Below are 57,671 nucleotides of genomic sequence, written 5' to 3' on the forward strand. Positions count from 1 at the left end.
TCTATAACGCTCGGAGCAGTTCTGCGGTGGACTTGATCAGCTTTGCCTTAAGTCCCACCAATGCAATATGGCAAGACATCGTCGATAGCAAAATTCAGGTAACCAAACTACGGCATGCCGCATGTGAATTATCCGGCAATCCGCTTTATCCGCGATCGCTGCACCCAGCCGTTCGTTGGATGAACTCAGGTGCAACGTACGAAAGGTCATTGAACTGACGCATGACCGCCGCGACGGTTGCGCTTCTGTCGATAATGACGGCGGAAATCTGCAAAAGTGCCGGGTGTCCTGCCGGTCGTGGCACCCTGGCGGCGGAGAAGCATGTGTCTGCCATCAGATCTTCTGGACAAGGTGATGCAAAGACGGCTCCTTGGCACAGCAGCGCGAGCGATCAGTCCCGCTCCGCTGGGGGTGTTGGTAACTTGTTTGTCGATGTACAACGGTGACGTGCAGCTATTCTTCTCCACGGGAGTGGCAGCGACGGTCCGGTGAACAGAAGGAAGGAAACGGCCATGGCAGAGCGACTGGTCGACGTACTGGACAGCAGAGGTACTGTCATTCATACCTATCCCATCACGCTCGGGCAATCGGGTGATGAGGCGAACGATTCGGCTTGCGAAGCAAAAGCGCTCAAGGCTGCCGCACACGGCCGACTGTTCCTGATGCAGATCTGGAAGCAGGAGGGACGCCCTGAGGGGCGTGCCGACGAGTTCTGGCACCGGACCCGCGACTTTGAGACGCCGTGATTGGTACGTCTCCGCTGCTGAATGTGCGATGTCCGCCCGAATGGAGACGCTGATGACGATGGCGAACGGGTAGGCACCAAAGGGTGGCTCGCTACACGCGAACAGCGTGGTCGGTACGGCAACTGCGCAACTTGGACTACCTGGAGATAGCTCACTTATTCGTACAAAGACGTATTCGAGATCCGTGAAATCAACAGGGCAGAGGCCGCAGGAATGCCGCCGAGGAGCACGGCCGTGCCCAACGGCATCCCCCGCTCCCACATGCCGATCACTGCAATCAGCCCCACCGTGATCGCCATCGAGACAAACGCGAGGCGCAGCGGAACGATCCATCTTCGGTCGAAAATCGGTACGCCCATGTGTAACCCGACGGTAAACAGCGAAATCAGCAGAGCCACTTCCGCCACCCGGCCGATTACATCGGCATGATGCAATGGGTCCGGCACGATCAGCCCGAGCCCACCGGGACCGACGAGGTAACCGGCGACCAGATAAATGGTCGCGCTGCTCAACAGCAGACGCGCCAGCGGCACGCTCGGCACCACCATGGTGATGAGCAGAAAGCCGCTCAACAGATACCAGATGGGATCGGACATGGATCGCGGACAACATCGCAGGGACGCTCGTCCGACGAGCCGTATTCAGGCTCACCGAAGCCGGTGCAGTGAACGGCGGACGGCAAGCAGAAGGTTCGGCTCCATTCTGACATCCGCACTTTCGCCTTCGCGTCAAATTGCCGTCGGTCCCGCATCAGTACGATAGCGTGCAGACATCCGAATCCGGTCTGTACACAATTCGTCAATCCGCTGGATCACCGCGTTGAGGGGTTGACATGCTGCATCATCAATTCGAAAAAGAGCTGACGCATCTTGAACTGATCTTCCCCCTGTTGGCGGCGGGCGGCCCGTTCGCACTCTCATACTGGCGGAGCCGCGCAATGGCACTGTCGGCCCACCAGGGCGTCGTTCCGTCGGGAGCGCGACGCATAGTCTGGTTGCTCGATATGCTCGACAGAATCGAGCAACAGGCCGGCGTCGCACCGTCTCCATTGCCCCGGATTTATTTCCGTGCAAAAGCAGGTACTGGTTCAAACGGTCACAAGTCGCTATGAATCTGCCCGTGTGCCGTGAGCGGCTGTCGCATTACCCATAAACCTCCCGCAATGCCAGACCTGGCCTCTGCCGATCGCCTGCCAGTGCAGACGCCAACGCAAAGGAACGCCACCCGAAACGCGCATGGCCCGACACGCCGTTCCGCCCTGCGAATTGATTCGACAATGCGACTAACGATGCGGTGGGTATACGGCCAGTTTCACGCCTGCAGCGCCGTCTGACATAGCGCCCGTCAATTTCAATTGACATTGATTCCGGTCCGCCATGGTGCCAGTACGCGAGTGTATCGACACCGTTATCGACCATCGCTGGGAAGCCGGACAAGGGAGCAAGCGCCTTCCTTGAGGCCGCCGCCTGGCCGACCGGATGTTTGTCAGTGAATCGAGCCCCGGCGAGCACGCAGCTTGAGCAAGACGACGCATTGGCTTCCGCGCTATCCGGTAACGAATACGCCGACGCCCGGTCGTGGGCCATTGCAATCCCCGTTTGTTCATGATCCGCAGTCATAGCCCTTGTCGGCATGAACCTTGTCTGAACGCTTCCGTGGTCGCCCGCGTTTGCCCGCAACTGGTGGTACAGCGCCGACACTCTCATAGATCAGCTTCGCCTGGACGCACCGCGACTGCTGGGCAATCAGCACATCGGCGAATTGTCGCCCCACGTCGCTATCGTCAACGACGAACGTTTCCAGGTTGACGTGGTTCTTCGCCGCCACCATCGTTGCGAACATGGCCTGGTAGGTCTGAGGGCCGTCCTGCAACAGGCGGACCTCGTTGCCGACCGCGGGCGGACTGCCGCTGATGTCTTGTTCGTGCGTGATCTGCTTGCCCGGTGCATCCGTCCCGTCGGTGTTGCGCTGGATATCGGTGACGATGCCCGAACTGCGCTTCACCGATAGGCGCCCCCCAGGAATAGCGGACGTGGGCATGTTCGTTTTGATCGAATAAAGGCCGCATGTCGAGGCGCCCCGGCGGATGCTGACGCAACAATTTCCGTGACGGCAGCAAGCCGCCGTCACGGACAGCGCGACTACTTCCCACCTGATTACCGACGACGACGCCCACAGCTGCGCCGCCGGCTGTGCCCAATACGCTACCGCCCGTCAGGACCGCGCCCGCGACACCGCCGGCCCCAACCCCGACCACCGTGTCTGCCCCCCTTGTCGACAGGTCACCACAACCGAACATGAAGGCGGCAACAGCCGGAAGGACCACCCACGTGACCATAGTATGAGCTCGTAGCAATTGCGGCCTCCGCTTCGCCATGGGTCACGCCTGCTTTTTCCGCCCGCCCGGCCTTCGCCTGGCGCGACATCGCATCCTGCAACGCGACAGGAATCGCCACGTCGCGAATTTCGACGGACCCCACCGCGATGCCCCAAGCCTCCGTCTTCGCGCCAATTTCATCGCGCAGGTGACGGTCGGCCGCGGCTCGATCCGACAACAGCGCCGCCAGCATCGCTGCCCCGATCGACTCACGCAACGTGGTTTGCGCTTCGAGCGGCGGCGCTGTCGCGAGCCAGTACGCCGGCGTACCGACTCCGCACCCCAACGAGCACACCGTATTCCCATGGACCACGCGGCCCGCGCCCCCGCCGTTACCTTCCCCAACGCGTATTCCCCAGGACGCATCTTCAACCACGACACGACGGTGCCCTCATGCCCATCAGCAAGAAAGTGACTTATCTCGTCAGCATCTTCATCGCGACGCCCACGGAGCAGCACGCAAGAATCCGGGACATCGTGATGAAGGTGTCGGGCGGCGACTATGAATTCGTCCATCTGCATCGGATGGGGGTCTTTCTGATCCTCAACACGAGCCGCGACGCAAAGCAACTGGCGAACGCTTTTGCTGAAGCGATCGCATCGGATGACCGGATACTGGTCTGCGAACTCGGCGACGATTACCACACGGTCGGCCTGAGCAAGGCCTCGTACTGGCTGCAAAACCATCTGGTCACGGCCACGCAGACACCGGCCACGAAGAAGGGCAATCCGTTCATCGAGTTGTGAGTTCCGAACGGCACTTCGCGCGGAACCCGGTCTTCTGCTATTCCGCCCGAAGCCCCAGCGTCACGATCACGCAATGGCGTGCGCCGTCGTCCACCAGGGGAAATGCCACCACGCCGGCATCGAGCATCCTGCCGTCCACGCTCATGCCGTGCACCCCGCGGCAGACATGATGCGGATTGTGCACGGCGATCTCGTAACGCGACGCGCCGTGGAGAAAGACTGCCGAAAAGCCGGGCCATGCGCCCGGCACACAAGGCTCGATCGATAGCTCGCAACCGCGCTTGCGCAGGCCGAGCAGACCCTCGATGCCCGCGCGATACATCCATCCCGCCGAGCCCGTGTACCACGTCCATCCGCCGCGTCCCACGTGTGGCGCGACGGAATAGACATCGGCAGCGACCACGTAGGGCTCCACCTTGTAGCGGTTCACGCCGCTGCGCGTCCGGCTCCGGTTGACCGGATTGAGCATCGCGAGCAGATCGGCTGCGCGATCGCCGTCCCCCAGTTGCGCGAATGCCAGCACCGACCACATGGCGGCATGCGTGTATTGACCGCCGTTCTCGCGCACGCCCGGCGGATAGCCCTTGATATAGCCCGGATCGAGCGGCGTGCGGTCGAACGGCGGAGTGAACAGCAACGCGAGGCCGTCGTCGCGTCGAATCAGGCGTTCGTCGAGCGCGGCCATCGCAAGCACCGCGTGTCCGGCGCTTGCTGCGCCCGACAACACGCTCCACGACTGCGCGATGGCGTCGATCGCACATTCGTCGTTGCCCGCGGACCCGAGCGGCGTGCCATCGTCGTAGTACGCGCGCCGGTACCACGCGCCATCCCAGCCGGCGCTTTCGAGTGCCTTCCTGAGCGCGTCCGCACGCCCCAGCCAGCAATCCGCGCGCTCATCCTCATGACGCGCCCGCGCGATCGGAGCGAAGGCCATCAGCGTCGCGTAGAGGAACCAGCCGAGCCAGACGCTTTCTCCGCGCCCCGCCTCACCCACCCGGTTCATGCCATCGTTCCAGTCGCCGGTCCCCATCAATGGCAAATCTCGCGAGCCGAACAATCCGAGCGTCTGCTCCAGCGCGAGTGCGCAATGCTCGAACAACGTCGCGCTGGTGTCCGCGACGTCCGGCACGAAATACGCGTCGTGCTGATCCGCCGCCAGTGCGCGGCCTTCGAGGAACGGCACCGTCACGTCGAGAATTCCGTGGTCGCCGCTCACGTCGATGTACTGGGCCACGGCATAAGCCAGCCACGTGCGATCGTCGGCAATACGGGTGCGCACGCCCGCGCCCCCCTCCGGCAGCCACCAATGCTGCACGTCGCCTTCCGGGAACTGTCGTGCCGCCGCCCGCAACAGATGTTCGCGCGTGAGCGCCGGGCGCGCCACCGCGAGCGCCATGCCGTCCTGCAGTTGATCGCGAAAGCCATACGCGCCGCTCGCCTGATAGAAGCCCGCGCGCGCCCAGATCCGGCAAGCGAGCGTCTGATAGAGCAGCCAGCGATTGAGCATCAGGTCCAGCGCGCGATCCGGCGTCGCGACCTGAACGACCCCGAGCGTCTCATCCCAGAACCCGGTCACCGCGGCCAGGACGCCGTCGAGATCGACTTCGCGATAGTGCGCGACGAGTTGCCGGGCGTCCGCGGCCGTCGCGGCCTCACCGAGCACGAACACCACCTCGGCCACGCCGCCCGGCGCCAGGTCGATCGACGTTTGCAGCGCAGCGCACGGATCGAACCCGGCGCCGACCTTGCCCGATAGCGGGCTTCCATCGGCGCCGCCCGCCAGCGCCGCGGGATCGCTCAACGTTCCGTTGCGGCCGATGAACTCGCGCCGGTCCGTGGTCCAGCCGCGCTGCTGGCCGCCGAGATCCGCAAACGCCACTCGATTCCGGTACGCCTCGCCGTAGCCGTTACGGACGAAAATCGCGCCCGTCGCCGCATCGATTTCGCTGACGATATGCGGCGCCGACACGCTGCGCTGCGCCCCGAGCACCCATTCGACGTAGGCCGTCACGGAGAGCTGCCGGCCGCGGCCCGACAGGTTGCGCAGCGTCAGGCGAGAGATCTTCACCGGGTCGTTCAGCGGCACGAATTGCAGCAGTTCGAGCGCGATGTCGTCGGCAGTATGCGTAAAACGGCTATAGCCCTGGCCGTGACGCGCGATGTAGGGCTCCGCTCCCGCCGACTGGTCGCGTACCGGCGAGGCCTGCGGTCCCCACAGCGCGCCTGTGGCCTCGTCACGCACGTAGAACGCCTCGCCGGGCGGATCGCCAACGGGGTCGTTCGACCACGGCGTCAGTTGATGCTCCCGGCTGTTGGACGTCCACGTGTACCCGCTGCCTTCCGCCGATACCACGAATCCACAGGCCGGATTAGCGATGACATTGACCCACGGCATCGGCGTGCATTGTCCGGGGCCGAGCACGATCACGTATTCGCGGCCTTCGTATGCAAAGCCGCCGAACCCATTGAAGCATTCGAGCGCGGCATCCGTCGCGGCACGCCCCGCACCGGCAAAGACGAGGCCCCCCGGCGCGGGCAGCCGCCGCGCCCGTGGCAAGCCGGCGGACGGCGCACCCGCGAGCCGTCTGAGCTGTTCCGGCAAGCGCCCGTTGCGCGCCGCCAGCACCGCACGCGCGACGATCGGAAACAGCGCGCGCGCGTCGCTCGTCATGAGGTCCGCTCGTAACACGAAGATGTTGCCCGGTGCCGGGCCACCGGGCTGCGGCCGCGACTGGCCGGGCCGCACGAGCGCTTCGAGCGCGACCTGCAGATCCTGCACATACGACGACGCGCGCTCGTTGACGATCACCAGATCGACCGCGAGCCGCTTCATCTGCCAGTACTCATGCGCATGCACCAGTTGCCGCACCAGCGCCATGTGCTCGATATCGTCGATGCGCACCAGCAGGATCGGCAGATCGCCCGACACGCCATGTGCCCAGAGGGGCGCCGCGCCCACGCCGCCAGTTGCGGCCACCTCCGCCGCGCCGCGCATCAGGGCGGCGGAGTTCGGCCGCATCGCCGCGTCGCCATACAGCAGGTATCCGGCCATCCGCTGGAATAGTGCCGCTTCGTCGGCACTCACGCCGGTGTGGCGCAACTGCACCTGCGCCTGGGTCCAGGCCAGCATCACCGCACGGCTGAACGACGCGCCGTCGCGATGCTTGTCCACGAGATCCAGCAACTCCGCGCGCGAGGAAGCAACGATCGTCCAGAACGCAACGCTCGCGGTTGCGCCTGGCGCAACGCGTATGCGCCGACGCACAGCGAAAACGGGGTCGAGCACAACGCCCGCCGTGCCACTGAGCGCGCGCTCGCTGGAAAGCGCGCGCGGCGCACGGACGCTGCCGCCGCGGCCGATGAAGCGCGCGCGGTCGGTTTCGATTTCGATGACGCCGGGCTGATCGACTTCGATCACCGAAAGGTGGGCCGCCCAGACTTCGGGCTCGTCCGGCGTGCGGCGCCGACGCGTCGCGAGGATCACGCCCAGTTCGGCCAGGTACCCGGTCTCGACAAACAGCTTGGCGAATGCCGGATGGGCCCGATCGGCCGCCGGTGCGGCCAGCACGATTTCCGCATACGACGTGAGTTCGATAGTGCACGCACGCGAGCCAGCATTGGACACCGACACGCGCCGCACTTCCGCATCGTCCTCGGCGGAGACGATTACTTCAAGCGTCGTGGTCAGCGCGCCGTCGCGCCGGACGAATTCCGCGCGGTCCTCCGTGAAGGTCACGTCGTAGCTGTCCGGCTCCACGCCGGCCGGCTGCCAGGCCGCGGACCAGAAGGCACCGCTCTCGACATCGCGCAGATACAGATAGCTGCCCCAGTCGTCGCGCGTCGCGTCCTCGCGCCAGCGCGTGATCGCCATATCGCCCCAGCGGCTGTAGCCCGAGCCGGCGGCGGTCAGCATCACGGCGTAGCGACCGTTGGACAACAGGTGCGTGGCCGGCGCGGGGTCGCTGGCCGACACCAGGTGCCGCACGACAGCGGGCTCGATGCCGCGCAGCTGGCCGGCGCTCTTCTCGTCGACGCGCAGATGCGCGACCGCCACCCTGCCCGGCATGCGCTCCTGGAGCAGCAGCTCCGTCGCGCGGATGGCCGGCTCGGCATGGAAAAACGTGCGGATCCGGCCACCCAGTAGCGCATTGGCGATCGACACGATCGCCATGCCCTGGTGATGCGCCATGAAGGCTCGCACAATCGCCACTGGCTGGCCTTCCGGCACGCGTGCGGGTGTGTAGTCGAGCGCCTCGTAAAAACCGAAGCGGCCGCTCGCGCCCGCCGCTTCGAGACGTTCGAAATTGCGCAGCGCCGCCGTCGGTGCGACCATCGCGGCCAGCGCCGTCGCATAGGGGGCGATGACTGCGTGGTTGCCGAGCCCGCGCTTGAGACCGAGATCGGGAATGCCGAAACTCGAATACTGGTAGGTGAATTCGAGGTCCCGGGCGTTGTACGCGGATTCGGAGATGCCCCACGGCAGGCCGAGCGTCGCGCCATACGCGATCTGCCGGCGCACCACGAGTTCGATGGTCCGCGCGAGCAGGCTACTCAACGGGGCGCGCATGACCAGCGACGGCATCAGGTACTCGAACATCGACCCGGACCACGAGACCAGCGCGGCGCCGCCCGCGACCGGCACCGCGACGCGTCCCAGCCGGAACCAGTGGCGCGCGGCAGCGTCGCCCTTGGCGATCGCGACGAAGCTGGCGAGCCGTGCCTCCGAGGCCAGCAGATCGTAGCTGCCCTCGTCGAGCCGGCCGTCGGCGACCGAGTAGCCGATCGAGAGGAGCATGCGCGCCGGGTCGAGCAGGAAGCCAAACTCCATTGCATCGGCCATCTGAAGCGCGGCATCGGTCAGCCGGCTCAGACGCGCGGCCAGCGCGGCCGAATCGCTCCCCGAACGTGTCACGTCCCGACCGTGACTGTGAATCGCGCGCTCCAGCGCGCCGCTCCAGTACAGCACGTCGTCGTCCTTCGCGTCGACGTGATTCTGACCGGCAGCCCCCTCATCGACGAGCGCGCGGGCGATGTCTGAAACGGTGGCGCCGAGCAGTACGACCGTCTGCCACGCGGGCGCCGTGCCGGGCGCTGCGGCCGTTTCGGGCGCTTCGGGTATCCCGTCGCCGGGCGGAACACTGCGCGCAGCGTCGAGCCACGCGCGCAGCGCCGCCACCGCCCGGTCGAACTCGCCGTTCAACGCGGAACGCGTGCGCTCGCGGCCACTCGCGCGCACGGCTTCGTCCAGCAGATCAAGGGTGTCGCCGATGCCTGCCCAAGCGGCACCGCGGTCCGTGCCGGCAAGCTGCCTGCCCCACGCGCGACAGGCGTTGCCGAGCGCGATCAAATGGCCGGCGAGATTACCGCTATCGACGGACGACACGTACTTCGGATCGAGCGGACGCAGATCCTGCGTGTCGTACCAGTTGTAGAAATGCCCGCGATAGCGTGGCATCCGCTGCATCGTGGCGAACGTCGTCTCCAGCCGCTCGACGGTATCGGCCGTACCAGCCCAGCCAAATTCGCGTGCGCTGACCGTCGCGAGCAGATAGAGCCCGAGGTTGGTCGGCGAGGTCCGATGGGCAACGACCGGTCGAGGATCTTCCTGGAAGTTGTCCGGCGGCAGCATCTGGTCGGCCGGCGTGACGAAGGTTTCGAAATAGCGCCATGTGCGGCGCGCATGATGGCGAAGCTGCCGGGCATCGGCGTCGCTGACGGCGAGATCGCCGGCCGCCCGCGGCGCGAGGCTCGACCAGTACGCGAGCGCGGGCGAAGCGAGCCACACCAGCACAAAAGGCATCGCGACCCACGCGCCATGATGGCCGGTGTGCCATGCGGCCAGACCGACCACTGCGCCTGCCCCCAGCGCAAGCGCCGCGCCGCCGGACATATGCAGCCAGGTGCGGCCCAGCGTAAGCCGGCCACGGGCTCCCGCCTCGGCGGCCGTGGTCCATTCGAGCAGGTGCCGGCGGCTGGCCAGCACACGAAACAGGGTCCGCGCAATGGCGTCGCTCATCGACCAGGCCTGTTGCGCCAGCAGCGCGGTAGAAAGACCGAACCGCCCGAGCGCGAGCCGCAAGTCGGCCAGCCATACGCCGAACAGACTGCGCGTCGTCATTTTTACGGAGGCACGCCGCCAGCGCGGCATGAGCGCGACGAGGACGGGCAGCAGCACCGGCAGCGCGATCGTGGCGAGCACGAAGGCCGTCCAGCGCAGCGCCGCCGGCAGCGGCAACATCCAGCCCGCCAGCAGCGCGACGAACGCCGCCGGGGCGATCACCGTGCGGCGCAGGTTGTCCACCATCTTCCAGCGGCCGGTCGCGCCGAGCGCGAGCGCGGGCCGCAGGTGCGCGCGCAGGAGCCACGGCAGCAACTGCCAGTCGCCGCGCGCCCAGCGATGCTGGCGGGCCTCCGAAACATCGTAACGGGCCGGATATTCCTCGACGACTTCAATATCCGAAGCCAGTCCCGCCCGCGCGAAAATGCCCTCGAACAGATCGTGGCTGAGCATCGTGTTTTCGGGCACGCGGCCGGCCAGCGCAGCCTCGAACGCATCCACGTCGTAGATGCCCTTGCCTGTGTAGGAGCCTTCGTCGAACAGATCCTGATAGACGTCGGAGACGGCCGCCACGTACGGATCGATGCCGCTGGGGCTCGACACGATGCGCTGAAACAGCGACCCTTCCGTGCCGACCGGCAAGGAAGGCGTCACGCGCGGCTGCAACACGCCATAGCCGTCAACGATGCGCTGGCTCTTCGCATCGAACACCGGACGATTGAGCGGGTGCGCCATTTTGCCGATGAGACGGCGCACCGCGTCGCGCGGCAAACGGGTGTCGGCGTCGAGCGTGATGACGTATTGCACCTCCCGCGGAGCAATGGGCGGCCGTCCGTCGATCTCGACGAACGTGGTGTCCGGCGCGCCGCGCAGCAGCCGGTTCAGTTCGTGCAGCTTGCCGCGCTTGCGCTCCCAGCCCATCCACTTGCCCTCTTCGTCGTTCCACGTGCGCCGCCGATGCAGCAGCAGGAAACGCAGCCCCCCCGCGCCGCCCGGATACTGCCGGTTCAGCCTTGCGATACCCGTTGCCGCGGCGGATAGCAGTGCTTCGTCGCCGTCGACGCGCTCCGCTGGCGCATCGGTCCAGTCGGTGAGCAAGGCGAAATACAGTTCGCCCTCTGGACTCGCCAGATGATGGATTTCGAGGCGTTCGATCTGCTCGGCCACGGCACTGGCCGTAGTCAGCAGGGCGGGCACGGCGACCACCGTGCGCTGAATCGCCGGAATGCCATTGCGCAGCGCGAGGCCGGGCAGCACGATCGCGCCGACGTCGCGCATCACGCTGCGATTGACGATCGCCACGGCGACCTCGATGGCGGGCAGCAACCCGGCCAGCGCGAGGCAGATCAGCCAGACCGGCGGTGTGGTGAAGCCGGCCGAGAACGCCAGCATGCCGGTCAGGATCAGCGCAGCCAGCAACAGGATCCGGCAGAGGTAGCCTGCCAGACCGGCCCGCCGCGTGAAGCGATGCAGCCAGACCCCGATGGGTGCGCGATAGCCGATCGCCCGCTCCAGCGCGCGGCGGCCGCCCGCGAGCAGGTAGTAGCCGGGCTCGCATTCGCGGCGTGCCGCCGCGCGGCCCAGTTGCCCGGGAAGCGGTTCGCCCTCCTCGGCGTGACGCGCCGTTGTCCTGCCGGCGTTCTCCTCCTTTGCTTCCGCACTCTCCGCCGCTGCGACCGCGCGATGCGCGATGTCCGTCTCGCTTGCCGACGAACCGCGCGCAAGCGCCTCGATCGCACCTCGATAGAGGTTGCGCGTCGCAAAGTCCATCTCGACGAAACCGCGATGCGTGCGCAGCACGTCGTCCACGGGACTGATGCGCTCGAACAGCCCGGTCCAGTCCACGTCCGAGATCAGGCGCATGCTCGTGATGACGTTGCGCACCGTCACGCTCGCCGCTCCTTGCTGCTGATGCACGGCCGCGACGATCCGCTCGGCCGTCGTGTGCTGGGCGGCAAGGCGCTCGTGCAACCAGAGAACGGCAGGCGTTGTCTGCGGGTCCTCGTCGTGCAATCGCTGAAGCAACTGCACGGAGAACGTGTCGAGCAAAGAAGACCGCTCGTAATGCGTCGCCAGTGCGACCACGTCCTTGAGCGCATGCCCGCTTCCACCCAGCAAACGATCGGCCATTGCATTGGCGTCGAGCCGTGCAGTGCGCCCCTCGGTGATTTGATCGGCGAGGCGGCGGAGGTTCTCGATCAGCACGATGCGCAGCGTGATCGCCACCGCCCAGAGTTCGCCGATCGTCAGCGGCTGCACCGTCTGGTACGCCTGCATGAAATGGCACAGTAGATCGGGATCGAACCGACTGTCCGTGTGGGCGACGAACGCCCACACGATGCCGAATACGCGCGGATACCCGGCAAACGGACCGGTGCCGAGTTTCGGTAATTGCCGGTAGTAGCTCGGGGGCAGGTCGTCGCGCACCTTGCAAACCTGCTCGTCGACGAGATAGTAGTTGTCGAGTAGCCACTCGGCCGCAGGCGTGATCGCCTCGTCCTGGGCCGCGGCGGCAACGGTCGCTTCGTACGCGTGCATCAGCCACCGCGCGTTGTCCTTCAGCCGCGTGGCAAGCGACGGCCCGGCATCAGTGCCGGGCGAGACATTTTGCGCCCCCGCGAGACTCCTCGCATGCTGCGCCAGACGCTCTTCGCCGAATAGCTCCTCGCGAACGGGCTTCTTGCTGTTCCACGGCGAAGTCGAACCATGAGCGCCGGACGCACGTATAAACGAAAGGAACAAGATAGAGGCCCTTGATATGAGAGCTGCCACCGCTGCGGACACCCGTAGGGATCGAAGAGCACAGCGAACAGGCGTGACGCCCCGACGCTCAATGATTACTGTCGGGTCTTTCGGAAACCGGCCACGGCTGTGGCCCGGGTTTCGCCGCTTGCCGCCGATACGCGGCCCAGCGCCGCACAGCCAGATAGATCGCGACGAATGCCGCCGCTGCAAAACCTGCTGAATAACCCATGAGTGTCTGGCTCATTGCGCCCTCCCACGAGGTCCGAACACGAGCGATCGTCAATACAGTCCCCGAAGGCGCGCCTGACGTGCCGCCCGGGCAAGGCTTGTTCAGGACCGCTGCCGCCCCCCTTCATCGCACACGTGCGCCAGTTCATGGGCACAGGCCAGCGCGATATAGGCCGACCTCGAGAGATGGCTCTTTTGCGCGGCAAGGTCGATCTCCTGCAGCAGGCTCTTGCGCAGGCAAACCTGAACGAATACGGAGTGCGACTGGACGGCCGTCAAGTCAACGTCGACGAACATCCACAGACCCTGGCCATCGTCCATCTCGAGCGTCTTCAGCTTCGACGTATCGATGGTCGGCGCAGGGATGACGTGTTCGCTCCGGTGATACACCCGTTGCACGAGACGCGCTGCGTCTTGCGTCAGAGCGCCGAACGTCTCCCCGTCCACTTCGAGCCATGGAAAATCCGCGAACCTGCCGCGATAGCCGCGGCCATCACGCCGTTGAACGTAGAGGGGATATTGCACGAGCATCTCCGCGCATTGACATCGTTGACACGAGAGACGTCCCCCGCGAGAGCACCGATCATGCGCCCCGTGCAACTGCGCTGTCTGTACGGTGCAGGACTTTCCTGCTTCGCAGACTGTCTCGCGGTAAATGTCGATCAATCAACCTGATATATCGGATAACGAATTTGTACGGTGTCGTACCGCATTTGAGACCGGATCCGACATAGCGTGGGGGACATCGTCGGATACCCAGGAGAAGACCATGCTGAAACGAACATTAATCTGCAGCACTGCGGCTCTGGCGATCGCGCTAGCCGCTCCGGGCTGCACCACCACCGGCCCATCGAATCCATCGAACGCCAATGGCCAGCAGATGGACAAACGTCAAACGATCGACGCGGGTGTCGACTCGACCCTTTCCCGTCTTTATGTCGACGCGAAAGGTTCGCGCGAACTGGTTTCCAAAGCGAAAGGCGTGCTGATATTCCCGTCCGTGATCGATGCGGGCTTCGTGGTCGGCGGCCAGTACGGCGAAGGGTCGCTGCGCGTGGGAGGCCATACCGTCGGCTACTACAGCACCGCGACCGGATCCGTCGGCTGGCAGATCGGTGCCCAGTCGCGCGCAATCGTCTTCCTGTTCATGACCGATGAATCGCTGCGACACTTCCGCAGCACGGATGGCTGGTCGGCGGGCGGAGACGCGTCCGTTGCAGTCTTGAAGATAGGAGCAAACGGCAACGTCGACACGAGCACCGCAGGTGGTCAGGTCGATGCGTTCGTGCTGACGAACGCCGGACTGATGGCCGGCGCATCCCTCGAAGGCACGAAGGTCACACGACTCAATTCACTCTGATCGACCTTGCGGCCGGCGCATCGAATGCGATCGATACGCCGGTTTCGACATCATGGAGGCGTCATGTTACGCAACATAAAGGATCTGCACGGATGCACCGTCCGTGCTTCGGACGGCGAAATCGGCAATATCGATCAGGTTTATTTCGACGACGAGGCATGGGGCATACGTTACCTTGTAGTCCAGACAGGGAACTGGCTCCACGACAGACAGGTGCTCGTCTCCCCTTACTCACTCAGGCACGTGGACTGGTCGTCGAACGCAGTCCATGTCAATCTCACGCGGCAACAGGTGCGCGAAAGTCCGGCACTCGACACCCACAAGCCGGTATCGCGCCAGCACGAAATCGAATACCTGCGTTACTACAGCTATCCAACATACTGGGGCGGCCCAAATCTGTGGGGCATGGGCGCCTGGCCGGCCTTCGACCCGGTCGCGCGAGGGCTCGCGACGCCAGCCCCGCCACGCCCCATCCTGCACGTCAACCAGGCGCTGCCGGACGTCCATTTACGTAGCACGGACGAGGTCAAGGGCTACCACATCGAAACGATAGACGGGACCATCGGCCACGTGTCGGGTTTCATCTTCGACGATCGGGCCTGGGCCCTGCGCTACCTGACGGTCGATACGCGTAACTGGTGGCCCGGCGGGAAGGAAGTCCTGATCGCCACGCGCTGGATCGACCTCGTCGACTGGTTCGCCGCGACCGTGTCCACCTCGATCACGCGCGATACGATCGAGCGTAGCCCGGCCTACGACGACTCGGTACCCGTTAGTCGAAGCTACGAGGTGGCGCTGCACGAATACTACAATCGCGAAGGATATTGGTCGGAACCCGGACCACTCTATCCGGTCCGCGAATCCGCAGACGATCCGGATGGAAACTCGGAGGATGGCCTGATGCCGCCGCACCTGTAGCCCGCTGATCGGGTTAATCGGCACGCGCGTCTGGCGCGTCTGTACGGCACTGGACAATTGCGGCACCGCGATGCGAACAAACCAACCTCGGATCGCTATTGCGCGTACTGACGCAGACGCAACGAGAACTCTGCCTGCGCCTGAATGCCGCTGTGCTCCGCCACGCGGCACCACTCCTGCAACTGCTTGAGCAGTTGTTCCTGCGACGCGCTCGAGCGTCCCCAGATAGCCGACAGTTCCTGGCGCAACTCGATACACGTGCGCAGCGTCAGGTTGCAGGTCCAGACGTCAGCAAACGGTGGCACCTGACACGGTTTGCTGCGGCTCGCCTGCGCCTGCTGCCGAAACCATCGGCGCACGCCGCGCCGAAATTGCAGCTTCTCGCGGCGGCTCAGGTGCCGTGCCCGCTCCAACTCCCGCTCGCATCCGATTTCCGCCGACCTCGCATAGGAAGCCATGACCTCATGGCGATGGCGAAGTACCGCTTGCAGCGTAGCGTTATCAAGCGTCCGCTTGCCTTCGATCAGGCACGGTGCCAACGCCACTTTCCTGACTGTCGCCAGCCTCAGCGCCGCCAGCGCGCGAATATACATCCAGCCCGCATCCAACTCGTACCACCTGTTCGACAGCTTCGCGGAGATCGGATGCGCACGGTGGTTGTTGTGATATCACTGGCAACAGGCAATTTGCCGACCATTTTTCATTGCCGGATACGAACGGCCAGACACGAACGCTGGCCGACTATCACGGCAAGCTGGTCGTCATGGTATTCGGCTACACCCACTGCCCGGACGTCTGTCCGACGACACTCGCAGAATTTTCACAGGCCATGCAGTCACTTGGGCCGCAGAAGGCCGCACGCGTGCAGGTGCTGTTCGTCACGCTGGACCCGGAGCGTGACAGGCCCGCGGTTCTGGCCCAGTATGCTGCAGCATTCAATCCGTCCTTCCGCGCGCTTCGGCCTGCGACCACCGCGCGGCTCAAAGCGCTCGCAGCCAGTTTCCACATCTTCTACGCAAAGGTTCCCGGCTCGAACCCCGACAACTACACAATGGACCATACCGCTGCGTGCCTCGTTTTCGATACGACCGGCAAGCTGCGGCTGTATGTACGCGATGGCCAGGGCGTCAAGCCGTGGGTTCATGACCTTGGAGAATTACTGGCCAACGACGCGTGAACCGGTCCGACGCAGAACGAACTGCACGCCCGGCTCGGCGCCGACGTTGCACGGTATGGATATGCTGTACTTCCAGCAAAACGTACCTGAATGCAGCCTGCAGAAGTCGGGCGCCGGTTTGCATGTACCGCGCCGCTGTGCAGTGAATCGGGGCTGTGAGCGACGTCGGCAGTACCGGGTGGATACGACCGCTATCGACGAGGGGCGAAGCGGGACAACTGGCATCGGGTGCGCAACTGCGTCCACATCCGCCCCGCCCCGTACAGCAGCGCCCCGATCGCGCCGACGAAGAATCCGACCGGCCAGTCCGATACGTACGACAGTGCGATGGCGGCCCAGACGGTCACGAGCGAAAACGCAACCGAGAGCAGCACGGCAGAGCCTGGCCGGCTGCCCAGCGAGCGGGCGGCACAGGCCGGCCCCACCATCAGGCTGAACACCAGCAGGGCACCCACCACTGGTAGTGCCATCACCGTCGCGAGCGCGAGAATACCAAGAAACGCGAGTTCGACGCGCCGGCTGGATACGCGCTGCGCCTCGATCAGTTCATCGGACACCGAGCCCAGTAGCAGCGGGCGGAACAGCAGCATGACAAGCACCACACAGGCAGTGCCGATCACAGCAACCGCGAGGAGATCGTCGTCGCTTACGCCCAGTACCTCGCCGAAGAGCAGCGCGTAGACTGCCTGTGAGTACTGGGTTGTCATGCTCAGAAACAGTGCGCCCAGTCCGAGCAGCATCACAAAACAGAGCGCGGTCGCCACGTCGTGACGACCGCGACGTCCCAGCCAGGTGATTCCGATTACAGCGGCTGTGGCCGCAGCGACCAAGCCGGCGAGCGGACTTACGCCCAGCAGGCTGGCGGCGGCCGCACCCGGAAACGTGCCGAGCGGCAACGCATGCGCCGCAAACGAAGCGCCCCGGAGCACCACGAAGAAACCGACGCAGCCCGCGACCACGGCCACAATCGTCGCCACGAGCCAGGTGTTGATCATGAAGCTCGCGAACGTCGTCAGGCCCCTCCCTGTCGCGTTACGCCGGAAGTAGTCGCCACATCCCGGGCGCGCCGGGCGTTCCGCGACCGCCAGCCGGCAGCGACATACAGCGCAAAAATGAGCGTGACCACGAAGAAGCTCACGGGCCACCCGCGCCCTGGCGTCCAGTAGTAGCTCTCCCAGGCGAGGAGAATGCCTGTCCACGTCGCCAGCACACCGATCACCGCGGATAGCAGGAGAGCCTGCCACGGCCGCCTTGTCACACGCAGCGCGATCGCAGCCGGTCCGACCAGCAGTGCTGTCGACAGGATGGCCCCCACCGTGATGGCAGAAAGCGAAACTGCGAGCGCGAGAGCCAGCAGATGCAACAGACCCACGAGCCGTACACGAACACCCTGAAGCGCGGCAAGTTCAGGATCGACGGAACTTAGCAGCAACGGACGGTAGAGCGCTGCGACCAGCATCAGCGAAGCGCTGGCGACGGCAAGCGCAGGCGCTACGATCCCGGCGGGAATCGCGAACATCGAACCAAACATCACTGTGATGGCCGCGCCCGTCGTACTATGCGAGATGACATCGAAGTACAGGAAGAGCGCGGCGAGCCCCAAACCCGCACCCAGCACGACGCCGGTCACAAGATCGCGCTCGCGCGCACGACGGATCCGGATCATCTCCATGCCTACGGCCGCCAGCACCGCCATGATCAGGAAACCCAGCAGCGGATGGATGCCGAGCAGGAGCGATGCTGCACCGCCTGCACTGCTGACATCCGCCAGCGCATGCCCGGCAAAGGACTGCCCCCGCATCACCGTAAAGACACCGATCACGGCGGATACCAGCGCCGCACCGCCTCCCACCACGATGGCCGTCTGCACCGGCCCGCTCACCAGAAACTCCGGCCCGACGAGCGACGCGAGAGCGACGTTCATCGCTGTCATGGAATACGCACCGCTTCGACAGGATCGTGCGGATGCTGCGGCACGCTCTCGTCCGGGATACCCGCCCCGATAACCAGCACGCGGCCGTGCACGCGGATCACGTCGATGTGGTGGCCGTACAGCCCGCCCAGCACGTCGCTGCGCACCACCTCTTCCGCCGATCCGCTCGCGGCATGCCCGTTGGCGAGATATACGATGCGGTCCATCACTGGCAATAACGGGTTCATGTCGTGGGCCGACAGCAGCACGGCGATTCCCTGTTCGACACATAACCGGTGCAGCAACGCGACAATACCTGCGGCACTGCGCACGTCGAGGTTCGCGAGCGGCTCGTCGAGCAGCAGCAGGCAGGGTCTGCGGATCAGCGCGTGTGCGATCAGTACCCGCTGCTGCTGTCCGCCGGAGAGATCTCCCATGCGCTGGTCGGCAAACAGGCCGGCCTCCACCGCCGCGAGCATGGCGTCGACCGCCATCCGCCGCTTTCTCGAAGGAAACGGCAGTCCGAGGCGCCGCCCGTCAACGCCGAGCGACACAAGATCGCGGGCGCGCAGCGGCAGCCAGGGGTCCAGCAGGATCTTCTGCGGCACGTAGCCGAGCGCGGCTGGACCGCTCCCACCGCTGATGCGAATCCGGCCCACGTCGGGCTTCCGGAAGCCGAGTATCGTCCGTAGCAGGGTCGTCTTCCCCGATCCGTTCGAGCCAATCAATCCGCAGAACTCGCCCGCCCGGACGCTAAAGCCGACATCATGCAGAACGACATGCCCGGGGAACGAGACGCCCAGCCCCTCGATACCCAGCACCTCATGCCCGTGACACATCGCGTTACTTCCCCGCCCTCAGCACTTCGGTCGACACCTTGCCTGTCACAGCCCTGTCCAGCGCATTGACCTCGGCCAGCATCCACGACTGGTACGTGAAGCCCGGTGTCGGCATGGTCTCGTAGACACCCACCACCGGGATGCCGTTCTTCTTCGCCAGCGCCAGAAACGACTGGGTGAGCGCGTCGGTGACCTGCTGGTTATAGACGAACACCTTGACCTTGTGGTCCGCGAACAGCGCATTCTGTTTCGTCACATCCTGCGGCGACGGATCGGTGCCGCTCATGATGGCCGCCTGCATGCTGTAAGGCGTCTCGATGCCGATACCCGCCGCTTCCAGCATGTAGTCCGCAACGGACTCTGTCACGGCAACCGGCGTACCCGGATGGCGGGCCTTGAACGCGGCAATCGCTGCGGACCAAGGTTCGAGCGATGCTTCAAACTTCTTCTCGTTCGCCTGGAAATACGCGGCCTGGGCGGGATTCAGGAACGAAAGATCCGACGCCACCTGTTTTGCCACGGCAGGCATCGTCTTCGGCGCATACCACAGGTGCGGGTTCGGTGTACTGTCGGGCAGACCGAGCAGATGCTGGACGTCAATCACCTTGCGCCTGCTGTTCGGCGCAGCCTCAATGATCTTGTCCGCCCATGCGTCGTAACCGATGCCATTCTTGACCACCAGATCGGCCGCTGCAATCTGTCCCGCGACCCTCGGATTGACCTCGAACGTATGCGGGTCAGTGTTCGGGTCCGTCTCGATCGCCGTCACCTGGACGTACCGACCGCCAATCTGCGAAATGACGTCGGCGTACTCGTTTTCCACACCGACCGCCTTGATGAGGGCCGGCGCCGAAAAGGCCACCGTGGTACTACCCATCAGTACGGCGGCAGCAATAACCGCAGACACGCGCCGACTCGCCGGGCTGCGGCCCCGCTCGCGCCAGCTCAGCAACAGATGCCTGCACACCGCCTTCCCGCGGATTACGTCGTTCTTCATCTTGCTTTCCTTCATCCGGTTTTCCGTCCATCGACTATCCGTCATCCACAAATGAAATGATATAACATTACACAACACAGAAGTACCTTCCCTCTGCACAGACAGGAGTCCGCCATGCCAGTCGCCGCCGAACCATCACGCATCCCCGTGACCATCCTCACCGGTTTCCTTGGAGCGGGTAAAACCACCCTCCTGAACCGGATTCTCACGGAGCACCATGGTGGCCGGGTCGCCGTCATTGAAAACGAGTTCGGCGAGGCTGGCATCGACAACGAGCTGCTGATCCAGGACGACGCCGAGCAGATTGTCGAGATGAACAACGGCTGCATCTGCTGCACCGTGCGCGGCGACCTCGTGCGCATCCTGTCGACGCTCGCCGCGCGCCGCGCAGCGGGAGAACTCACGTTCGAGCGCGTGATCGTGGAAACGACGGGACTCGCGGACCCCGCGCCTGTCGCACAGACCTTTTTCGTGGACGACGATGTACATGAGCGGTACCTGCTCGATGCCATCGTCACTGTGGTCGATGCACGCCACGGCGCGGACCAGCTCGATGAGCATCATGAAGCGCAGGAACAGGTAGGCTTTGCCGATCGCATCCTGGTCTCGAAAGCGGACCTGGCGGGTGAAGCGCAAACGCAGGCGCTGATGCAGCGGCTGCGGCAGATGAATCCCCGCGCGCCCATCCGGCAATCCCACTTCGGCAACACCGATCTCAACCAGTTGCTGGATACCCGTAGCTTCAACCTTGATGCGATCGTCGAGATCGAGCCGGACTTTCTTGAGGACGTCTCACATACCCACGACGACGATGTGACGTCGTTCGTCTACCGCAACACGACGCCGCTTGATCAGGAAAAGCTCGAAGCATTCTTCAGCACGATGGTCGCGATCTATGGCACGTCCATGCTGCGCTACAAGGGAGTGCTGAACGTGGCAGGACTGGACCGGCGCCTCGTTTTTCAGGGCGTTCACATGATTTTTGGCGCAGACTTAGGTGCACCGTGGCGCGAGGAGGAGTTCCGTGAAACGAAGATCGTCTTCATCGGTAAACAACTGCCGGTGGACGTCTTTAAGGCCGGGCTCGACGGCTGCCTGTAGATCGGCCGGTACACCGCCTCCACCGTTTTTTTTGGGAGATCTCACGAATTCATCATGATCTGGCCCCGAAATATTGAGCGGTGCGAAATCCCCGGTTCTTCAACATCTTCCCACCCGCATCGGCCCACAGTACACCGACCTCCATCAGACGCGCGGATCACCTGGCAACGCCTGAACTTCGTTACAAATCCATCCTGCCAAGTGCCGATGTGCCACGGCAATGGCTGCGAAAATTCGTCGATGCCGTCGCGTGGTTTTGGGAGGACATCGAGACCGTGCACTGCAATAACATGAACGTCCGAACCCGGGTGCTGACCCACCGGCAGGCGCCTCTGAATCAGGCGCGTGCGGGCCGCCGGAAACCCGGGTTACATACGACGTGATCAGCCATTTCCTGTGCTAATGTCACAGCACCTCATCGAACCCGGAGCCGAGCATGGACGTGGGCTGGTTTTTGCGCGAACGGGTGAAGTTCATCCGCCAACTGTATGCGAACGCGGCGGCGCCTTTTGTTGAGCGACAGCGGCAGATTGAGGCGGAGGAGCAGCCGTTCGAGCCGGTGTACGACGAGAGCGGGGAGCCACGGTTTGAGCTGGAATGGAACGAAGCGGACCGCTCCCGGCACGTGCCGCCAGGCTACGCCTGCGTGTCCATGCTGTCCGACTCGCTGAAAGTGTTCTTTGCGACTTGGGAGCGGCTGATTGGTGTCGCCCGCGACCCTGCCACGGACAGCGTGCGCAAGAAGCGCGGGTTTGTCGCCGGCTATGCCGCCTTCTTCGAAGCTCGGCTCCACGTCCGGCTCGCCGACAGCGGCGTGGACCTTGAACTGCTCGAGGAGATTGTGCTCGTGCGCAACCGGGTCCAGCACGCGGAATCACTGACGACGATGCTGCCCTCCCATGCAGAGAAAGACCTCGACCGCCTGAAGAACCCGTATTTCCTGGACGCGTCCGAGCACGAAATCCTGGCGCGCAGCGATGGCGACGGAGAAAGCGCGTGGTTGATGGCACCCACCATCAAGGTAACGGCCGGGCGCCTGAACGGCGTGCTCGACGCCGTGGACCGCCTCGCGGACTTGGGCGGACGCCGCGCTCGAACCGTTCCGCTACGGGCGTGGCCAGCGCTTCGAGCCGGTGGTGCCGGAGACCACCTGAGCGGCGGGAACCCATGAATATCGCTTTTCGGGTTCCATGAAAAACCCTGCCGGGAGCGAATGCACGCGCTGACGCCGGTTGCGCGCGGCGTTAGAGCCGCGCCCGCATCGTGGGGCGTACCTGCTCGTCCGCCGGTTTCTGCGCCACCACCGCGCGTATCGCCTCGTCCCCGCTTGCCGCAGGGTCTCTGCATCGTGCGTCCGGATGATCCGCACGATCGGCGTACCGCGGCCGCCGTGCTTCTCCTTCATCGCGCGCCACACCAGGGGCATTATCGTCGCCATCGGCGACGCGCCATATACCAGAAGCTCTTTCACCATCGCCGGCCTTCCGTCGTTGAGTGCAACGTAAGCGGTCAATTGCAGACGCCCTAATCGTCAGCGGTCGTAGCGAGCTGCAATTTCGCAAACAGCCAGACGAGATAGCGATACGGCTCGACGCCGTTGGCCTTGCACGTCTCGACGAGCGAGTACAGATTGGCACTGGCCTGCGCGCCCGCAACGGTATCGGAGAACAGCCAGCCTTTACGGCCGATGACGAATGGCCGGATCGCGTTCTCGCACAGGTTGTTCGAGATCGGCCACGTGCCGTTCTCGACGTAACGGGTCAGCTTGAGCCACTAGCCGCCCATGTATTGCAGTGCTTTTCCGAGCACGCTCGACGGCACAACGCCGGGCAGATGCTTGACCATCGTGCGCTCGATAATGGCGAGTACGCGCACGCTGTATCGTGTGCGCAGTCGCTGCCGCCGCTTCGCTTCCCACTTTGCACTGCGCGCCTCGGCGGCGAACAATTTGCCAATCAGCGTAACGAAGCGAGTCGCCAGCAGATCCGGCGAGCGGGCCGCTTTGGGCACGGACTCTTCGGCCTTGATAAAGCCACGTCGCACATGTGCCCAGCAGCCGAGATGCACGAGCCGGTGATCGTGGGCGATGCCGTTGTAAAGCTCGTAGCCGTCGGTCATGAACGCAGCGCCGGACCTCACGCCGGCGTAAAGCCCCGACCCTCTGTGAGGAAATACCCGTGCTGAAGGAAGATCACCGGACTGGAAACCATCTGCTTGCGGTGCTCCCTGATGCGGAATGGGCGCGTCTCGCCCCCCATCTGGTCCCCGCCGACATGCCACTGGGCAAGGTCGTCTACGAATCGGGCGACAGGCTTGATCACGTCTATTTCCCGTCGACAGCTATCGTGTCGCTGCTCTACGTGATGGAAGATGGCGCGTCCGCCGAGATAGCGATCGTGGGGAACGAAGGGGTAATCGGCATTGCACTCTTCATGGGTGGTGAAACCATGCCGAACCGGGCGGTGGTGCAAAGTGCTGGTCGGGCATACCGGCTGGACGCCCGCATCCTGAAGGAGGAATTCCATCGCGCCGGTCCCATGCAGCGGCTGCTGCTGCGCTACACCCAGGCGTTGATCACCCAGATGGCGCAGACCGCCGTGTGCAACCGGCATCACTCCATCGATCAGCAATTGTGCCGCTGGCTACTTCTCAGCCTTGATCGTCTGCCATCGAACGAACTCGACATGACCCAAGAACTGATCGCCAACATGCTGGGCGTCCGGCGAGCGGGCGTCACGGAAGCTGCGATGAAACTGCAGGATGCGGGACTGATCCGTTATAGCTACGGGCACATCGAGGTGCTGGACAGACCAGGACTTGAGAAACGGGCCTGCGAATGCTACAGCGTCGTGAAGCGCGAATTCGACAGGCTGTTGCCCGACCTGAAGGCACTGTGACCGCGCGCGTCAACGCTCAGCCTCAAGCTGCCATCGCGCCGAATCCTGGTTCCGTTCCTGTTGCACCTGACGGGGTCACAATAGTCTGGCGAGACATTCACGGTTCAGATGCGTGCCGAAGCGCCACAGCCTCCTGAAAATGGCCGGACACCGAAAACCGGTGACGCACGACTGAACTGACGCAAGCCGACAAGCCACCCCTCGCACCCAACGCGCAAACGGAGACGTTGCACAGCAGCAACGACGCGCTCAGTCAGTTTTTTTGATGGCTTCCTTCGCGTCGCCAAGATTCTTTCGGGCCTGGCCAGACGTCTGCTGGACATCGCCCTTGACTTCCTGTTTCGTGTCGCCCGTGGCACGGCCAACCGTTTCATTAATCTTGCCCTTGACCTTCTCTCCCGTGCCCTTCACCTGGTCCTTGTTCATGGTAATCCTCCAATACGTAACTGATCTGTGAATGACTTTGCTACCCGTTGCCATCAGGTTCTGACACGGCGTAACCGGGGCGGTATTCGATGAACGTCATCGGTTATCCATGTCTTTCACCTCACTGGCTCGCGCGCGTTTTTCGTTGTCCGCGAGTTATTTTCTACAAGGCGCTGTGCCGCTAACCAGCACTGATAAAAATTTAGAATGACTAATTTCAGAATCCAAACAATCATCTGCCATCGTGGACTGATGGTCCGTGTCAAAAGCAAGCGCATCCCCCAACTACGTCGGGCCGACAATACTTCCCTCGGCGCTCATCGTCATCGCATTCCGCGGTTTGGCGTAAAGATTTTCACCGGTGCCCCGAAGCCCTCCTCCTGAAAGCATGGAAAGCACGGCATAGGCGATCCGGCCATTGCGTACGTCACAATCCCTGATCACAACGTTGCGCGCAACCGGGACAAAGAGTCGGTACGGTGCCGTACCGGGTCCCCAAAATGCGATAAAGCTCCATCCCATCGGAGCGCCACATTGCTACTGATGACAGGTTTTACCGCTAACCAGATGTCGCGACAGACGGTCAGGGCAAGATCGTCGTTGCGCACTCTCACGTAGACAAACGTGATAACCACTGCGCAGATGGTCGAGATGCCCTGTTCGATCGATACCTCAGCGGTCATTCTGTCGATGGATCTGGGCCGGCCCCCACGAAAACCGGACACTGGGTAACGCTTAAATTATGAGGTAGTCTTCCGCCTATGTTTAAGGCTACGCTGAACAAGCAGCTGAATTGGCGGCGTGTTGGCGATGTGGAGGTGTTCAGGTCGTGAAGCCGACCGTCACTCCTTTGCTTTTGGCCCTTGCGGGCATTGCACGCGGGCGTTTTGCCCGCCTTTCGCCCATTACGGGCGCAACTGCGCCATCAATCGCGTGCGCGACAGGTACACGTTGGCGAGCGCCAAAGCGACGAAGGCCCGGTTCGCATTCTTCGCCAACCCGCGGTAGCGCACCTTCGTGAAGCCCCACAGTCGTTTGACCACCGCGAACACATGCTCCACGCGTGCACGGATCCTCGACTTGTGGCGGTTCTTGCCGCGCTGCACCTCATCGACTTCACCCGCGCGACGGGTGCGCTGATTCGTGAAGTCGCGCGCCTTCGGCGCTTTGCTGTGGATCAGCGCTTTCTGGCTGGCGTATGCGCTGTCACCGTAGACCCGCCGCTCCTGTCCGTGCAGCAATTGCGGCAGCGGATGCCTGTCATGCACGTTGGCCGGCGTGAGCACTGCGCTGTGCGCCAGGCCGCTCTGGCTGTCCACGCCGATATGCAGCTTCGCGCCAAAGTACCATTGCTTGCCTTTGCGCGTCTGATGCATCCCGGGGTCGCGCGACTTCTGCTCATTCTTCGTCGAACTCGGCGCACCGATGATCGTGGCGTCCACGATCGTGCCGCTCTTGAGTTTCATGCCGCTCGCCTGCAGCACCCGGCCGACTTCGGCAAACAGCTTCTCGCCCAGTTTGTGGGTTTCGAGAAGACGACGAAATTTGAGCAGCGTGGTGGCATCTGGTGCCGCCTCGCAGCCCAGATCAATTCTCGCAAAGCGACGCAGGCTGGCACTATCGTAAAGCGCCTCTTCACACGCGAAATCGGCCAGGTTGAACCAGTGCTGGATGAAATGGATTCGCAGCATGCGCTCCAGACCAATCGGCGGGCGGCCATTGCCGCGCTTCGGGTAATGCGGCTCGACCACCGCGCACAACTCAGTCCACGGCAGAATTGCATTCATCGTATCGAGAAACTCATCGCGCCGTGTTCGCTTGCGGTGTGTCTCGAAACCCGCACCTTCATCAGCTGCCATCGCCAACGTCTGCTGCTTCATCCTGTTCTGCCTTCCTTATCCACCCCGATCTATAACGCTCGGAGCAGTTCTGCGATGGACTTGATCAGCTTTGCCTTAAGCCTAGTCACAACGTGGACCCCGTCGAAGTTCTAACCCAGCCGGAGCAGCGCCGCCGGCGCTCTGTCGAAGAAAAGCTCGCAATAGTGCGCGAGACGTTCGAGCCTGGCACCACTGTTTCGGGCGTTGCGCGTCGCCATCAGGTGAATGCCAACCAGGTCTTTGCCTGGCGCAAGCTCTATCAGGATGGAAGCCTGTCAGCGGTCAGTGCCGGCGAGCAGGTGGTACCGGCATCGGACCTGGCTGAAGCGATGAAGCAGATTCGCGAACTCCAGCGATTGCTGGGAAAGAAAACAATGGAGGTGGAAATCCTCCGCGAAGCAGTGGAGTATGGTCGAGCAAAAAAATTGATTGCGCGCTCACCATTGCTGCCGGGGGACGACCGTTGAAGACGGTTTGTGAAGTCCTGGGTGTGTCGCGCTCGAATCTCGCGGTCAAGTTGAAGCGCCCCGCTGAATGGGTCGACCGACGCAAGATGCCCGCTCAGGATGACGTGTCGCTCGTCGCTGAGCTTCGAGAGCTCGTTGCCGACCTGCCGACGTACGGCTACCGGCGTGCATGGGCGCTGCTGCGGCGAAGCCGGGACGCGCTGTGCCAACCACGTGTCAATGCAAAGCGGGTGTACCGCGTCATGCGCGGCCACGGCTTGCTGCTCGAACGTCGGCCTCGTTACGCTCCGTGTGCGCGTCGGCACGACGGCAAAGTCGCCGTGGACAGAAGCAACGTGCGTTGGTGCTCGGACGGTTTCGAATTCCGCTGCGATGATGGTGCGCCGTTGCGCGTGGTCTTTGCACTGGACTGCTGCGACCGGGAAGCGATGAGCTGGGCTGCAACCACGGGCGGTTACACCGGCGACATGGTGCGGGATGTGATGCTTCAGGCGGTCGAAAGCCGCTTCGCCGGTGCCTTGGCGGCTGAGAGCGAAATCGAGTGGCTGAGCGACAACGGTTCCTGCTACATTGCCGATGAGACGCTGACATTCTCGCGAAAAATTGGTCTGAAGCCGGTCACGACACCAGTGAGAAGTCCGCAGAGCAATGGGATGGCCGAGAGCTTCGTCAAGACGATGAAGCGCGATTACGTTTCGTGGATGCCCAAACCTGACGCGAGAACGGCGCTGCAAAACCTGGCCATTGCGTTCGACCACTACAACGAGTCACATCCACACAGCGCCCTGAAATACCGCTCGCCACGCGAGTTTCGCCAGCAAACAAATTCTTCAACCTAAGCGTGACCGCGTGTCCGGTCATGCAGGGGCACTATCCGAACCCGGCGATGGCGCGGCGCTTTTTGGTGGGTCGTGCAACGCTACAAAGAATCCTTGGAAAAATGGTTGGCTGTGCGCCGCGTGCGCTCGTGCTGACCGACGACGCCGACGGACAACCTCGACTATTTCGACCGGAACCGCGACGGGCTGTTCACGTTCAGGTGGCGTACGCCGGGGTATAGATCATTATCGGCCTCTGCAACACAGAGGTGGGTATCGGTGCAGTCATGCCAGCACCTCTGGCGCGCCGCACCGAAGCGATATTCGCCGACGTCGAACACCGGACCGAAACCGACTTCGTTACAGATCTCCTCGCAGGCAGTCACGGTACCCCCGAACAACGCTCGGCCCGGCACTCAGGCGTCGCCCGTCTTGCTGCCCTTGGCAAACTCGGTGCCGACCCGACGATCGCGGCAGAATATGCTGCAGCAACGATCATCCACTCCGCGCCGGATCAGCGATGCCACATTCTCGATCTGCCGATGCCCGGCAAGATTACGGCCGCCGTCGCACTGCCCCAAACAATCAGCCGCGTAGACGCATTCGGCTGGGTCAAGGACTGATCTGCCCCGCCGGAGGATCGCGCGTGCCTGCCATGCCTCGCACATCCGGCGGCGACGAGAGGCAGCTCACCGCTTTACCTCACTGGCTGCCTTCACCGCGTTGCATTCTTCGGTCAAACGTTTATATTGACTGACGGAAATCTGCTTCAGGCGGAGCATTGTTATGTTATTCCCCATGCTGGAGGGGGCGCATCATGGGTTGGCTTAAACTTGCGCTGATCGTCGTTGTGGTCATCGGTATCGCCAAAGGCATCCAGCTGTTCAATCGCCATTGCCGACGCCGCTTTGGGCATTCGTTCTTCACGATGCGAAGCTTCTGGATTACGGCCATCACAATCAATCTGGTGTGGTGGGGACTTTATTTCTGGGCCCAGGCGACCCTGCACCACACCCCCCTGTCTGACGGGCTCATTCTGATGGCCCTCGGGCTTGTTGCTGCCGCGTGGCTTGTCTACGAGAACGTCCGAGATACCGACCTGCTATACGGCTTCGGGGGCTCAGCACTACAAATTGCGCTGTTCTTCCCGCTCGCTGTCTGCAGCTTTGCCGTTCTCGCAGTTGCAATGGTTGTGATGGTCGTCGCTTCGTACAAGGGGGCACCCGCCTGGCTTCTCGATTCGTGAGAATCATCGACCTCCTATCAACCATCCCGATCGTGTCCTCGATATCGTTCAGGGCGATTGTTTCGCACAGACCGCGAGAACTCAGAACAGGCCCACCGGGTCAGCCGACCTGTCCCAGCTATAGATAATGATTTCCTTGCGCGGAACGGTATTGCCCGCGCCGCCAACCGTGTACTGGATATCGACACATTCCATCTCAAACTGCGCAAACAATGCCCTGATTGCAGGATGGTCGTTGAGCGACAGAATGGCCCGCCCCTGCAGTCCTCCGATCATGTTTGCCATACGCTCGTACTGTTCGAACCCGAACGGCACACCGTAGCCCTCTGTTTCGAAATACGGAGGATCGAGATAAAAAAATGTATGCGGCCTGTCGTATCGCTCAATACAGGCGTGCCACTCAAGCTTCTCGATGTACGCACCTGATAGCCGGAGGTGTGCTGCGGACAGGGTCTCTTCCAGCCTGAGCAGGTTCAGCCCTGGCGGCGAGGTCGTCGCAGTGCCAAACGACCGACCTTCCACGCGACCGCCGAAGCAGTTTTGCTGAAGGTAGTAAAAGCGTGCCGCGCGCTGGATGTCGGTCAGTGTGTGAGGCGGTGTATCACTTAGCCACCTGAACACCTCCCGGCTGGTCAAGGCCCACTTGAACTGACGAACGAACTCTTCAAGGTGATGCTGCACGACGCGATAGAGGTTGATCAGATCGTCGTTCACGTCGTTGAGCACTTCGACGTCCGCAGGCGGGCGCATGAAGAACAGGGCCGCCGCGCCGGCGAATACCTCAACATAGCAGGTATGCGGAGGAAAGCGCGGAATCAGAACGTCCGCGAGCCGTCTTTTGCCGCCTATCCATGGAATGATGGGCATCGCCATGCTGTCTCCCGCGCTCAGCGCTCCGCCCCGACATCGCGATCATCCGGGAACAGTTCCGGCTGCACATTGCTGCGCTCGTGCGCCCGACGGGGACGACGCTGCCGGTCACACTGGTCCGCCCGATCCCGGCCGGCCCGATCCCGCTGAACAGGCATGGTCTGTACGAAGTCCGTCACCATTGCAGCCAGGCTGCGATCATCGGCGCTCTGCGAGCCGCCCATCGCGTGAATCACACCTTGCCATGCTTCGAATGAGGCGCCATGCGCGTCCCGCAATGCATGGCGCGCCTGACCGTCCAGCTCTGGTCGCCAGTAGCGCGCCGTCTCGCCGCGCGCCATCATGTGCACCACGGCCTGCTTCGGATAGCGCCGGGTTTCACCGCGCGCGAGCCGCCGCGTCGCGTTGGCCTCGACGCCGTGCTCGCGCAACTGGATAGCAAACCGCTCACGCCAGCGTTGCAGATCCTGTTTGCGCGGATTGAGGCGCTTTCCGTCTACTCCACGCACCTGCACGCTCAGATGCACATGGGGGTGAGCCTCGTCATCGTGCGCAGCGAAGACATACCGTCTGCCGTCACCGAACTCCTCCGCCGCGAATGCTCGCGCCGCGACACGCACCGCCTCGCGGTCCGTGCCCGGCGGCATCGACAGCAACACATTGAAAACCTCACGTCGGCGGCTTTCTTCCGGGATGCCCCAGCCGCCCAGTTGCCAGGCGTCGGTCAGATCGCGAAGCGCCTCGCGACCAAGCACGGTCTGGCCATCCTGGTCCTCAAGCTGGACCCGCCCGTTGCGCGAGATATAGCGCAGATGCCGCCGCACAGCACCCATACCCTGCGCACCAGACGCCTTGTTCGTGATCTTGACCATCACCTCGGGCGTGCGCCTGAGCGTGCGCGCAAGCTGCTCGCGCATGCGTCGCACATCGCGACCGAGCTGAGCGCGTGACATGCGCGGCGCGCGAACATGCCGCAGCGGATCGTGGAACAGCCGGTCCCCCCAGTTCAGCAGCATCTGGTCGACATAGGTCTTCGGGAACGCCATCCTAGCGGCTCCATCGATCAAGATTGGCACGCAGCAGCTGCGTGACCGCCCGCAGGTGCGCATCGATTACGCTGCGGGCTGTCTCGACCACGTACCGCGCGTCGCCTGAATCACCGCGCGCCTGCAGCCGACCAAGCAACACGATGAGCGTCGCCAGCTGCTGGTTCGAATCTGCGAGCAGTCGCATCTCCCGCTCGCCGAGTTGGGGCTCATGCACGAGCTGCGCGCGGATCACCGCGACCAGCCAGCGATTGACATTCATTCCACCTACGCCGGCGTGCTGCCTGGCGACTTCGAGCTCTTCCCGCGTGAGACGGATCTCGACACGCTCGCGATGCCCGTGTAGCAGAAAGCGACCCGACACACGGTCAGCTATCGCCGCCCGAGATTCATCCTGAGCCAGGGCGCCATGCACCAGTTGCCGGACACCATCCGCAGCGGTGACGCAGCGGGCCGCACACCACGCTTCCCACCGCCCTTTCGCGGGCCCAAGATCCACACACAGTCGCTCTCGCGTGATCACTTGCGTGCTCCTACAGTGAGGGCGGTGCAGGCTCAGACGGGGCACGTTCGACTTCACGGCTCTGGGCGCGATCAGGAGCAGCGCGGGTGCGACGGCTGCGGGCAGAAGGCGCCTCCGGATCGAACACGCGCGGCCGGGGGACCGTTACCCCTTCAGCTTCAAACGCCCCCATCAGCCGTTGCGCATGCTGCTGCACCCGTGCGATGGATCGTTCGCTCAGGCCGTGCTGCCGCAGGGCCGCGGTCAATACCGCCATCTGCACAGCCCGCTCCTCCGGCGGCACGACCGAAGGCTTCCGCCGCCGCAGGGCCTGAGCCTGTTCCGGCGTCGACGCCCTGTCCTCTTCGCTTCTTTCGCGTTCGCCCTCTTTTTCCGGCGCTGCCGCGCGAGGCTGCGTTCGCTCCTGGCCCGCGACGTCAACCTGCCAGGTATTGCGGTAGACGTCCTTTTCCTCCTCGCCGATGACGGTTCCCGCTGCGTCGATCACCGGCACGGTGACCGTCACCAGACGCCGGCCAAGATTTTCAAGGACGACCTGTTGCCCGGCGAGCGCGCCCGATTCGGCAACGGCCCTTTCCAGGTCCACGCCCCACACGACATGGTCCGCACCGCCCGCGTCGCGATACACAACGTAGTACGAGTCGCTGCGCGCGGGATTGTGCTGGTAGGGCGCACCACCGTGCTCCACGAGCTCACCGGCGTAGCGCTGCCGCTCGTGCCCCTCCGCATCGGCAACAGGCGGCTCAACGTCAGGGGCTGGCGCCGGTCGAGGTGGTGCTGCGGGTGCAGGGGCGGCGGGTGAAGCGGCCGGCACCGCGGGGCCCGGTTCCGGCTGCCGCACACCGACTGACGTGGCCGCTTTCCCACTTGACGCCTGCATTGGGCCGGGCGCCGTCGGGGGTGCCTTCGTCGAAGCGGCAGACGCTTGCGGAGCGGCGGCCGGTCCGGTCACCTCGATGCGGTTTGTTAGCCGGTCGCGACGGGCCTCGGCCAGCCGCGCGAAGTCGACCGGCCTCGGTTCATAACCGCTGACCTCGATGCCCAGCAGCGTTGCCTGCACCCACACCTCCTGCCGGAACTGTGGATGTCCCGACACGCGGATACGTCCCCAGTCCTTGGCGCGGACCATGTCCACCATCGACTCGACGACATCGGGGCGGTTGTGTTCCGTCACGAGGTACGGGCCGATATCCTCGAATGCGAGTTGATGCGGCGCGTCCCTCAGAAAATACTGGTTGCCCGCACGCAGATAGCGCTTGCGCACCTTTTCGGGCGGACTGCCAAGCGGCGTCCAGTGCTGGGCAGGCACATCCTCGCTGCCGCGTGCCGGATTCTGCGGCTTCGCCGGCTGCTGCTCTCCCGCCCGCGACGGCGCGTCGGCCCGGATCGCCTGATCGCGCAGTCGAGCGCGCGCCGCGTCGAATTCGCGCCGCCGGCGCGCAGCCAGTGCATCGGCGGCCGTCTGGTCAAAGCGGCCAGAGCTCGCGGTACCGCCCTGCGGGTCAGGCAAGGGCGGCGGATCCGGTTCAATCACGTTGATGACGGGTTCCTCCGCCGGGGACCCCGAGGAGGTGACGGTTTCGTCCATGATGAATCTCCCTCTGATCACTGCGCTCGCACCGAACACCTCACGCGTTCAGCGTTCCTGCCCGTCGCCCGGTTCGCGACCGGCGCGCTCCTTCGACTTCGCCAGTGCCGCTGCCCGCGCTTCGCGCACCCGCGTCCACGTCACGCCCTGAAGCTGGTCCAGCGTCGCATCGAGATCGTCGCCAAACCCCACCTCCCGCGCCGACTTTTTCAGCGATGCGACCGTCCGCTCGAGCAGGTCGCGCGCGCGGTCCCACGGATACACCTTGCCGTGGGCGCCGTCGTAGCCAACCTGCACCTCCGCGCCATTGAGGCGCTGGTTCTCGTCCATCCACCGCAGCCGGTCCGAAACGAACTCCATGTTCGACTTCGCGTGGAACACGACGCTGCGCGCAGATACCTCCTGGATCAGATAGTGTTCTGTGTTGAATACCTCGCCACGATAGGGGCCACCGTTCTCGCGTGGCACGGCCATGCGAATCTGTGCGCCGAAACGGTGTTGTGCAAGCGCCTTGATTTCACCGGACACATCGTCGAGGCCGTACAGCGGCTCGCCCGCCTGGCGTCGGGCGGGTGCCCCCGCTGCACGCGCGGCGGGTGGGTCCTGCTTCGGCGGATCGGCTTCGCGCCGATCCGGCTCCTCCGGCTGCGACTGTCCCTGCGCGGCGCCTGCCGGCGCCGTCGTCGGCCCGGCCGTCTGGCTTTCCTGCGGCGCTGGCGCCGGCACCTCCTGACCGTTGCCCCGCCGGCGCGCCGCGCGGCGCCGACCCGCTACCTCGCCCTCACCGACAAGCTTCTCTTTCACGCTACTCATGGTCTGGTCCTCCTTCGATCCATCCGACCCGTCTGCCGCAACGGCCTGTCCCTCCGCCTCGACACCGGTCACGTGACGCGCGACGACGCCATAGAGCGACTCGCGCAACACCTCACCCACCGCATGACTCCCGGACAGGACTGCCATATCGTCAAAGTCCGTCGGCACTTCGCCGCCGATCGTGGCCTGCGACGCGAAGCGTGGCTCGGCCAGCACCGAAGACGTGCCGAGCGCCGCCTGCCTCGCGTGCTCGTACCCGGGACCGAGGTCGGCGAGCACGAGCATTTCTGCTTCCGGGTAGCGTCCGCGCCACATCGCGGCCACTGACCGCAGGTTCCCGCTCGACAGCGCCGCGATGCTGAACCAGCCCGTTGCCTCCCACACCGCCAGTGCCGTCGCGACACCCTCAGCGACCAGGATCGGCGTCGCGGCTCCTTCCCGGAACCCATGGGGCTCAACTGCCCAGTAACCCCCGGACTTCGCCCCCCCGGCGAGCGCGGACTTGCGTCCCTGCGCATCGATCAGTTCCAGCGTGGACAGCGCATCGCCAATGCGCACCGGCACGACCAGAACCCGGCCCGTCAGCACCTCTTCCGCGCTACGCAGCGCATAGCCGAGCAATGCGTGCAGTTCCTCGGCTTCCAGCTCCCGCAGCGTCGGCACCGCCCTGACCCGCTTGCGCCCGAGATACGGATGCCCCGGCGCCACCGGGCGCGCCCACTGCCAGATCGACAGCGCCTCGCGGGCCACCGCCGCCTGCCGCGCCCGGGCGCGGGCTTCGAGATCGGCCCGGTCCGCAGCCGGGCGCACCGGCGCCATCCGTGCCCGCTCTGCCGGATCCATCGCGGCGCGCGAACCCCGGACGTCGAAGCCATGCTGCTGTGCGAGCCAGAAAAGCGAGGCAAGTGTCTTGCCGCCCGATTCGCCTGCCGAGCGCCAGGTGACGCGCGCCGCGCGCTCGTTATAGTTGTGGGCGCTGCGGCTCCACTCGTCCCAGATACCGAAGCCGGCCTCGCCAAAACCCTGCTTGAGCGCAAACGCCATATCGACCCAGGTCGTATAGTCTTCTGCGGGAATCGCGGCGAGCGCGGCGCGGGCGCGCTCCTCCTCGCTCAGGTACCGTGCGTTCATCGGCGTTCTCCGTGGAGCGGCACAACGTTCGAGCCTTCGGCTGTGCGTGACACAGAACGGTGCGCATGCGAGCGCGGCACACTACCCGCCCGTGCAGCCTTGCGGCCCGCTCTGGCATCTGCCGGTCGCAACTCGCCAACGTCGAGATCGGACGTCGAAAGCCGGCGCGCCGCGACAGCCACGCGCGCCGCCGGCACTCCCAGCAGCATGAAATGCCGCTCGACATACGCAGCCGCTTCGTCATCGCCGATATCGTTGAGATGGCGTGGCAGATCGTGCGGATCCCAGGCCTGCAGCACTTCGAGATACTCCGGCGCAATGTGCATCACGCCTGTCTCGTCCACATCGTCGGGTTCAACGTCCCGGAGCCTTCGCTCCACCTGGGCCATGAAACGTACGAGGTCCATGGCGGGAACAGCCGGCGCCACACGCAGGCGCGAGGTGAAGACCGGGTCACGCCAGTAGCAGATGCGCTCGGCCAGTATCGGCTTGGTGTTTTCGAGCAGGATGATCTCCCGGTCGCGCCCCAGCTCCTTCAGTTCCTGCGGTAACAGCAGCGGGCGACGCTGCTCGGAGAAGCTCTCGCTGGACCCGCCGCGGCCGCCGAAGATCGCATTGGACCGGCTCACACTGCGCGATCGATCAGTGAAGGTGCCGAGCATCTCCGAGTATTCGTTCGCATCCTTCTGCTCGCGCGGCGCGTAGATGATCTGCATCGCGTGATTCGTCACGAAGGTCCTCGCGTCCGCACGGCCATAGACCGACTCGAGCTGCGATACCGACTGCACAATCGAAAGCAGTCGCAGGTTGTAGCCGGCCATGTAGGCCACAGCACGGGCGATGATCTGAATCTTGCCCACCGACGTGAATTCATCCATCAGCAGCAGGCATTGATATTTGAGATCCGGGTTGTCCTGCGGCAACTCCTTCGTGTTCAGGTTGACCACCTGGGCGAAGACGAGGTTGACCAGCAGCGCGGCCTCCGTGAGATGGTCCGGGGTGACGCCGATGTATACCGACATGCGGCGTCTGCGCACGTCACGTGGATCGAAGTCGCTCGCGCTAGTCGCCGCATCAACAATTGGATTGGCGAAGATGGTGAGCGGTGCGTTGAAGGTGGCGAGGATGCTCGCCAGCACCTTGTCGTCGTTCGCCAGGAAGCGGTTCAACGCATCGACGCATGCGCCGCTGAGCAGGCGTCGGCTCTGCAACAGCGCCTGCTGCAGGTACGCCTTGACCGGCATGCCATTGCCCGAGGACTGCCGCAGCACCTCGCCCATCGTCACCGGATAGTCGGGCACATCGAGATTGCCCCTGCGCCGTGCATCACGCCATTCGCACAGCAGCAGCACCAGGCCGAGAAAGAGGTTGCGCGCCTGGTCCTTCCAGAAATCATCGTGGCCACCAACCGGGTACAGCGCGTAGCCGATTGCGAGAATGTCACCTACGCGGAACACGCCGCCAGAAATTGCCGACAGAGGGTTGTACCGGTGTGTACGGCCGTCTTCGGCAAACGGATTGAAGAGGTACACGTCCTGTCCGTGCGCGCGACGGTAACCCGCAGTAAGGTTAAAGTTTTCCTGCTTGATATCGAGGACCACCACCGAATCGGGGTAACTTAACAGGTTGGGCACCACAATCCCCACGCCCTTGCCAGAGCGGGCCGGAGCCGCGAGCAGGACGAACTGCTGGCCCGTGAACCGCAGATAGCGGCCGCGCCACACGCCCACGACCAGGGGCGGGCCACTGTCTATGCCAGCGTGCGAACGCGTGCTCATAGCAGGCCAGCCCGGCGGATGTCCGCCTCGTTTGCGAACCGTGCGCTGCCGTAGAGACGGCGACGCGCGGATCGATCCAGCATCGCGCCAACGCCGGCCGCCGGCGCGCCGAACGCGAGCAGCACACCGAACAATGCGGCACCGGCAAGCCGCCGCCCCTGCCCAGGAGTACGTCCGTCATACCAGGCCAGCGCCGCATCCGGCCACGCATGAATCCCGGCGTGAAGTGGATTGATGTGCTGGCTCGCGAGGAAAAAAAACGACGCGAGCCAGACGGCGAGTGTCAATCCCACCGCCGCCGCGGCCACGACAGCAAGCGTGATCAGTGCAGGCAGAGCGTGATAACGCATCCGGCCGATGACTGGCCGCTCCGCTTCGCTTACGTTTCGGATGTCCATGGTCTGCACTCCCTTCACCCGAAAGCCGTCTGATGCCGACGCAGCGGATCGAACCACACTTCCGTCATCGACCAGTGCCGGCCCGTCTGCACGCCGGCTTCATCGAAAAGCGGGTTGGCCTCCATGTGCGCGACCACGTCGATCGTCATGGAGAGCAGCCGCCGCAGCGCGACGTCATCCCAGGTCGACGCTTCCGGATGCTCCTTGGCCATCAATGCGAACCGTTCGATCGCCACCGCCGCGCTCGACGCGTGATAGCTCGTGATGGAGCCCGAATGGCCGGTGGTCAGCAGCTTCAGAAAGTCATAGGCTTCGCTGCCACGCAGCTCGGCGAGCAGCACGCGGTCAGGGCGCATACGCATCGTGCTGGCGATCAGATCCGCCGGCGTCACCCTCGCCTGACCGTGGTCGCCCTTGCTGTAGAGAAGGTGCACCGAGTTTTCGATATGGCGGATGAAAAGCTCGCGCACATCCTCGATCGTGATGATCCGCTCGGACGGCGGAATCGAGCGGCACAGGGTCCGCATGAAGCTGGTCTTGCCGGAGCCGGTATTGCCGACCACCACAATGTTGAGACGGCTCTTGACGGCCAGATCAAAGAAGGTCGCCCAGTCCCGTGCCTCCAGGCACTGGAGCAGCCTGCCGACCGCCGGGCGGTGCACAGGCCGCAACGCGTCAGCACCATCCTGGCGGCCCCAAACTGCGTCCTCAAACAGTCCTTCACCGCGGTAGGCGTCGAGGGTTTTCTCACGCGCAGACGGGCGCCGGACCGTGATCGAGACCGTGCGCGGCGGCACGACGGGCGGCACCACAATCTGGATGCGTGAATCGCCCGGCAGCAGTGCCGACAGGATCGGATGCTGGGCGGACACCTCCTGGTTCGTAAGCGTGGCGACCGCGACGGCAAACGACATCAGACGCTCGAAATCGAGGTCGACGCAGTCGTGCGTGTGCCATCCGAGATGGGTTTCCGTCAGCACGCGCTGCGGGCGGTTGATCACCAGTTCGGTCACCGCCGGGTCATCGAGCAACCCCGCAAACGGCCGCATCAGTTCGCGTACGGAAGCGTCCTCCTCCAGCTTCGGCAAGGGCATGTCAATGCCGGCAGCGGCTTCGCCCTGGGTGCCCGGGGTGGCGTTCATGGCGCGCCCTCCGGCTCGAGCGTGTTGACCGAACTGAAGTCCAGGTCCCTCGCGACGATAATCGTGAACTCCGCGCCCTGGTTCTGCGTGAGCGTCGGCGGAATATTGATCGTACTGTCGAGCACGCGCGAGGCCATGTCGTTGCCCTGCTGCTGCGTGTTTTCGAATACGACCGACCCGTTGCTGTTGCCGCCGCGCGTTGCGAGATAGCCGATCGCATCTTGCGTCATGCCGAGCAGCATCGCTGCACCGATACGCTCACCCCAGTGGTTGTTCACGTACCCGCCCACACCGATACGTCCAAGCGCATCGGCCGCCGGCGAATCGATCTCGACCGTTACCCCTTCGGGGGTCTTGATCCGGGCAGACAGGATGAACACCCGTTTCTGCCCCGGCGCGAGATTCGTGCGGTACTCGCTGTTGATCTGCGAACCACGCTCGATCAGCACGACATGACCATCATCCGAATAGACGTTCTTCGTGACCGTGCAGGTCGAAATGCCTGCCTGGGTCGAATCAAATGCCGTATCACCCACACAGTCGATCTTCGCGCCTTCGGCAAGCGTGAGACTGCGGTTTCCCAGAAAGCCCGCGCGCACCCTGGGCGTCACCGTAGGTGTCAACGCCTGGGCAAGTGGCGAGCTACCCTGGGACACGCCGCCCGACGTCACCGTCACACCAGACGGCGACCGGGTCGACGCGCCCGACGTCCCGTCCGGCATATTCGCCTCGCCACCGGCGGGACCCGCACTTCCGGTCGCGAGCAGCGGTGCGTCGTAGTAGCTGCGAACCGGTGTGGTATGGCGTGGCGCGGAAGCAGATGCCGCCGCCACAGGCGCTGAAGCCGGTGTGCTCGCCACCGTTGCACCACTCGCCACGGCAGCCGACGCAGGACCGCTACCCTCACCGAACACGCGCCCCTGGGAAGGCTGATCCTGAACCGCGTCCCGTCGGGCCTTCTCAGCCGCATCGTGCCGCACAAGGAATCCGTGGATGGTCCAGACCGCGCCGCCGATCACGAGCGCCACGATGATGAGCGGCACCAGCCACCACGTACGCAGGCGGCCGCCCTGCTGCCCGAGGTCCGGCATACCCCGGTCATCCGGCGGACTGGCAAGGTCACCGCTTATGGTATCGGTGACCTTTGCCTCATGAGCGTCGGGCGCAATCACGTTGCGTGGCGTTTCATCATTCATGGCCGTCGCTCCGCAGGACGCGCTTCACACCGCCGACCGTCGTACCATCCGCCGGTGGCACGCCATCGACATCAAAGGCGTCGTTCCACAGCCCCACCACCTCGTTACCCAGGCGCAGTACGAAACGCCGGGCTACTTCGTGCACGACGATCACGTCGTCATCCATGTGCCGGTCAACGACGCTCTCACTGTCGTCATCGGCGACCCGGAAAATCGCCGGGATCCGCCGGTTATTCGGAATGCGGATGTAGGTGAAGCGCCCGTCGTCCCATGCCGCCGTTGGCGCAATGTCCTCCGAGTGCGGCATCACCTGCATCGAATACGCGGTGTTGCGCACTGCCGGCGAGCGGTCGAGACGTTCACGTACCAGTGCGGCGTCGTCGGCCGCCTTTACCTTCGCGGCCTGCGCCTCGGGATAGACAAAGGTGATGCGATACATCTCCTCGTCGTTTCCGAAATGCGCGCTGAGCGGAAGCACCACCAGATCGAAGCTGTAGCTGTGCTGGTCCGTGCGGATTTCGAGATTGGTGTCGTGCGCGGCCAACTGCGGCTTGAGATAGACATCGTGATCGCCACGGTTTGCGACCACCTGCCATCCGTCACGGTCGCCCGGCGCCACAACGAGAATGTGCTCAGATGAATCGAGCGCAATATGCGTGGCAAATCCGCGCTGCGCGATGACCCGCACTACTTCGTCCTGCCGGTACACGACCTGCCGCACGCGCGAGTCGCCCGACCAACCCGGCACGTCGTAAGCGTGAGCGACGACACAAACCGTTCCGAGTCCTGCGGACAGTACGATGGTTCCTGCCTGCTTCAGCAGTTTCATGGCGTACCTCCAGACACAGGTGCCGAAGCAGGAGCCGACGCCGCCGGCGTGTATTCGGGATCGCGGCTATACGCGGTCACCCTGAAGCCGAACGGGTTCTCAATCGCCGTACGCTCACGCGTAAAGATGGCCGGCCGGTAGGTAAAGGCCAGCGTGATGACGAAGCGCTGCGGCGGCTCCACGTTATCGATGCCGTTTTTCCACGTCGTGCGCTCGATATGCACGACCGCGCGCCCCGGCTCGTCTGGCACAAGGGTCGTCGACAGGATGCGGATGCGACGCTGGGTATTCGCGCCGAGCTGCCGGTCGAGCGCGTCCGGCCCGCTGAAAATCGACCGATAGTCGCGCGCCACCCGGTCATCGCTCATGTCGAGCACGCGGTCGTAATCCATCTGGAGCAGGCCCCAGTCATAGCGCTCGCGCGAGCGCACATACACCTCCACCCAGTGCTTGTCCGCAACGTCACGCATGGGGATGTGCTTCGCATCGAGCACATCGATCACCTGCGCCTCGCCCGTGAGGCGATCAACCTCGATGGGCAGCGGTACGACCCGGTAGAACGGCACCATCACCGCCAGTGCGACGGCACAGAGGATCGCCATCACGACTGCAGCCGCAGCGACATGCCATGCACGACGCTCCGACCTCTCCTGGAGGTGCGTAACCGACACCTCGAAGTCCAGCGCCCGGCGGTAGTCCCGTGATTTGCCCACTTCACGCTCACTGCTCATGGCTGCCTCCGCGGGACGGAGGAACCGGCGCGACATGATTCACCGGGACGCGATGCAGCCCATCTGGCAACACCGGTTTCGGCGGGTTACCCGAGCATCCATTAGTCAGTATTACTAATTGAAATGCGAGGATCACCACAATGGATCGGAACATTCTCGGTCTCCTGACTGGGCGGGATCAGTTCCCGAAGCTCGCGGGCACCATCCGGTCCTGCAGCCGGGCGGTATTGCCCGCGCGCTTGAGCACGAGCTCCTGCTGCTGCTCGGCAATCAGGCGGTCTTCGGAGTCGGCCAGCATCCGGAAGAGCTGCAGCTTCGTCATCTCGTTGCCGACCGCGGTGCTCTCGATCTGGATGCGCGCCTGCAGCTCTCCGATGCCCTTCTGGTCCTGCGTCACGTCGATCTGCTGCATCAGCCCCTGGATCTGGTCGAGCTCCTGAAGTTCGGTCTGGTAGGCCTGGGTACCGAACGCCTTGTCCTGAAACGGCTTGTTCAGCGCGCGCTGGCAGACCTGCTGGTCGAGCCCGCTCTGGTCCTCGCAGTTGTAGATCTGGCTCGCCGAGCGCAGCGTCTGGGCATTGCCGGTCAGGCCGGAATAGCCACCGTTCTGGATCGCCGTATAGACCGACTGCCAGTTGGACGGCAACGAATTGGGGAGTACCGGGTTGTTCATCAGCTCGCCAAAGCCGCGGGTGCCGCTAAGGGACTGGTACAGCTGCATCTCCTGCTGCACTTCGTCCTTCAGTTGCCCCACCGTTGCGATCGCCTGCACAACGTTCTGTGCGTCGTACACAGGGATACCCTGTGCACGCGCCCAAGACGACGTCAGCAGCACAGCCGTTGCTGCTGCGACAGAGCCGATACGGGAATGAATAAGCGACCTGATCATGACGATGAACCTCCTGTGCTGTCCTGGTCGCCCAGATGTTCGCGAGCCGCGCGCTGGTAGGCCGGAATCTGTTCGGTGCTGCCGGCCGCCTTCGCGCCGCCGGACTCTCCGCTTCGACTGCTGATCCGGCCACCGGGCCCACGCGGGCCATGCCCCAGTCGCACGACGGCACCTAGCCCCCTCACCGCACCACGCGATGCGAATCCGGCAACGAATGCACCGAATCCCGAGACCGTCGCGCCACCCGCGAGCCCGGAAGCAACCGCAGGTAACTGCCATCCGATGGCAGCGAGAAACAGTGACGTGATGAACAGGCCGAACGCCGCACCCCACGGGGCAATCGCAGTGAGCACGGCCTGCCCCGCCGCCGAAAGCGCCGACGCGTTGGCATCGGGCGATGAGGTCGTGACATTGAACGGTGCCAGGTCCGCCGAAAACGCTGTCAACGCCATTCCGAGGAAGGCGGCGATGAGAACCTGCAAGAGCGCGTAGTTCGTCACCTTCCCCGTCCACGCCTCAAAGAAGCGCGCGGTCGGACCGAATGCTCCGCACGCGATAAAAAGCGGACCGAGTCCCAACACCAGGTCGAGCAGCATTCTGGCCATCGTTACCTCGAAGGCCAGCACCATGAGAAAAATTGCGCCACCCAGCCCGACGATGAATCCACCGGCCATATCGCCCATGCCTGCGACAAACCCGCTGACACTCATCCCCTCGTGTGTCGCCCTGTCGAAATACGCATCCATCACGATGTCGATCTGCCGGTCGTAGCAGTCGAGGGTCTGGTAAATGGACGTCGCGCTCGAGCCTGTCACGCTGCTGCCGCTCACCGAACCGCACCCGGCGTTGCCCGCTCCCGCATTGGCAGCCGCGGTCTGGATCGTCTGGGCCAGCCCCGACGTCGCCCCTTCGACTGCCGTGACGACCTGGGACTGGTAAACGCCTGCGCTGAGCGCAAAGGCCAGCACGATGGCGACCCTCAGGCCACGCCACGCGAATGCCGGCACCGACTCATGTGCCTCGCCCCGTACCACGGCGAATCCGTACGCAACAATCCAGATCGTCAGGCCCGTCGTGACCACGGGCACCAGCGCGCTGGAAAGGGCCGATGAGACACTCGTGACATACGTCGACATGCCATTCTCGATCGTGCCCCCGACGGAGGTAAACAGGCCGCTCATCGCGCACCTCTTCTCGATACACGCGGGACCAGCGCGTTCATCGCAGCGGCTGTCGCGCGGCGCCTCGCCAGCCGCTCGTGGAACACCGGAAGCCACACCGCGGGGTCGTCCCCGACCTCGGCTCGAATGGCGTCGAGCAGCTCAACGTTGTCGGTTGTCCCCGAGAGTACGTCGAGCACATCGCCCAGGCCGCCCAGGTCAAGCCGGCCGACGGCCGAGCGATGGCCCTGCTTCACGAGGAAAAGACGGCTGTTCTCGCCCAGGGTCCGAACGATATTGAACTCGGCCTCGGTCAGCTTGAAGCCGCGCACATAGTCGTCGTAGTCGGCGCGCGGGTTCGGCAGGAAGAAGAACGTCGCCGTCTGCTCGACCAGCGCACGCGCGATGTCGCTGCGCAGAACATCTGCCGGGGACTGCGTGTCGAATATGCCCAGGCCGCCCTGCTTGCGGATGGTCTTCTGCTTGTTGTTCGCGAAGTCCGTGAAGACCGGATCGGCCAGACGCTTCCAGAATTCGGTAAGGACGTATATGAAGCGCCGACCATCAATCAGGTTCTCCGTCCGGTGCAACAGATACATCGTGACCGGCGTGGAGATCTCCGCGTCATCGAGCAGTTCGGTGTCGTCGAAGCCGAACAGCGTCGCGTGTGCGAGATCCATTCGGTCAGTCGGGTTGTCGAACACCCAGCCCAGGCGACCGCCCACGCACCATTTCGTGAGCCGCGCATGCAGGCTGTTTTCGCCCACGTTGGGCAAAAGCTGCCGCACCATCGAGAGTCGCCGCAGCGCCTTGTCCATGCGTGCGACCTCACGCACTGCGCGCGAGATGTCGAGCTCGTCCTTTGCAGACAGCGCCGAACCGACGTCGACAAGCTTGCGAACCAGCCGCTCCCAGAAATCGATCGCCGTTTCGTCCGGCTCCGTCTGGAACGGATTCAGTCCCGTCGGCACGCCGCGACGGAACACCGTGTACGTGCCGCCCATCGCCCGGATCGCGATTTCCGTACCGCGGTCCTTGTCATAAACGACACCCGTGATGCCGAACTTCGTTGCCATCGCGAGCAGGAACAGTTCGAGCACCGTCTTGCCGGCACCCGCCTGGCCGATAATCTGCGTGTTGGCCAGCGCCTTCTCGTCGCCGGAATCCTGCTTCTCAGGCGTCACGTGGAAGTTCAGATACAGAGGCTGACCGCTCGGTGTTTTGGCTATCGTGATGGCTTCGCCCCACGGATTGCCGTCGCGCTTGCCGGTAGAGAAGTTATGCAGGCTCGCGAGCCCGCAGAAGTTGCGCGAAGTTAGCTTCGCCTCGCGCGGCCGGTAGCGCCAGTTACCGGGGAGCTGGGCGAACCATGCCGCGTCCGCGACGAGGTCGACCAGCGCGGTCTGGAACCCGGCGTCGGCCAGTTGCGTGCGCGCCTTCGCGACATGACGTGCCACCTCATCCGGCCCGTCGCCGAGAACCGCGAGCGAGTAGTGGTATTCACCCAGCACGAAATCGCCGTTGACCAGATCGTCCAGAGCCTGATCCATCGCCTGCACCTGCGACACGGCCACGTCCTCGCCCGCGATCAGATGGTTGCGCTGGCGCTCGAGTGCTTCCTTCGCCGACGGCCGGTCAAGAATCGTGAAGCTCTGGGTCTCGATGTACTCAAAGTTGCCATAGAGCAGCCCGTCGAGGATTCCCGGCTCGGTCTCCTCAGGATAGTCCTTGATGTCCAGCAGCGCGGCATAGCGCGTTGCGCCCGGCATGCGGATCTCGACCTTCTCGGTCCGGAAGAACAGCCGCGACGTCGGCAGCGCTTCGGCAATACGGCCCGCCGGGACCGGCACCGGCTCCCATGCAGCATTGACCAGGTAGCCCAGAAACTCGAGCGCTGCCGAGAACCGCACAGGACGCTGCGTATAGCGGATCGCCCTCGTATAGGTCCCAAGCGGCTCGGGATCCCACGGCTTCAGGGTCGACTCGACCTGCGCCGCGAGTTCCGCCATCACCTTCATTGCCTCGCGCTGCTCACGACGGATATCGTCCGGCGTGCGGCGCGCTGCCTGGCTGAACAGACGTCCGAGGCGCGTGCGGTGCGGCCGGTACACGAGCGTCAGGTACAGTTCATTGGCCATCATGCGATAGCCGGCGAAACTCGCGTAATAGCGGGTGGCAAGCTCCTGGCAGAACGGCTCGGCGTACGGTGTCGAGAAATGATCCGTGACGCGCCGACGGATCCGGTGAGACCACAGGCCCACGTGCCCACCGGGCAGGCTGCGCACCAGCTGGTTGAACCCTTCATGACGCACGAGGATGTCTCCCGGGTCCGCAGCCTCGAATGCGATGCCGGCGATCTTCCAGACCCGGAGGTAGTCGCCTTCGCGCGTGCGGATCACGTAATCGTTCACGTGCGACGAAAACGGCATGAAGTCTGCGAGCACGACTTCGCGTTCGGCCACGTCGATGAACTGCGGCTGCGCGCCCATGTCAGCCCCTCCTCTTGACGCGGAGCGGCACATACGCGTGCGCGCCCCAGAAGCGGCGATTGCGCTGACGGACCCACATGCGTACGCACAATGCGCACTGGCCAAGGCGCTGGTCGTCATGGCGCGTCATCGTGCGCATCGTGACGAACACCGGTATGAGCAGCATCACGATGCCGACGCCCACCGGCGGGCTCGCGAGCAACGCCCAGATAGCCGGAATCAGGATGCCGCCTCCTACCATCAGGAACGGCACAAGAGGCACGCCCCACAGCATGGCGGGACGCGTACAGCCCTTGAAGACGGGATCTTTCAGAGAATTCATGCGCGGAGCCATGTTCATCTCCGCCTCAGCTCGTCGGGATCAGCATCGCCGCGATCACCGTGGCGCAACCGACGAACAGCCCACCGATAAACACGTTGGCAATGTCCCCGAAGCGCGCGTGCTGGAACATCATCTTGAAACCTGCCCAGATGATCGAAATCGAGCACACCACCGCGCCGACGCTGAGCAGCGTGGTCTGGATCGTTGTGAGCAGCGTGTTGACCTGCGAGAGCTGTGCGTAGGCCGGCGTGACGGCCAGCGCGAGAACCGGGACGATCACGAGGCCACGTGCGGCGCGTCCCATCACTCCTGGTACCCGGAACCTCTCCAGGAATCGTTCCGAAATAATTCGTAGTCCCAATTTCATGGATTACTCCTGTCGCACACGTTGACTCTGGTTCTGCTCAGAACACGACCGCGCTTTGCTGCGTCGTGTCGCCGGATGGATCGGACAGTCGCTCCGTCCCGTCATCCGTGGGTCGCCGAGACCGGGATGGGACTGGCGAGCTGGGTGATCGCGCGCCCGCGGGTGCGGAGGGAATCACGGAAATGGGCGGAACGTCGGCTGCAATGGCTGGAACCACAGGGTCAGCGCGCGTAGCCTGGGCGACGACGCGCTGGACATAGCCCGTGCGGAATCCAGTATGGAAATCGCCGCTCGCGTAGCACGACAGTCCCGCGCGCAGTGCGGTCTGGGTCACTGCGGGCGCCGGGCCATGCCTGCGCGCATGTTCTTCATTTGCGCGCTCGAAACACCCCTGCAGGATGGCCGCGCCGGCGGCCAGATTCCGGCACGGATCGAAGACCGTCGCCGGCGTCAGGCCGAACCGGTCCCAGTTTGAGCGGTTCACCTGGGCGAGGCCCACGCTGTAATTCCATCCGGCAGCTTCGAGGGCACGCGCGGTCGCAACAGCCTCAGCGGAGCTCGCCGGCTGCCGCTGCAGGTGAGCGTGCACGACCCCGATCGCGTATGGATTGAATCCCGACTCGACCCGCACGATGGCGGCCATGGTGGCAGGCGCCACAGCGGGTGCGCACTGCTGCGCGAGCGCCAGGAATGCAGCGAGCGTGATCATTCGCCACCTCCCTGTCCGCCCGTGCTGTCGTACTCGCGCTCCAGAAAAAGACGGGCAGACTGCGTCGGCTGGTACGGAACTGCTGTCCCTCCAGCCCCATAGAACTCCGTGATTGTGTGGTCCGTACCTCTCGCGTCCCACCACACCCGCGTATACAGCGCACCATCGATCTCGACGTTGATCGCGCCGCGCGCATTGCACAGCAGCTCGCCCTGTTCGGGACCGCCCCAGTACAGCAGGTCCTCGCGGCAGTAAGCGGCGCTTGCGAAAACGTTCGCGGCCGACGTACCCTGCGAGCCACCCGCGCCGAAGTCGCAGGTCGGAAACGGATCGCCGTGGCGCAAGGCGGCCCATAGCTTCTCGATCGGGGGGACACACTCTGCGTACTGCTCGGGGCCACCAGGATTGGACAGGCACAGAATCACCTGGCAGCCCCAGTCGTCAGCCCGGGCGGTGCCTGGCAAAAGAATCGATGTGCCGAGAAACGCGGCAACCACCGTCACCCAGCAGCGCAATGCACGTAGCAGCGCCGAACGAGCAGCGGCCATCCTCGCGGAACCGGTCGTGAACAGGGCGGCGTCACACATTGCAGGCCCCCGCATGGCCAGAGGCCGCGGCTGACGCGGTCGGGACGGCGTCGAGCCGTTGCGTGATCACCTTCAGGCAGGCCGTCACGGCCCGCGACGCGTCGCTCACCGTAGCATCACGTGCTGCGACGCCGCGCGACGATTTCGACGATGATCCGACATCCTCCACGCAGTCGACGTAAGGCACACGTGGCAGCAACGCATATCCTTGCGGCAATGCTTCGTCCTCGATCAGCCACTCACGAAGGGTGGTCTCGATGACCCTCACCCATGCATCGTTCGCTGAGCCCGGGGTTGCCATGACGGGCAGCAGCCCGGTGAAACGCAGCGCCGGATTCAGACGTGCGCGGACATTGCGGATTCCGTAGGTGCCGTTTATGACTTCGAGCGCGCAGTCGATGTACGACGGCGATACAGCCATGGGACTCACGGCGGCATCGACCAACGCCTCTGCACAGACAGTGCGCACATCGGGTAGCACGGGCGCATCGATCAGGCAGACATCGAACCACGGCCCCGCTACGCTCAGCAGATGCCGGAGATTCGCGTAGTACGGGGTGGGGGACGAGTCGCCGCCCGCGCGCAGGCCATCGACACCGCACGCGTCGAGCACGCGAATGGCACCGCGGGGCGTGGACGCGAGATAGTCAACGTCGGGCAAGCGACTGGCGGTGACGGCCGTGCCGCCGGAACCGCAGGCGAGCACCCGTGCGCACCACGGCGGTTCGGCAAGGTCGAGTACCAGCACCCTGCGGCGAGCGACGGACTGCAGATAGCTGGCGAGCAGACACGTGAGCGTGGTGCTGCCTGAACGGTGCCTCGCCGAAACGATCAATAGCGATTTCATGGTTCATCGTCCTCAGTTGCACCCGCGGCCGATGAACCTGCGAAGAAAAAGGAACCCGCGGCGCCGGAAAGGCTGACCACGGGCTCAACGGGGGATCATTGCATTGGCGCCAGAAAGCAGAAAAGCCTGCAAATGCAGGCTTTTTTGCGAATGCGTCAGGGCACACCACGTCGTCGCACAGACGTCGAACTGCGGGGCCGCTAACGCGTACTCGGTCGTGCTGAGCACGTTGACCGGATCAGATTGTTGGCTTCAATCTAGGCGAGTCCGCTGCGCGATGCAAGGGCTTCAGGACGTGCGGCCAACCCGAGCTTTACCCAGGTGTTCCCACGTGTTCCCAGCAGTTCCCAAAAAAATTTTTGCTGCGGTTACGGCCACCTTCGTCCAGCACGCGTGTTGGGTCGCCCATGCATGCGATGCCAGCCGCAGGTCAAGATGACTGGTCGGTCTACGTGCTCGCAAGCAACAGCTCGCTTCAACTCGCGGTTCACCCGGTGACATTGTTCGCATCACGCGCCCCACCGTCGGGCCAGGACGACAGGTTCCGCACAAGTCCCACTCAACGGCGAGAAGGCGCGACGTGCCGCTGCCATCGCATGGACCGATGGCGATGGGCGATTGCCGCCCTTCCAGCGTGTGTGCAGTTGCTCCCGGCGACAGGATCACCTCTCCCGCTTCGGATCCCGGATGCCTGTCCGCCGCCACCCTTTGTCCACCCGCATTGTCCTTTATCCGGCGGACACCGTTGCGACGGCGCGTTTGCGCAACGGCGGTGATCCTCTCCAAACCAGGGGACACTTGACTAATCTCGGCGTGGCATATACATTTTGCATATACAAAGGAGATAACTGTGCCAATACCAGTGCCATCCAACCGGCCCAAGGAGGCCAAGCTGTTTCGCAACAACCGGAGCCAGGCGGTGCGCATCCCCGTCGAATTCGAGCTACCGGGCGATCGTGTCCTCATCCATCGCGAGGGCGACAGGCTCATCCTCGAACCCGTGAAAACGCCTGCGAACATCATCGAATTGCTGGCCGCCTGGAGACAGGAGCCGCCCCCCGGGCCTGATGACCAGTTCCCGGATATTGAAGATCCGCCTGTGCGGCCGGAGAACATATTTTGAGCGGCTATCTGCTGGACACGAACATCATCAGCGACATGATCCGGAATCCGTCCGGACAGGTAGCCGCCCGGGTCGAACAGATTGATCCGAAGTCGATCTGCACGAGCATTGTCGTTGCAGCGGAACTGCGCTACGGTTGCGCCAAAAAGGGCTCCGCCAGGTTACTCGCCAAAGTGGAAAGCCTCCTCGCAACCATTCCCGTGCTGCCACTGGAAGTCCCTGCCGACGCGGAATACGGCGGCATCCGCGCAGAGCTGGAGGTTGCCGGCCAGCCGATAGGCGCAAACGACCTTTTGATCGCCGCTCATGCCTACGCATTGCAGCTGATACTGGTGACGGACAACACGAAAGAATTCAGCCGCATACGCGGTCTGGCGATCGAAAACTGGCTTGACCGTTAGCCCTCACTTCGCCGGGTACCGGTCACATGACAAGTGGGCGGAACCGCACCCGACAGCCTCGCCGAACTTCCCCACCTGAGTCGTTCTTCCGATCAGTGCTCCCGATCACCATATCCGCGAACACATGCGGACCGATATGCCCCGGGGCACGGCCGGTACGTTGATAACGGGTACAGCCAGCATGTACCGAGTTATCGTCGGAAGTGGTGTATGCGGCGTAGGGAGGAGGCAGGAGAAGGCGGTGGCGATTGATGGAGAATGTTGCTTTCCACGGTAACACTTCCTCAATCGAACTCCACCACCATGGCGAAACATACGCAGGAAACGAGCAGCAGTCAAACAGCAGAACCGCAATTTGAGGGCGCACCCGGCCTGGACGATCTGATCCAGCAAGGGGCGCGGCGGATCATCCAGCAGGCAATCGAGGCGGAACTGGCGGCGATGCTCGAGCAATATTCGAATGTGAAGACGATGGACGGCCGGCGCGCGGTCGTGCGCAACGGCTACCTGCCAGAGCGCGAGATCGTCACGGCGGTAGGCCCGGTGCCGGTCAAGGTACCGAAGGTTCGCGACCGCTCGAGCTCCGGCATCAAGTTCAATTCGACGATCGTGCCGCCCTATGTGCGCAAGTCGCCGCGCGTGTCATCGTCGCTGCCGTGGCTGTACCTGCGAGGCGTCTCAACCGGCGACATGGGCGACGCACTGTCCGAGCTGCTCGGCGAGCAGGCTAAAGGGCTGTCAGCGAGCGTCGTGAGCCGCCTGAAGGCCGCATGGTCAGAAGAGTACGAGAAGTGGAACAAGCGCGACCTGTCCGCCTCGCGCTGGGTCTACTGGTGGGCCGACGGCATCCATACTCAAGCCCGCACAGAGGATTCGGACGGGCAGTGCCTGCTCGTGATCATCGGCGTGAAACCGGACGGCGGCAAGGAGCGCGTTGCGCTCAGCGACGGTTACCGCGAGTCGAAACAGTCGTGGATTGAACTGCTGCTCGATCTGAAAGCGCGCGGCCTGCAGGCGCCGCCACTGCTCGCGGTTGGTGACGGCGCGATGGGACTATGGGCGGCACTCGATGAGGTGTTCCCGCAAACGCGACATCAGCGCTGCTGGTTTCATAAGGTCGGAAATATCCTCAACGCGATGCCCAAATCGCAGCACGGCAAGGCCAAGGCGGCGCTCGCAGAGATCTGGAATGCCGCGACGCGCGCCGATGCGATTGTTGCGTTCAATCAGTTCGTCGACGTGTACGCGGCCAAGTACCCGAAGGCTGTCGAGAAGCTCACGAAGGATCGAGACGCACTGCTCACGTTCTACGATGTCCCTGCGGAGCACTGGCAGCATGTGCGGACCACGAATCCGATCGAATCGACGTTTGCGACGGTACGCCATCGCACGAGCCGCACGCGCAACTGTCTGTCGCGCGCGACCTTCCTGGCGATGGCGTTCAAGCTGATTGAAGCGGCCGGGCAGACCTGGAGGAAGATTCGCAGCGCCGAGAAAATTGATCAGCTTCTGAAGGGCGTTCCGTTCAAAGACGGAAACCCGGTGATTGAAAGCACACCGGCTCCTCAAGCGCTGGCCGCCTGATCATGCCGTCCCGCCCGTACACCACTATTGACGATTGCTCGCATGTACCACCCCACTGCTGCACCATGCCGCGTGGCATGAAAAGAACGCTCGACGCCAGCCGCGCGAGCACCTTAATGTCTGCAGTCGGGCCCCGGTGGGTGAGTGTCGCGATCGAGGTTTTCGGTCTCCAATGCCCGTGCGAGGGCCGCGTGTGCGGCCGCCAGCTCCAGTGCAAATCGTTGCGCGGGCCGGCGGGGTATGCGCAGCCGTCGGCATATGACCTCACGATCGGCGTGCCAGAGATACACCATACGCAGCATGTCGCGATGCCGTGGATGTAATGTCTCCCAGGCCTTTGTGATCCTCGCGGCATCGATCCGATCGTACACACCACGCGCTGCGTTACCCCAATTCGCCAGACGCAGTCCGAGCGGTGCCGTAGCCATATTCCGGCTCATGACCGGCCTCCCGCGCCCTGCGGGCGCAGGTGTGCAGGCACGCGATAGCGCGCAGGATTCGCGAGGAACGCTTCGATGTCGGCTAGCCGCCATCCCACCAGGCGGCCACCGAGCTGGACAGCCGGCGGAAACGTGCCCGACTGCATACGTCGGTAGATGGTCGAGCGCGACAGACCCGTGCGCATTTCGACCTGCCGGCGGCACAGAATATCGCCCGCGCCCGCATTATCGATTGTCATGACTAGCCCCCAGGAAACATTCCTGCCCGTAACGGGCGGGACACGAGGGCATTCAAGCAGCGCGCGCCGCTCACGGCCAAACCCGTCTTATCGGCGGGGGCTCCCGTCGGGAGGCGGACACCGGGCGCGCAACCGCATCATGACAACCGAATCGGCTCTAATGGGTGCGTTTCAGGGAGAACCTTATGACCAGCACTGACCGCGATCAGCAGCCAGAAAGCTTTGCGCGCAGTTCATCGCTTCGAGCCGGCTCATCCCTGAAAGCGAATATCTGCGCGACGGCAGGCGCATGATCCACGGCCGGGGCTCCGGCTCGTAGCACTGCATCCCTCGATCGCGCCGCACTGCAGATGCGGAAAGCAGCCGGATGTACCGGCCGCTGAAGAATTCAATCTCCTGGAAACGGAATACGGGTAGCGCGCGGAGCGGTCGAAGCGATCGTTGCCATGACAGCGCGGGCCGAACGCTATCTTGATGAACTGGCCGCCTGTATGGCCGGGACAAGCCACCGTGTCGGGGACGAGAGACAGCGTGTCAAAGCCATGAGCGTTCAACCCCGCGCCGGGGTCACCTAGAACTTCATCCGGATACCTGCACCGAGGCTGTTGCCCGACGACACGCTACTCATCGTGTCGTAGCGCCACGCCGCATAGACGTCCGTCCGTTTCGAAAGCGGATAGTCGTATCCGAGTGCCACCGTCGACCAGCGTATATCGCTGCCCTGCTGCGGGCGTCGCCGTGTTCCCGCCCACGATGCCAGCACGCTGCCCGTCCCGACCTGCGCGCTTGCCCCGACCTGCACGGTATCGTCGGTCAGGTCGTTGTTGTTCGTTACGCGTTCGTACTGGAAGTAAAGCTTCACGGCCCGCAGGCGGTAAGCGCCGCCCACGAGCCATGCGGTCTGCTCCGTCGCGCCGTTCAGGAACAGCGACGCGGTGTGCAGGCTCTGCACTGCGGCCGTCGCCGAGAACGGCCCGGCAAAGTACAGCAGGTTCGCGCTGTAGTTCGCCTGCCCGGCGTGGCCCGCGACCCCGGCATTGCTGTACAGCAGACAGCCCGACAGGCCAGCCACTTCCGGCGTCTGCCAGGCGATCGAGTCGTCGATCGCCGTATCACTCTGCACCGACGCCGCGCCCATTGCCGACCCGAGGAAGGTGTGGACCACCATCGGCGAGAAAACGAACGAATTGCCGAACGGATTGAACAGCAGCGTGGAGACGAACAGCGGCGCGTCGTTGCGGCCGAGGGTCAACTGCCCGAACTTCCCGCTCAACCCCACGAATGCCCGCCGCCCGAAGAACGACTGTCCATCGAACGAGCCGACCTGCCCGCCATTGATCCGGTAGAAGCTCTCGAGCGTAAAGATCGCCTTGAGCCCGCCGCCCAGATCTTCCGCGCCCGACATTCCCCAGTACGACGTCGACATGCCACCCGATCCAACCTGCCATGCATTCGACGAACCCGGCGTGCGTATCACCCCCGCGAACGCGTCAGCAAGCCCATATAGCGATACCGACGATTGCGCCTGCGCGGCGCCCGCCACAGCACACAGTCCGAGTGCTGCCATTCCTTTCCCCAACGTTCCTCGCCTGTCCCAGCCCATGGTCTCTCTTTCTTCGCCTGTGAATGTTCTGTGTGACGCTGCCGCGCAGCCGGCCAACCCTGTCGCCTGCACCTCATGCCGGCCTCACCCGGGCCAGCGGCCTGCCGCTGTCGGCGAGCGCGACGGCGACCAGCAGTTCGGCCGGACCCGGTGAATCGGCCACCGACAGGCTCACCGTGTCGAAGTGGTCGAAGCTCCACATGTCCGCGGTCCCGTGCAGCGGGATATCGACAGTCGCACCGGCCGTCGCGCGCTTCGTGACCGATGGCATGATCGACGTCGCGCCTGGAAGACACGCGCGTACGGCTTTGCCCAGACGTGGATGGAGCAGCGCAGCGCCCCATTCGAGCGGAACGTCCATTCCGACGAGCGCGGCCTTGCCGTATGCCTGCACCGCGGCAGGCGCGCAGCCAAGGGCCTGCAGCGCGCGACCGGTGAGCATCCGGCCGAGGTCGTCGCCGAGCGCACACAGGACCGTGAGGTCATCGTCGATGTCGGCGAACGCGGGCCTGAGCACCGCCGCCGCAACCACCAGCCGGTGGGGCGATGTCAGCGGCGTGTCCAGTTCGGCGCACCGCTCGACAAGCTGGATAACGACGCGCGTCACGGTGAGGCTCATGATTCCGTCTCCGTCGCGCCGGCCCCGAGCAGCCTCACGTCCGGCGATGGGAAATCGCCTCTCGCGCGCTCATACGCATGTGCGGCCCGCAGCACCAGCGCATCACATCCACGTCGGCCAACGATCTGTACGCCGACCGGCATCCCACCGGCAAAGCCACAGGGCACGGATATGGCGGGTACGCTGGCCTGGTTGCACCACGCAGTCAGAAACGGCGCCGAGCGCATATGACCGGGCAAGCCGGGAACCGGTGGCGGGCCGCGATGGAAGGTCGGCGTGATCAGCAGGTCGTATTGCGCGAAGAAAGCCTCTATCGCGGCGCCGAGCGCGTGCCTCGCGAGCAGGGCGTCGGCAAACGTCGCTGTATCGATCTGCGCCCCAGCTTCCGCCAGAGCCAGCAGTTCTGGATCAAGCAGGGTCCGGTCAGCCAGCTCCATGTGACGGACACGCTGCGCGAAGAACACTGACCACTGGATCGAATGCATACGGCCGTCGCCGTAATAATCTGCGACCGGTTCGACATCGGCCGGCACGACTGTCGCGCCGAGTCCGGCGAACGCGTCTGCGGCCCTGCTGACGCTCGCCGCAATGTCCGGTTCCACCTCAATGCCGCCAGGCGACGCGCAGTACGCGATCCGCAAGCCGGCGACTCCGCCGTCAAGGGCGGCCGTATAGCACGGTGGCGCGCCGGTGCCGGGATATCCGTCATGGGCACCCGCCATGGCGTCGAGCATCAGCGCGGCATCGCGAACGGTGCGCGCGATCGGCCCGAGCGTGGACAGTGCCGTCCACGACGCGGCCCTGCCTGCCGGCACCAGTGCAAATGTCGGCTTGAAACCCACCACTCCGCTCCAGCACGCTGGAATCCGGATCGAGCCCCCGCCGTCCGTCGCGAGCGAGAGCGGTCCCATGCCGAGTGCCACGGCAACAGCGGATCCCCCGCTGCTACCGCCGGATGACAGTTGCGTATTCCAGGGGTTGCGGGTGGCGCCCGTCAGGGGGCAGTCGGTGACGATCTTGTTGCCGAACTCGGAGGTCGTCGTCTTGCCAAACAGAATGGCGCCCGCGCTGCGTAGCCGCGCGACGGCCGGCGCATCCTCGTACTCCCGGTCCGGCGACGACGTCCACGACCCATATCGCGTCGGGAGTCCCCCCACCGCCACGAGATCCTTCACAGAGACAGGCACGCCGTCGAGCGGGCCGCATGACTCGCCCTTCAGCCAGCGGCGCTCCGATTCTCCGGCGGCCTTGAGCGCGCCCTCCTCGTCAAGCGCACAGAACGCATTGACCGCCGGATCGAGTCTCGTGATCCGGTCGAGCACCGCACACATGACTTCGACAGGCGACAGTCGCCGCTGCCGGTAACCGGCCAGCAGCTGGGCCGCATTCAGCATCACTATGTCATCCATTCTGTAGTCCTGATTGATTCATATGAAAACGGACCACCGACGCGAGCCGTGGCTATCCCTCGCAGGCCGGTGTGACCGGCCCCGTGGAGTCGAGAATCGAAAAACTGTTGTCGGCGAGCGCCTGACCGATCCGGGTCTGGCAGAGGACATGACCACCGTCGTGGCTCAACCCGGTCCTGCCGCGCGGCAACGCAACGGACACCGCCGGCAACGCGGCACGGACGCGGGCCGCGTCTACGCTTGCGGTCGACTTCACCGCCTCGGCAAAGAGCCGGATACCCGCGTACGTGTTCTCCCCATGCGGCAGCACCACTGCATGCCGGCCTAGGCGAGGATCGCGCGCGTCGGCGTAATGCGCCGTATAGCGCGCAAGGAACGCTTCGTTTTCCGGGTTGTCGATGCTCATGAAATACGACGACACGCCGATCGCGCCCGTCGATGCGCCGGTCGTCGCAATCGACAGCGATTCATGCGCGATGTCCGTCACGAGCGGCGGCTTCATCGCGAACGAGCGGTACTGCTTGACGAAGGTCACCGGATCGTCGCCGATGCTGTGCCACACGATCTGGGGGCCCGCACTGGCGACGCGCTGCAGGACCGCGCCGTAATCACGCGTGCCGAACGGCAACCAGTAGACGTCGAGAAACTTTCCGCCGTGCCGGGTCACTGCCGCCTGCAGCTGTGGGATCAGTACCTTCCGGTTACTGCCGATGTCCGAGACGACTGCGCAGACGGAGCGCCCACCATCGCGCATGAGCCACGCGATAAGCGGATCGATGCGCTGGCTTGCAGCAAGGCCCGTCGTGAGCAGCTGTGGATCACACCGCCCCTCGTCGAAGTTCGGATAGACCACGAGCTTGCGGGCCGACCTCGCCGCCTGAAGGGCCGCTTCGCGCTCCGACGGCAGCACCATGCCGGTGATCATCGCAACGTCGTCGCGCATGAAGAGCTGCCGTGCCTTTTCCAGCGTCACAGCCGTCGACATCTGTGTGTCCTCGACACTCAGCTGCAGTGGCCGTCCGAGCAGGCCGCCCGCTGCGTTGATCTCGTCCACGGCCAGCGCGGCGCAGTTGCGGTTCGTCTGCCCCACTCGCGTCAGGGGTCCGCTCAGTGGCGCGAGCAGTCCTATCTTCAGCGGCTCGGCTGCACGCGCGAACGGAGAAACGACCGATGTGGCGAGGGAGGCGGCTGCACCAAGCAGCACGGTTCGGGAAAATTCACGTCGGTTCATGCGTGGTCTCTCTGGTGGTTACTGGATGTTTTCGGTACGAAGGTCTCCCGCGGCGTCAACCGCCGGAGAGAGCCAGCGCGCGAGCGGGTGCTCCTCCATCCCGTTGCGCGGTGGCTCAACCGGGCCGGCATGCACGAGCCGGCCGTTGCTGAGCACGATGCAACGCTGCGCGCTCTGCAGGACGAGGTCGAGGTTCTGCTCGACCAGGAGAACGGCGAGCTTCGAGCGGCGACACAGTTCGGGAATGACTTCGCCGATGCGCTCGACCAGGTTCGGCTGCACGCCGTCGGAGGGCTCGTCGAGCAGCAGCAGCCTGGGACGGCCACACAACGCACGGGATATCGCGAGCACCTGCTGCTCTCCACCGGAGAGCGTTCCGCCCTGCTGGGAAAGTCGCTGCTTGAGCACGGGGAAATAGTCAAACACCTCGTCGAGGATGCCGGCACCGCCTGCGGCCTGCGTGCCCATCAGCAGGTTTTCGCGTACGGTGAGCCTGGGAAAGATCCAGCGCCCCTGGGGCACGAGACCGATGCCCCGGCGGGCAATCTCATGCGTGCGCAACCCGTTGAGCGGCTGCTCCAGGAAGCGCACCGCGCCGCTCGCGCGCGGAAGCAGTCCCATGATTGCTTTCACCAGCGTGGACTTGCCTGCGCCATTGCATCCCAGCA

The 57,671-nt window shown here is 64.1% G+C and carries 51 protein-coding genes and 4 pseudogenes (1 of these 55 only partly in view); 15 read left to right on the forward strand and 40 right to left on the reverse strand.

Annotated features, from left to right (window positions below; genetic code table 11):
• Positions 1-512: 512 nt before the first annotated feature.
• A complete protein-coding gene (locus WJ542_RS13850; RefSeq protein WP_411189802.1) occupies positions 513-746 on the forward strand; it encodes a DUF2934 domain-containing protein in 234 nt (77 codons plus the stop codon).
• A gap of 155 nt (positions 747-901) precedes the next feature.
• On the opposite strand, the gene WJ542_RS13855 is transcribed toward WJ542_RS13850, so the two are convergent.
• Positions 902-1,342 (reverse strand): cation:proton antiporter domain-containing protein, encoded by a 441-nt coding sequence (locus WJ542_RS13855; RefSeq protein ID WP_411189803.1) that lies wholly within the window; start codon positions 1,340-1,342, stop codon positions 902-904.
• Positions 1,343-1,578: 236 nt separating this feature from the next.
• Between WJ542_RS13855 and WJ542_RS13860 the strand changes: the two genes are divergently transcribed.
• Positions 1,579-1,857 (forward strand): hypothetical protein, encoded by a 279-nt coding sequence (locus WJ542_RS13860; RefSeq protein ID WP_411189804.1) that lies wholly within the window; start codon positions 1,579-1,581, stop codon positions 1,855-1,857.
• Between the two features lie 491 nt (positions 1,858-2,348).
• Here the strand turns inward: WJ542_RS13860 and WJ542_RS13865 are convergent, their stop codons facing one another.
• Positions 2,349-2,750, reverse strand: a complete 402-nt coding sequence (locus WJ542_RS13865; protein WP_411190600.1) for a phospholipase D-like domain-containing protein — start codon at positions 2,748-2,750, stop codon at positions 2,349-2,351.
• Positions 2,751-3,094: 344 nt separating this feature from the next.
• Positions 3,095-3,352: pseudogene (locus WJ542_RS13870) on the reverse strand (SPFH domain-containing protein); the annotation flags it as partial.
• A 164-nt stretch (positions 3,353-3,516) separates the two neighbouring features.
• On the opposite strand from WJ542_RS13870, the gene WJ542_RS13875 reads away from it, so the two are divergent.
• Positions 3,517-3,870, forward strand: a complete 354-nt coding sequence (locus tag WJ542_RS13875) for a hypothetical protein (protein WP_411189805.1) — start codon at positions 3,517-3,519, stop codon at positions 3,868-3,870.
• A gap of 37 nt (positions 3,871-3,907) precedes the next feature.
• On the opposite strand, the gene WJ542_RS13880 is transcribed toward WJ542_RS13875, so the two are convergent.
• From WJ542_RS13880 to WJ542_RS13890, 3 genes are all read right to left on the reverse strand, one after another.
• Entirely contained in the window at positions 3,908-12,670 is an 8,763-nt protein-coding gene (locus WJ542_RS13880; protein ID WP_411189806.1) for a glycoside hydrolase family 94 protein, read from the reverse strand.
• Positions 12,671-12,758: 88 nt separating this feature from the next.
• Entirely contained in the window at positions 12,759-12,917 is a 159-nt protein-coding gene (locus tag WJ542_RS13885) for a hypothetical protein (RefSeq protein ID WP_234775463.1), read from the reverse strand.
• 86 nt (positions 12,918-13,003) lie between these two features.
• A complete protein-coding gene (locus WJ542_RS13890) occupies positions 13,004-13,426 on the reverse strand; it encodes a type II toxin-antitoxin system HicB family antitoxin (RefSeq protein ID WP_411189807.1) in 423 nt (140 codons plus the stop codon).
• 244 nt (positions 13,427-13,670) lie between these two features.
• Between WJ542_RS13890 and WJ542_RS13895 the strand changes: the two genes are divergently transcribed.
• On the forward strand, positions 13,671-14,261 hold the full coding sequence (locus tag WJ542_RS13895; RefSeq protein ID WP_234775461.1) for a BPSL1445 family SYLF domain-containing lipoprotein: 591 nt from the start codon (positions 13,671-13,673) through the stop codon (positions 14,259-14,261).
• A 63-nt stretch (positions 14,262-14,324) separates the two neighbouring features.
• Positions 14,325-15,179, forward strand: coding sequence for a PRC-barrel domain-containing protein (locus tag WJ542_RS13900; protein WP_411189808.1), 855 nt, complete (start codon positions 14,325-14,327; stop codon positions 15,177-15,179).
• Positions 15,180-15,274: 95 nt separating this feature from the next.
• Here the strand turns inward: WJ542_RS13900 and WJ542_RS13905 are convergent, their stop codons facing one another.
• The gene (locus WJ542_RS13905; RefSeq protein ID WP_411189809.1) at positions 15,275-15,772 is read right to left on the reverse strand and encodes a DesA/ISL3 alpha bundle tail domain-containing protein; all 498 of its coding nucleotides are present in this window, start codon (positions 15,770-15,772) and stop codon (positions 15,275-15,277) included.
• Between the two features lie 71 nt (positions 15,773-15,843).
• On the opposite strand from WJ542_RS13905, the pseudogene WJ542_RS13910 reads away from it, so the two are divergent.
• Positions 15,844-16,356: pseudogene (locus WJ542_RS13910) on the forward strand (SCO family protein); the annotation flags it as partial.
• A gap of 191 nt (positions 16,357-16,547) precedes the next feature.
• On the opposite strand, the gene WJ542_RS13915 reads toward WJ542_RS13910, so the two are convergent.
• Genes WJ542_RS13915 through WJ542_RS13930 form a run of 4 tightly spaced genes read right to left on the reverse strand, consistent with a single transcriptional unit; the run spans position 16,548 to position 20,104 of the window.
• Complete coding sequence (locus tag WJ542_RS13915; RefSeq protein WP_411189810.1) at positions 16,548-17,351, reverse strand: metal ABC transporter permease; 804 nt, start codon at positions 17,349-17,351, stop codon at positions 16,548-16,550.
• Positions 17,352-17,368: 17 nt separating this feature from the next.
• Positions 17,369-18,289 (reverse strand): metal ABC transporter permease, encoded by a 921-nt coding sequence (locus WJ542_RS13920; protein ID WP_411189812.1) that lies wholly within the window; start codon positions 18,287-18,289, stop codon positions 17,369-17,371.
• Complete coding sequence (locus tag WJ542_RS13925) at positions 18,286-19,089, reverse strand: metal ABC transporter ATP-binding protein (RefSeq protein WP_411189813.1); 804 nt, start codon at positions 19,087-19,089, stop codon at positions 18,286-18,288. Before WJ542_RS13925 ends, WJ542_RS13920 begins: the two co-directional genes overlap by 4 nt.
• A 22-nt stretch (positions 19,090-19,111) precedes the next feature.
• Entirely contained in the window at positions 19,112-20,104 is a 993-nt protein-coding gene (locus WJ542_RS13930) for a metal ABC transporter solute-binding protein, Zn/Mn family (protein ID WP_411189814.1), read from the reverse strand.
• 114 nt (positions 20,105-20,218) lie between these two features.
• Here WJ542_RS13930 and WJ542_RS13935 point away from each other — a divergent pair, with 114 nt between their 5' ends.
• Together WJ542_RS13935 and WJ542_RS13940 are read left to right on the forward strand one after the other, a co-directional pair.
• Positions 20,219-21,205 carry a CobW family GTP-binding protein gene (locus WJ542_RS13935; RefSeq protein WP_411189815.1) on the forward strand — a complete coding sequence of 329 codons (987 nt, stop codon included), beginning with the start codon at positions 20,219-20,221 and terminating at the stop codon, positions 21,203-21,205.
• 436 nt (positions 21,206-21,641) lie between these two features.
• The gene (locus WJ542_RS13940; protein ID WP_411189817.1) at positions 21,642-22,376 is read left to right on the forward strand and encodes a hypothetical protein; all 735 of its coding nucleotides are present in this window, start codon (positions 21,642-21,644) and stop codon (positions 22,374-22,376) included.
• A gap of 353 nt (positions 22,377-22,729) precedes the next feature.
• On the opposite strand, the pseudogene WJ542_RS13945 reads toward WJ542_RS13940, so the two are convergent.
• Positions 22,730-23,404: pseudogene (locus WJ542_RS13945) on the reverse strand (IS66 family transposase); the annotation flags it as partial.
• Between WJ542_RS13945 and WJ542_RS13950 the strand changes: the two are divergent.
• Entirely contained in the window at positions 23,383-24,102 is a 720-nt protein-coding gene (locus tag WJ542_RS13950) for a Crp/Fnr family transcriptional regulator (protein ID WP_411189818.1), read from the forward strand. The pseudogene WJ542_RS13945 and the gene WJ542_RS13950 sit on opposite strands and share 22 nt — an antisense overlap.
• A 249-nt stretch (positions 24,103-24,351) precedes the next feature.
• On the opposite strand, the gene WJ542_RS13955 is transcribed toward WJ542_RS13950, so the two are convergent.
• The 3 genes and pseudogenes from WJ542_RS13955 to WJ542_RS13965 all read right to left on the reverse strand — a co-directional run bounded on the left by WJ542_RS13955 (position 24,352) and on the right by WJ542_RS13965 (position 26,408).
• Positions 24,352-24,528 carry a CsbD family protein gene (locus WJ542_RS13955; RefSeq protein WP_411189819.1) on the reverse strand — a complete coding sequence of 59 codons (177 nt, stop codon included), beginning with the start codon at positions 24,526-24,528 and terminating at the stop codon, positions 24,352-24,354.
• Between the two features lie 309 nt (positions 24,529-24,837).
• A pseudogene (locus tag WJ542_RS13960) lies at positions 24,838-24,957 on the reverse strand (PRC-barrel domain-containing protein); the annotation flags it as partial.
• Positions 24,958-25,433: 476 nt separating this feature from the next.
• On the reverse strand, positions 25,434-26,408 hold the full coding sequence (locus WJ542_RS13965; RefSeq protein WP_411189774.1) for an IS5 family transposase: 975 nt from the start codon (positions 26,406-26,408) through the stop codon (positions 25,434-25,436).
• Positions 26,409-26,500: 92 nt separating this feature from the next.
• On the opposite strand from WJ542_RS13965, the gene WJ542_RS13970 reads away from it, so the two are divergent.
• From WJ542_RS13970 to WJ542_RS13980, 3 genes are all read left to right on the forward strand, one after another.
• Positions 26,501-27,714 (forward strand): IS3 family transposase gene (locus WJ542_RS13970; protein ID WP_411189820.1). Its coding sequence is split into 2 segments (ribosomal slippage): positions 26,501-26,834 and positions 26,834-27,714, totalling 1,215 coding nucleotides; the frame shifts between segments, so codons are not numbered across the junction.
• Positions 27,715-27,980: 266 nt separating this feature from the next.
• Positions 27,981-28,316: a hypothetical protein gene (locus WJ542_RS13975; protein ID WP_411189821.1), complete on the forward strand. Its 336-nt coding sequence runs from the start codon at positions 27,981-27,983 to the stop codon at positions 28,314-28,316.
• Between the two features lie 194 nt (positions 28,317-28,510).
• Complete coding sequence (locus WJ542_RS13980; RefSeq protein WP_411189822.1) at positions 28,511-28,939, forward strand: hypothetical protein; 429 nt, start codon at positions 28,511-28,513, stop codon at positions 28,937-28,939.
• 81 nt (positions 28,940-29,020) lie between these two features.
• On the opposite strand, the gene WJ542_RS13985 is transcribed toward WJ542_RS13980, so the two are convergent.
• The 19 genes from WJ542_RS13985 to WJ542_RS14075 all read right to left on the reverse strand — a co-directional run bounded on the left by WJ542_RS13985 (position 29,021) and on the right by WJ542_RS14075 (position 48,354).
• The gene (locus WJ542_RS13985) at positions 29,021-29,812 is read right to left on the reverse strand and encodes a DNA adenine methylase (protein ID WP_310698270.1); all 792 of its coding nucleotides are present in this window, start codon (positions 29,810-29,812) and stop codon (positions 29,021-29,023) included.
• Between the two features lie 14 nt (positions 29,813-29,826).
• Positions 29,827-30,855, reverse strand: coding sequence for a relaxase/mobilization nuclease domain-containing protein (locus WJ542_RS13990; RefSeq protein ID WP_411189823.1), 1,029 nt, complete (start codon positions 30,853-30,855; stop codon positions 29,827-29,829).
• A 1-nt stretch (position 30,856) separates the two neighbouring features.
• Positions 30,857-31,117 carry a hypothetical protein gene (locus WJ542_RS13995; protein WP_310698272.1) on the reverse strand — a complete coding sequence of 87 codons (261 nt, stop codon included), beginning with the start codon at positions 31,115-31,117 and terminating at the stop codon, positions 30,857-30,859.
• A 271-nt stretch (positions 31,118-31,388) separates the two neighbouring features.
• Positions 31,389-32,966 carry an LPD7 domain-containing protein gene (locus WJ542_RS14000; RefSeq protein ID WP_411189824.1) on the reverse strand — a complete coding sequence of 526 codons (1,578 nt, stop codon included), beginning with the start codon at positions 32,964-32,966 and terminating at the stop codon, positions 31,389-31,391.
• A 48-nt stretch (positions 32,967-33,014) separates the two neighbouring features.
• Positions 33,015-34,910: a PriCT-2 domain-containing protein gene (locus WJ542_RS14005; RefSeq protein WP_411189825.1), complete on the reverse strand. Its 1,896-nt coding sequence runs from the start codon at positions 34,908-34,910 to the stop codon at positions 33,015-33,017.
• Positions 34,907-36,688 (reverse strand): type IV secretory system conjugative DNA transfer family protein, encoded by a 1,782-nt coding sequence (locus WJ542_RS14010; RefSeq protein ID WP_411189826.1) that lies wholly within the window; start codon positions 36,686-36,688, stop codon positions 34,907-34,909. The genes WJ542_RS14005 and WJ542_RS14010 overlap by 4 nt, the downstream gene beginning before the upstream one ends.
• Positions 36,685-37,086, reverse strand: coding sequence for a hypothetical protein (locus WJ542_RS14015; protein ID WP_411190569.1), 402 nt, complete (start codon positions 37,084-37,086; stop codon positions 36,685-36,687). The genes WJ542_RS14010 and WJ542_RS14015 overlap by 4 nt, the downstream gene beginning before the upstream one ends.
• Positions 37,087-37,100: 14 nt before the next feature.
• A complete protein-coding gene (gene virB11, locus WJ542_RS14020) occupies positions 37,101-38,228 on the reverse strand; it encodes a P-type DNA transfer ATPase VirB11 (protein WP_411189827.1) in 1,128 nt (375 codons plus the stop codon).
• A complete protein-coding gene (virB10, locus tag WJ542_RS14025; RefSeq protein WP_411189828.1) occupies positions 38,225-39,424 on the reverse strand; it encodes a type IV secretion system protein VirB10 in 1,200 nt (399 codons plus the stop codon). The genes virB11 and virB10 overlap by 4 nt, the downstream gene beginning before the upstream one ends.
• The gene (locus WJ542_RS14030; protein WP_411189829.1) at positions 39,417-40,253 is read right to left on the reverse strand and encodes a TrbG/VirB9 family P-type conjugative transfer protein; all 837 of its coding nucleotides are present in this window, start codon (positions 40,251-40,253) and stop codon (positions 39,417-39,419) included. The genes virB10 and WJ542_RS14030 overlap by 8 nt, the downstream gene beginning before the upstream one ends.
• On the reverse strand, positions 40,250-40,984 hold the full coding sequence (locus WJ542_RS14035) for a VirB8 family type IV secretion system protein (RefSeq protein ID WP_411189830.1): 735 nt from the start codon (positions 40,982-40,984) through the stop codon (positions 40,250-40,252). Before WJ542_RS14035 ends, WJ542_RS14030 begins: the two co-directional genes overlap by 4 nt.
• Positions 40,985-41,162: 178 nt before the next feature.
• Positions 41,163-41,873 (reverse strand): P-type DNA transfer protein VirB5, encoded by a 711-nt coding sequence (gene virB5 / locus WJ542_RS14040; protein ID WP_411189831.1) that lies wholly within the window; start codon positions 41,871-41,873, stop codon positions 41,163-41,165.
• Positions 41,870-43,054, reverse strand: coding sequence for a TrbL/VirB6 family protein (locus WJ542_RS14045; protein WP_411189832.1), 1,185 nt, complete (start codon positions 43,052-43,054; stop codon positions 41,870-41,872). Before WJ542_RS14045 ends, virB5 begins: the two co-directional genes overlap by 4 nt.
• Entirely contained in the window at positions 43,051-45,522 is a 2,472-nt protein-coding gene (locus tag WJ542_RS14050; RefSeq protein WP_411189833.1) for a VirB4 family type IV secretion/conjugal transfer ATPase, read from the reverse strand. Before WJ542_RS14050 ends, WJ542_RS14045 begins: the two co-directional genes overlap by 4 nt.
• Before the next feature lies 1 nt (position 45,523).
• Positions 45,524-45,844, reverse strand: coding sequence for a VirB3 family type IV secretion system protein (locus tag WJ542_RS14055; RefSeq protein ID WP_105777641.1), 321 nt, complete (start codon positions 45,842-45,844; stop codon positions 45,524-45,526).
• Between the two features lie 25 nt (positions 45,845-45,869).
• Positions 45,870-46,148, reverse strand: a complete 279-nt coding sequence (locus WJ542_RS14060; RefSeq protein ID WP_411189834.1) for a TrbC/VirB2 family protein — start codon at positions 46,146-46,148, stop codon at positions 45,870-45,872.
• A gap of 100 nt (positions 46,149-46,248) precedes the next feature.
• Positions 46,249-46,920: a lytic transglycosylase domain-containing protein gene (locus tag WJ542_RS14065; RefSeq protein WP_411189836.1), complete on the reverse strand. Its 672-nt coding sequence runs from the start codon at positions 46,918-46,920 to the stop codon at positions 46,249-46,251.
• Positions 46,917-47,468, reverse strand: a complete 552-nt coding sequence (locus WJ542_RS14070) for a hypothetical protein (RefSeq protein WP_411189837.1) — start codon at positions 47,466-47,468, stop codon at positions 46,917-46,919. The genes WJ542_RS14065 and WJ542_RS14070 overlap by 4 nt, the downstream gene beginning before the upstream one ends.
• Before the next feature lie 31 nt (positions 47,469-47,499).
• Positions 47,500-48,354, reverse strand: a complete 855-nt coding sequence (locus WJ542_RS14075; protein ID WP_411189838.1) for a ParA family protein — start codon at positions 48,352-48,354, stop codon at positions 47,500-47,502.
• An 862-nt stretch (positions 48,355-49,216) separates the two neighbouring features.
• On the opposite strand from WJ542_RS14075, the gene WJ542_RS14080 reads away from it, so the two are divergent.
• The 3 genes from WJ542_RS14080 (at position 49,217) to WJ542_RS14090 (ending at position 51,462) form a co-directional block, all read left to right on the forward strand.
• Complete coding sequence (locus tag WJ542_RS14080; protein WP_411190570.1) at positions 49,217-49,477, forward strand: antitoxin; 261 nt, start codon at positions 49,217-49,219, stop codon at positions 49,475-49,477.
• On the forward strand, positions 49,474-49,878 hold the full coding sequence (locus WJ542_RS14085) for a type II toxin-antitoxin system VapC family toxin (RefSeq protein WP_411189839.1): 405 nt from the start codon (positions 49,474-49,476) through the stop codon (positions 49,876-49,878). The genes WJ542_RS14080 and WJ542_RS14085 overlap by 4 nt, the downstream gene beginning before the upstream one ends.
• A gap of 303 nt (positions 49,879-50,181) precedes the next feature.
• On the forward strand, positions 50,182-51,462 hold the full coding sequence (locus WJ542_RS14090) for an IS256 family transposase (RefSeq protein ID WP_411188333.1): 1,281 nt from the start codon (positions 50,182-50,184) through the stop codon (positions 51,460-51,462).
• Between the two features lie 436 nt (positions 51,463-51,898).
• Here the strand turns inward: WJ542_RS14090 and WJ542_RS14095 are convergent, their stop codons facing one another.
• From WJ542_RS14095 to WJ542_RS14120, 6 genes are all read right to left on the reverse strand, one after another.
• Positions 51,899-52,141 carry a helix-turn-helix transcriptional regulator gene (locus WJ542_RS14095; RefSeq protein ID WP_411189840.1) on the reverse strand — a complete coding sequence of 81 codons (243 nt, stop codon included), beginning with the start codon at positions 52,139-52,141 and terminating at the stop codon, positions 51,899-51,901.
• Positions 52,142-52,712: 571 nt separating this feature from the next.
• Positions 52,713-53,744: a porin gene (locus tag WJ542_RS14100; RefSeq protein WP_487007205.1), complete on the reverse strand. Its 1,032-nt coding sequence runs from the start codon at positions 53,742-53,744 to the stop codon at positions 52,713-52,715.
• Positions 53,745-53,817: 73 nt separating this feature from the next.
• The gene (locus WJ542_RS14105; protein ID WP_411189842.1) at positions 53,818-54,363 is read right to left on the reverse strand and encodes an amino acid synthesis family protein; all 546 of its coding nucleotides are present in this window, start codon (positions 54,361-54,363) and stop codon (positions 53,818-53,820) included.
• Positions 54,360-55,772 (reverse strand): amidase family protein, encoded by a 1,413-nt coding sequence (locus WJ542_RS14110; RefSeq protein WP_411189843.1) that lies wholly within the window; start codon positions 55,770-55,772, stop codon positions 54,360-54,362. The genes WJ542_RS14105 and WJ542_RS14110 overlap by 4 nt, the downstream gene beginning before the upstream one ends.
• 52 nt (positions 55,773-55,824) lie before the next feature.
• Positions 55,825-57,003 (reverse strand): ABC transporter substrate-binding protein, encoded by a 1,179-nt coding sequence (locus WJ542_RS14115; RefSeq protein WP_411189844.1) that lies wholly within the window; start codon positions 57,001-57,003, stop codon positions 55,825-55,827.
• An 18-nt stretch (positions 57,004-57,021) separates the two neighbouring features.
• Positions 57,022-57,671, reverse strand: the 3' portion of a protein-coding gene (locus WJ542_RS14120; RefSeq protein WP_411189845.1) for an ABC transporter ATP-binding protein. 94 nt of this gene lie beyond the right edge of the window; 650 of the gene's 744 nt are visible here — the last part of the coding sequence; its start codon lies off the right edge, out of view; its stop codon occupies positions 57,022-57,024.

It is taken from the genome of Paraburkholderia yinzeri, from assembly GCF_046581065.1.
Taxonomy (GTDB): Bacteria; Pseudomonadota; Gammaproteobacteria; order Burkholderiales; family Burkholderiaceae; genus Paraburkholderia.

Bases quoted from the DNA above. Each gene is read 5' to 3' on its own strand.
- WJ542_RS13850 (WP_411189802.1), top strand. From the start codon at position 513: ATGGCAGAGCGACTGGTCGACGTACTGGACAGCAGAGGTACTGTCATT.
- WJ542_RS13855 (WP_411189803.1), bottom strand. From the start codon at position 1,342: ATGTCCGATCCCATCTGGTATCTGTTGAGCGGCTTTCTGCTCATCACC.
- WJ542_RS13860 (WP_411189804.1), top strand. From the start codon at position 1,579: ATGCTGCATCATCAATTCGAAAAAGAGCTGACGCATCTTGAACTGATC.
- WJ542_RS13875 (WP_411189805.1), top strand. From the start codon at position 3,517: ATGCCCATCAGCAAGAAAGTGACTTATCTCGTCAGCATCTTCATCGCG.
- WJ542_RS13885 (WP_234775463.1), bottom strand. From the start codon at position 12,917: ATGAGCCAGACACTCATGGGTTATTCAGCAGGTTTTGCAGCGGCGGCA.
- WJ542_RS13895 (WP_234775461.1), top strand. From the start codon at position 13,671: ATGCTGAAACGAACATTAATCTGCAGCACTGCGGCTCTGGCGATCGCG.
- WJ542_RS13900 (WP_411189808.1), top strand. From the start codon at position 14,325: ATGTTACGCAACATAAAGGATCTGCACGGATGCACCGTCCGTGCTTCG.
- WJ542_RS13905 (WP_411189809.1), bottom strand. From the start codon at position 15,772: ATGTATATTCGCGCGCTGGCGGCGCTGAGGCTGGCGACAGTCAGGAAA.
- WJ542_RS13915 (WP_411189810.1), bottom strand. From the start codon at position 17,351: ATGATCAACACCTGGCTCGTGGCGACGATTGTGGCCGTGGTCGCGGGC.
- WJ542_RS13920 (WP_411189812.1), bottom strand. From the start codon at position 18,289: ATGACAGCGATGAACGTCGCTCTCGCGTCGCTCGTCGGGCCGGAGTTT.
- WJ542_RS13930 (WP_411189814.1), bottom strand. From the start codon at position 20,104: ATGAAGAACGACGTAATCCGCGGGAAGGCGGTGTGCAGGCATCTGTTG.
- WJ542_RS13935 (WP_411189815.1), top strand. From the start codon at position 20,219: ATGCCAGTCGCCGCCGAACCATCACGCATCCCCGTGACCATCCTCACC.
- WJ542_RS13940 (WP_411189817.1), top strand. From the start codon at position 21,642: ATGGACGTGGGCTGGTTTTTGCGCGAACGGGTGAAGTTCATCCGCCAA.
- WJ542_RS13955 (WP_411189819.1), bottom strand. From the start codon at position 24,528: ATGAACAAGGACCAGGTGAAGGGCACGGGAGAGAAGGTCAAGGGCAAG.
- WJ542_RS13965 (WP_411189774.1), bottom strand. From the start codon at position 26,408: ATGAAGCAGCAGACGTTGGCGATGGCAGCTGATGAAGGTGCGGGTTTC.
- WJ542_RS13975 (WP_411189821.1), top strand. From the start codon at position 27,981: ATGCCAGCACCTCTGGCGCGCCGCACCGAAGCGATATTCGCCGACGTC.
- WJ542_RS13980 (WP_411189822.1), top strand. From the start codon at position 28,511: ATGGGTTGGCTTAAACTTGCGCTGATCGTCGTTGTGGTCATCGGTATC.
- WJ542_RS13985 (WP_310698270.1), bottom strand. From the start codon at position 29,812: ATGGCGATGCCCATCATTCCATGGATAGGCGGCAAAAGACGGCTCGCG.
- WJ542_RS13990 (WP_411189823.1), bottom strand. From the start codon at position 30,855: ATGGCGTTCCCGAAGACCTATGTCGACCAGATGCTGCTGAACTGGGGG.
- WJ542_RS13995 (WP_310698272.1), bottom strand. From the start codon at position 31,117: ATGAATGTCAATCGCTGGCTGGTCGCGGTGATCCGCGCGCAGCTCGTG.
- WJ542_RS14000 (WP_411189824.1), bottom strand. From the start codon at position 32,966: ATGGACGAAACCGTCACCTCCTCGGGGTCCCCGGCGGAGGAACCCGTC.
- WJ542_RS14005 (WP_411189825.1), bottom strand. From the start codon at position 34,910: ATGAACGCACGGTACCTGAGCGAGGAGGAGCGCGCCCGCGCCGCGCTC.
- WJ542_RS14010 (WP_411189826.1), bottom strand. From the start codon at position 36,688: ATGAGCACGCGTTCGCACGCTGGCATAGACAGTGGCCCGCCCCTGGTC.
- WJ542_RS14015 (WP_411190569.1), bottom strand. From the start codon at position 37,086: ATGGACATCCGAAACGTAAGCGAAGCGGAGCGGCCAGTCATCGGCCGG.
- virB11 (WP_411189827.1), bottom strand. From the start codon at position 38,228: ATGAACGCCACCCCGGGCACCCAGGGCGAAGCCGCTGCCGGCATTGAC.
- virB10 (WP_411189828.1), bottom strand. From the start codon at position 39,424: ATGAATGATGAAACGCCACGCAACGTGATTGCGCCCGACGCTCATGAG.
- WJ542_RS14030 (WP_411189829.1), bottom strand. From the start codon at position 40,253: ATGAAACTGCTGAAGCAGGCAGGAACCATCGTACTGTCCGCAGGACTC.
- WJ542_RS14035 (WP_411189830.1), bottom strand. From the start codon at position 40,984: ATGAGCAGTGAGCGTGAAGTGGGCAAATCACGGGACTACCGCCGGGCG.
- virB5 (WP_411189831.1), bottom strand. From the start codon at position 41,873: ATGATCAGGTCGCTTATTCATTCCCGTATCGGCTCTGTCGCAGCAGCA.
- WJ542_RS14045 (WP_411189832.1), bottom strand. From the start codon at position 43,054: ATGAGCGGCCTGTTTACCTCCGTCGGGGGCACGATCGAGAATGGCATG.
- WJ542_RS14050 (WP_411189833.1), bottom strand. From the start codon at position 45,522: ATGGGCGCGCAGCCGCAGTTCATCGACGTGGCCGAACGCGAAGTCGTG.
- WJ542_RS14055 (WP_105777641.1), bottom strand. From the start codon at position 45,844: ATGAATTCTCTGAAAGATCCCGTCTTCAAGGGCTGTACGCGTCCCGCC.
- WJ542_RS14060 (WP_411189834.1), bottom strand. From the start codon at position 46,148: ATGGGACGCGCCGCACGTGGCCTCGTGATCGTCCCGGTTCTCGCGCTG.
- WJ542_RS14065 (WP_411189836.1), bottom strand. From the start codon at position 46,920: ATGATCACGCTCGCTGCATTCCTGGCGCTCGCGCAGCAGTGCGCACCC.
- WJ542_RS14070 (WP_411189837.1), bottom strand. From the start codon at position 47,468: ATGGCCGCTGCTCGTTCGGCGCTGCTACGTGCATTGCGCTGCTGGGTG.
- WJ542_RS14075 (WP_411189838.1), bottom strand. From the start codon at position 48,354: ATGAAATCGCTATTGATCGTTTCGGCGAGGCACCGTTCAGGCAGCACC.
- WJ542_RS14090 (WP_411188333.1), top strand. From the start codon at position 50,182: ATGGCGAAACATACGCAGGAAACGAGCAGCAGTCAAACAGCAGAACCG.
- WJ542_RS14095 (WP_411189840.1), bottom strand. From the start codon at position 52,141: ATGACAATCGATAATGCGGGCGCGGGCGATATTCTGTGCCGCCGGCAG.
- WJ542_RS14100 (WP_487007205.1), bottom strand. From the start codon at position 53,744: ATGGGCTGGGACAGGCGAGGAACGTTGGGGAAAGGAATGGCAGCACTC.
- WJ542_RS14105 (WP_411189842.1), bottom strand. From the start codon at position 54,363: ATGAGCCTCACCGTGACGCGCGTCGTTATCCAGCTTGTCGAGCGGTGC.
- WJ542_RS14110 (WP_411189843.1), bottom strand. From the start codon at position 55,772: ATGGATGACATAGTGATGCTGAATGCGGCCCAGCTGCTGGCCGGTTAC.
- WJ542_RS14115 (WP_411189844.1), bottom strand. From the start codon at position 57,003: ATGAACCGACGTGAATTTTCCCGAACCGTGCTGCTTGGTGCAGCCGCC.